A 56,337-nucleotide genomic window follows, 5' to 3' on the forward strand; every position below is an offset into this window, starting at 1 on the left:
AAGCTGCTTGTAAAGCCCCTCGCGATAGAAGGTTTGCGAGAACGCCCAACCCGCATAGACCCGCCCAAACGCCTTCAGCCCCGCGACCGGCGGGCTGTCGTAGTCGCCGCCATTCCAGCTTTGATCAGCACACAGCGCGGCCTTGACCCCTTCGAGAAACACAAAGTTATGCGGCGAGGTTTTGGCCGAGGCGCAAAACGGCAGGATCGCCTGTACCATATCGGGGTATTGCGCCGCCCATTGATAGGATTGGCACCCGGCCATCGACCAGCCTGCCACCAATGCGATCTGATCAATCCCCAGATGGTCATGGATCAGCCGATGCTGGGCGGCGATGTTGTCCCACATCTGCACCAGCGGAAAGCGCGGCCCGTCCTGCGGCGCGGGCGTGTTCGACGGGGACGAGGATCGGCCATTGCCAAACAGGTTCGGGCTGACGATGAAGTGCCGGGCCGGATCAATCGCGCGACCCGGGCCAAAGAAGCCTTCGTTGCGGGAATTGGTGCCGGTGTAGAAGGTGGGCAGGACAATCACATTGTCCCGTGCGGGCGACAGGGTGCCATAGGTCTGATAGGCCAGCCGGGCATCTTTCAGGACTTCGCCTGACAACAACTGAAAATCGCCCAGTTCGAGTATCTGAAAGTCCTGCGTCATCATCCGCCCCGCCGTTCTTGAAAGACGGCCCCGACACATGCCGGGACCGTTTGATTTGTCAGTAGAGCCGCAGGTATTCCTGCACCTCCCAGTCGGTGACCGACTGGTGATACCGCTCCCACTCGTCGTTCTTGTATTCGAGATAGGATTTCCGCATCACCGGCCCCATCACATGCTCGGCCATGTCATCGCTGCGCAGCGCCTCGATGGCGTTGAACAGGGTTCGCGGCAGGCGGCGGATGCCCAGATCAGCCAGCTCACCCTCAGTCTTGGAATAGAGGTCGAAATCGGTGGGCTTGCCCGGATCGATCTTGTTTTTGATCCCCATCACTGCGCAGGACAGGTGCATCGCCATCGCCAGATAGACGTTCATCGTCATGTCGCAGGCCCGATTTTCGATGCAGTGGCGGCTTTGCGGCAGGCGGAACTGGGCCGAGCGGTTGTTGAACCCGTAGGTGATGTTGGTCGGCGCCCACGTGACGGTGCCGCCCTCGAACCCACCCACACGCGGAACCAGCCCGTTATACGAGTTCACGGTCGGGCAGGTGATCGCGGTGATCGCCTCGGCGTGCTGCATCAGACCACCCACGGCCCAGCGGCTCTCGTCGCTCCAGTCGCCATCGGTGGTTTCAAAGATGTTCTCGCCGGGGCGGCTTTCATGCTGCATCGACATATTGATATGCGCGCCCGAGCGCCAGTCGCCCACGGTGGGTTTCGGCATGAAGGTCACGAACATGCCGTGCTTCTTGGCTACTTCCTTCAAAACGATGCGCAGAAACGCCAGACGGTCGGACATTTCCAGCATGTTGGTATAATGGAAATCCAGCTCGAACTGGGAATAGGCCCCCTCGGCCACCACGTCGTGCAGGTTCCAGCCCAGCCCCTCGATGATGTCGATCATGTCCTTGAGGAACGGCATCGAGTCGACCGAGTATTCCACGTCATAGCCAAAGGCCTGACGACGCGGGCGCAGGCCGTCTGCCGGGTCGTCATCAAAGGCTTTCACCGGTTGACCGGCCTCGTCATATTTCATGACGATGAATTCAGGTTCGACCCCGGCATAGCCGGTATAACCTTCCTGCGCGGCCTCGTGCATCGCGCGTTTCAGCGCCTGTCGGGGGCAGACATTATATGGCGCGTCCTCCCAATAGAGATCCGAGAAGATGATCGCCATCGAGGTGTCCCACGGGCAGATATAGACCGCATCCAGATCCGGCACCACGACCTGATCACTGTCGGCGGGGCTGAGTTCGGGGACGAATGAGATCGAATGCACCGCAAATTGTGGCCCTTTGCCCAGGCAGAGCTGTTCAAAATCGCTCATCGGGACGGGCTTGGTCTTGGGGATGCCGTGCAGGTCGATCCAGGCGCCCATGACATATTTCACGCCCGCCTCTTCCAGTCGCTTTTTCACCTCGGGAATCTTCGGCCGGTTGCGTTCGACCGCGTCGTGAAAGCTTTCGTAATAGATCTTGGCGCTGGTGTTGTCTTTGGGCATTTGGCGTCCTCCTGTCAGGGTGCCGCCCGTCGTTTGGATCATGTCCGGGCGGTCTGGATTCTGGGCGTTCATTCGCCATTTGGGGGGAAGGCAGACACCCTATTCGCGGGGAGAGCACATTGGGTGCCTGCCTTCAGGTCGCAGCGGTGCGTCAGCCCGCTACAAAATCGTCCGGATCAATGCCGGGGACCTTGGTGATCCCGGCCAGTTGCTTCCAGTTATGGGGATAGGCGGCGTAGAAGATCACGCAGCGATCATCCGCCTCATACGAGATGTGGTTGTCCTTTGGGATGAACAGCACATCGCCGCGGTTGCAGATATATTCCTCGCCATCGCAAACCAGCCGGAAGGTGCCTTCCAGGCAATAGATGATCTCATCACAGGTCAGGTCCCACGGCACCTTGATGTTCTTGAGCACATTGATGCCGCCGCACATCGTATCGCTGAAGGCGCTGGTCACCATCGGTTTGATATAGGTATCGCTGTCGCTATCGCCGATCTGGTTATAGCGGTCTTCGACAAGGTCCCATTTCATAAGTCTTGGTGCGTTGCCCATGGATCAGGACCCTTCCTTGGCCAGATGTTTCAGAATGCTTTCGTTCAGTTCGACCTTGTAGCCATCCGGGTCCTCGCAAAACGCGATCACGCGGGTGCCGTTCTTCATCGGTCCCGGCGGGCGGGTGATATTGACGCCAGCGGCTGCCAGATCCTCGCAGGCTTTGTAGACGTCAGGGGTTTCGATGCAGATATGGCCCCAGCCATTGCCCTTGTCGTAAGGCTCTTCCTGATCCCAGTTCGCGGTCAGTTCCAGCGTCGGAGACTCGGCCTCGGGGCCATAACCGATGAAGGTGTTGGTGAACTTACCTTCGGGATAATCCGTGCGTCGCAGCACCTGCATGCCCAGAATACCGCAATAGAATTCCAGCGATTTTTCCATATCCATCACGCGCATCATCGTATGCGCCAGACGGAAGCCGCTGCTTAGGTTGTCGGTCACTGTTTTCTCCCTAATTCAGTGATGTTCGGCGGTGGCGACATCACGGGCCACCAGTTCCTGAAATGCGCGTACGCTGTCTTCCCAGGCCGGGGACAACACACCCCCGGCTTCCGAGACGATCGAAGACCGCCCCAGTTGCAGCCGTTCCGTCATTTCGTGATCTTCCTTGTGGACGTCCCACCACAGCTTTTTCAGCCCCTCAACTTCCTCGGGCGTCAGGGATTGCCCTTCGGTGGTGTAAAGCGCCCGCTTCTGCATCATCGTGCCGGGGCCGGTGGGGATGTTCAGATAAACCCCCAACTGATCGGGGAAGTACCGGCCCAGAATGAAGTTTGGATACAGCGTCAGATAGCGAGAGCTGACAGCCAGACTGCCGGATGTGCCAACCTCTTCGTCCAGATCGACTGCGCTGCCCAGGCAATTGCCATCGATGATCGTGTAATGATCTTCAAGCGGCTGATCGGTGGTCGAGGCATGGACGAACTGCACGTGATAGGGCTCGATGAAGTTCTCCATGATGAACTTCCAGTTGCAGGCAATTTCGCCGAAATCCAGCGTACCGATACAGTCGAGCTTGTCCCAGTCCATACCGTCCAGACGGGTTCGGATTGCGGCGGAATATTCCTCGAAATCGGGGGCGTTGCCGTCGAGATTGACGAAGATCCAGTCGTTCCAGACATGGCTGCGCACCGGAACCAGACTGTTCTGCGATTTGTCGAACCCGTCGGCCTGATGGTCGTTCGCGCCGCCAAAATGGGGGGCAGCACGCAGTTGCCCATCCAGATCATAGGCCCAGGCGTGATAGGGGCAGCGGATCAGCTTGCCCAGGTTCTTGGGCGCGTCCACCAGCGTCAGACAGCGGTGGCGGCAGATATTGTGGAACGCCTTGATCTCGCCCGCCGTATTGCGCACCAGCAGCAGGGGATGTTCGGCCACGGTGACGGGAACCGCGTCCCCAACCGCCTGCAATTCATGGGCAAAGCCGACGCAAACCCAGTTGCGGGTAAAGACCGAGGCGCACTCGGCCCGCCAGAACTCCGCATCCTTATAAGCCGCCGCAGGCAAGCCGTGCTTCAGGGTTGAATCCTCGTAGAAGGGCTCAAGCAACGAATGGATTGGCTTCATCGTTCAAGTTCCTGACACAGGGTTTCGAATTCAGCAGCGCAGCCGTGGTGGTGATACGGCCTCGCCTTGATTGAGCAGTAGTGAACTGCGAAAACCGCATCCTGTCCACTACTTTTTGCGAAACCATCACATAAATTCTGCTGATCCCTCAAACTTTTCGTGAGATTGGCTCTTTCGTGTCAGATTTTCGCAAAATTTACTGAGGCGAATGTCGGGCGCGGCAGAATGGGATGGTCGCCTTTTGCGACTCGGGATCAGTGAATCACTTTGCGCTGCGCGTGCTTCATCAGGCGGCTTGCCCGGTTCGAGATGGTGCTCAGAATGTCCTGTACCGGCGCAATATCCCGGATCAGACCGATACTCTCACCCGAATATGGGACTGCGTCGTCGTGATCCCCTTGGGCCTGCAAGATTCGGCGTATTTGCGCATCTGGCAGGTCACTTTCCGCACTGGCCCAAAGCCGCGTGCCCATCAAAACGCCATCCGCGCCCAGCATGAGGCAGGCTGCCAGCCCCCGGGCATCGGCAATGCCGCCTGCGGCCAGCACGACGATGTCATGGTCTGCATGGTGCATATAGTCGGCCACTTCCGGCAACAGGCACAGTGTCGACCGCCCGCCCGCCTCGCCACGTGCCACAACGACATGCGCCCCGGCTTCAACCGCCATCGCGGCGCTTTGCAGGTCGTGGACCTGACAGATCAACCTTGTCTTTGCCTGTGCGATCCGGGGCGCGAACGGACGCGGATCGCCATCGGTCAGAAAGATTGCACGCGGGCGATGCTTTAGCGCCAGATCAAGCAGGTCGGGATTTCGCTTGAGATGCGCGGCGCTGAAACCGCAGCCAACCGATTCATTTCCCGCCGCACGGAACTGGGCTGCGATCCAATCGCCATTCTGTTCGCCGACACCGATCATCCCCAACCCACCGGCCCGCGCCACGGCCGAGGCCAGCCGACCATCTGCCATCCCCGGCAACGGGGCCAGCACAACGGGGCTTGTCAGCCCGAACAGACGGGTCAATCGCGTGTCGATCATGCTCCACCTCCTCAAAGACAGCCGAGTGAAACATGGGTTTCGGGGCTGAAACGTATGTTTTGGCGACATTGAATGTCTGGAAGCGGCAATATTCGGGGGATTGTTGAAGATTGTCTTGTTGACAAGTTTCGTAGACTCATATCTTGTCACAGTGACAATTTACTAGGCCCCGCTTGCCCAGACCCAAAATCGATACCGAGCGCCGTGAACAGATCCTTGAGGCTCTGGAAATCGTCGTGCTGAAAGAGGGGCTGGCGAAAACGACCTTGTCCAAGGTTGCCGCGCAGGCGGGATTGCCGCGCCCGCTGATCCGGTATTACGCGGGTAATCGCGACAGTCTGATCCAACTGCTGTTTGACCGTGTCTTTGCCCGCAGCGAGGACCATCTGGACAAGCTGCAACCGCAATCCGGGGTCGTCTCGACAGAACGTCTGGTCGATCTGTTCGTGCAGGACATCTTCGCGGACAAGGTCATGAACAAGCTGATGAAAGAGCTTTGGTTCGCCTCAGGCTCTAGCCCCTCGATTTCCGAGGGGCTGCAAGCGCTTTACCAAAGGGTCTGCGCCACGCTTTGCGACAGTATGGCCCGCGACGGTTTGGGCCACAGCGATATCGACCGGTTTGACCGGGCCTTCAGCATTGTTGCGCTGTGTTTCGGGGCAACCAGCTTTTGCGAAATCGCGCTGCATCCCAACGATCCAGATCGTGTCCGCGAAACCGCGCGCGCGATCCTTTTGAACGAAAATCTGAAACGGTGAGGAGTCAGATGAGTACACAAACTGAAACGCGTGGTGGTCTGTGCACCACAAGTCTTTCTCTGTAGGCCAGCGTGTTTCGCGCCTTGTTTCGGGCCGGTCAAACCTCGCCAAAATGGACCCCAACGACCCCAAAAAACCGCGCACCACCCTTGCTTGACGCCTCAGAATCCGGCCCATAGGTTGCGTCGCAATCAACCTGATGAAGCAGAAAGGGTCACTTATGACCAAGGCATATTCCGTCGTCACCTACACCGAAATCTCTGATCCCGAGTGCTTTGCCGCATATGCCGCGATTGCAGGCCCCGCGATCCAGGCCGCTGGCGGGCGCTTCGTCACCCGCTCGGAACCGGCTGAGATTCTGGAAGGTGAAAACAACAACCGTGTCGTTGTGATCGAGTTCGAAAGCGTCGAAGCGGCGCATAGCGCCTATTACAGCGTCGCCTATCAGGACGCGATCCGCACATTGGGCAATGGTGCCCGTCGCGATTACCGCATCGTTCCGGGGTGCTAATCAGCCCGGCGGTGCGCTGACGCCACAAAGTCAAAACCTGAACCGACGGCCGTGACGTCAGTAACTTGACAGTGTGGTAACACAATGATGTTCCCTCTTGGTTTATTGATTTTCAAATCAATTCATTTCGGATGAGGGTGGATCACCATGTCACCGCAAAAGGCCTGCGCCCGTCCGACGCGGCGGCTTCTGAAAGGGGCCAAACCGGGCAAATCGATGCTTTCGGTTCACTCCAAAGTGCACAAGTTGTCCTCGCTCAAACTTTTGATCGACAACCCGCAGGCGAATTTTCTGTGCACCAGCATGGCCGGGGTGTTGCAGCCGCCGCGCATCTCGCATGATCAGCATAATTTCACCTCGGTTTTCGATCTGGGCATGGCTGAGTGCGGCGGGAACACCGCGATTGTCGCCGGTCTGTTGGACGGCTACGGGTGCGAGGTCGAGCGCAGCTTTTTTCTGGGCCGCGTCCCGGATGCGGCGCGCAAGCCCTTTGACACCATGATGCAGGCAAGGGCGCTTGCGTTTCAGATGTGCAAGCCCGGCACCTCGATGCATGATCTGGATGTGGCGGTGAACGACGTTTTTCGCAAAACGGGCTTTGGCGACAACCTGCTGCACCGTACCGGCCACGGGATCGGCGTGACCGCGCATGAGGGGCCGTTTCTGGCCGAAGGCTATCACCACGAAATCCGCCCCGGCATGGTCTTCACCATTGAGCCTGGGGTCTACATCGAGGGGCTGGGCGGGTTCCGTCATTCCGATACCGTACTTGTCACCGAGAACGGCAATGAAAGCCTGACACCGCTGCCCGACAGCCTGGACGACATGACCATTCCGGTCGGCTTTGGATCCAGGCTTGGTCTGTCAAAGCTGCAAATTCCGATGTTGCGTCTGGCCGCAAGGCTCAGCGGGTTGAAGCTGGAGGCGTGATTGATGTCATTGGCTTTTGCGTCCTTTTGGCTCTGAACGCCGCTTACTCTCGGGGCACAGGGGACCAGAATGCAGCCTTTCAAGACAGCACTTTACGCGCAATGCCTTTGGCTTGTGGCCGCCACCGTCTTTAACCTTCTTAGCCTGCGCGACATCAAGCAGGGTCTGCCGGGCTGGGCCGGGGATCAGGCGCTTGGCGCTCAGATGGTCGTCATTGCGATGGGGGCCGTCATTGGGCTGGGCCTATTGGGGTGGCTCAGAACCTACCGCGTACTTGTCATACCGGTTCTTGTTTTGCTGTTCGCAGGCGGCGTCCTGAGGCATGTTATCGCCGATCCGGCCTCTTATGCCTCGGCAACAACATGGGCGGTGGCTATTGCGATCAACCTGTTCGGCAGCGCGGCTTTTGCCTTCGGCTTGATTGCGGTGATCCGTTCTCGGGAATAATCGGGGGTCTGGCCACGTGTCGTCGGACACAACGCCCGAATCTGCGGCTTATCACTGGGCGCCGTTTTGGTTGAAGCGGGCCTAACCAATCCGCTGACCAGCCAAAAACCAAGCGCTCAGCGCCATGAAACACGCCTTTCAGGGAAACACGGCTCGGCCAATTTTGTGACTAACCCGCCCTTTCCCTCCTATCCGAGATGGATGGATTGGCCCAATGAATCAAAATACTTAAGCGGGCAGCTTTCCGGTTGCTTTGCAAAAACGCAAAATAGATATGCGAAATTTTTTATGGGAATTGCATTTTTTCATGGATAGGAAACGGAAAAGCTTAGTGGAGAAAGCCAATGGAACAACTGACTCACTTCATCAACGGCGAGCACACCGCCGGAACAACATCGCGCTTTGCCGATGTCTACAACCCAGCAACCGGTGAAGTTCAGGCGAAATGCCCGCTGGCGACCACTGAAGAAGTCAACAAAGCGGTCGAGCTTGCTGCTGCGGCACAACCCGCATGGGGCGCAACCAACCCGCAGAAACGCGCACGCGTTCTGATGAAGTTTGTTGCCCTGCTGAACCGCGACATGGACAAGCTGGCCGAAGCGCTGAGCCGCGAACACGGCAAGACCCTGCCCGACGCCAAAGGCGACATCCAGCGCGGTCTGGAAGTTGCAGAATACTGCATCGGTGCCCCCCAAATGCTGAAAGGTGACTTCACCGACAGTGCCGGTACCGGCATTGACATGTACTCGATGCGTCAGCCTCTGGGCGTGACCGCGGGTATCACCCCGTTCAACTTCCCGGCCATGATCCCGATGTGGATGTTTGCCCCGGCCATCGCCTGCGGCAACGCCTTTATCCTGAAACCGTCCGAGCGCGCGCCGTCGGTTCCGCTGATGCTGGCCGAACTGATGGAAGAAGCCGGTCTGCCCAAGGGCGTCCTGCAGGTCGTGAACGGCGACAAGGAAGCGGTTGACGCGATCCTGCACAACCCGACGGTTCAGTCGATCGGCTTTGTCGGCTCGACCCCGATTGCCGAATACATCTATGCGACCGGCTGTGCCAACGGCAAGCGCGTGCAGTGCTTCGGTGGTGCAAAGAACCACATGATCATCATGCCCGATGCGGATCTGGATCAGGCCGCCGACGCTCTGATCGGTGCCGGTTACGGTGCGGCAGGCGAACGCTGCATGGCGATCTCGGTTGCCGTTCCGGTTGGCGACGAAACCGCAGACCGTCTGATCGAAAAGCTGGTCCCGCGTATCGAAAGCCTGAAGGTCGGCCCCTACACCTCGGGCAACGACGTTGACTACGGCCCGGTTGTCACCTCGGCCGCCAAGGAAAACATCCTGCGTCTGGTTCAGAGCGGCGTTGATCAGGGCGCGAAGCTGGTCGTTGATGGCCGTGATTTCAACCTGCAAGGCTATGAAGACGGTTTCTATGTCGGTCCGCACCTGTTCGACCACGTGACAACCGACATGGACATCTACAAGCAAGAGATCTTCGGCCCGGTTCTGAGCACCCTGCGCGCCAAGACCTACGAAGAAGCCATTGGTTATGCGATGGACCATGAATACGGCAACGGCACCGCGATCTACACGCGCGACGGCGACACCGCCCGTGATTTTGCCAACCGTATCAACATCGGCATGGTCGGCATCAACGTTCCGATCCCGGTTCCGCTGGCCTATCACACCTTCGGTGGATGGAAGAAATCGGCCTTTGGCGACCTGAACCAGCACGGCCCGGATGCGTTCAAATTCTACACACGCACCAAGACCGTGACCGCGCGCTGGCCCTCGGGCATCAAGGAAGGTGGCGAGTTCACCATCCCGGTCATGGAATAACTCTTCGGGTCCGAGAGCGCCCCGGCGCTCTCACCCCTCTTTCTGGGCCGTTGTCGAAACCCGGCAATACCTGCCCAGAGACATCACGGCGGCGTTTGCCAAGGCAGACCCACATATCTGGCAGATCCCAAACGGCCAGGCCGTTGGGCTTTGATCTGCCGAGACCTGATCGCCGATGCGTGCCAAACGGCAACAAAACGCGGCGGATCACCGGAACACGCACACTTGCAAGGCTGTGCGTTTGGCTCGGAGACGCACTCCTTCTCCCCTGTCTCCGAGCCGACTTCCCACGACATTGAAAGAGCTGCACATGAAAATAGGCACACCAAGAGAGATATATGAGGGTGAGAATCGGGTTGCGATGACGCCTGAGTCTGCTGTTCAGTTGCAGAAGCTGGGGTATGAGTGCCTGATTGAGACGGGTGCGGGTGCTGCGGCCGGGTTTTCGGATGCGGTTTATGAGGCGGCGGGTGTTGAGGTTGTGAAGACCGCGGCGGCGCTGTGGAAAGAGGCTGACATTGTTGCCAAGGTGCGCCAGCCGAATGCGACGGAACTCAAGCGTCTGACCAAGGGCAAGACCCTGATTTCCTTCTTCAATCCTGCCGGGAACGAAGAAGGCATGGAGCTGGCCAAATCCAAGGGCGCGAATGTGATCGCGATGGAGATGGTGCCTCGGATCAGCCGCGCGCAGAAGATGGACGCGCTGTCCTCGATGGCCAATATCGCCGGTTATCGTGCGGTCATTGAGGCGGGCAACAACTTTGGCCGGTTCTTCACCGGTCAGGTGACGGCGGCGGGTAAGGTGCCGCCTGCCAAGGTGCTGATCGTGGGGGCCGGTGTGGCCGGTCTGGCGGCGATCGGGACCTCGACCTCGCTGGGTGCGATCACCTATGCGTTCGACGTGCGCCCCGAAGTGGCCGAGCAGGTCGAATCGATGGGCGCCGAGTTCGTCTATCTGGATTTTGAGGAACAGCAGCAGGATGGCGCGGCCACCGGCGGCTATGCCAGCGTTCAGTCGGAAGAATTCCGCAACGCGCAGCTGGCCAAGTTCCGTGAGTTGGCGCCAGAAATGGATATCGTCATCACCACGGCGCTGATCCCGAACCGCGAAGCGCCTGAGCTTTGGACCAAGGACATGGTCGAAAGCATGAAGCCGGGCTCGGTCATCGTTGACCTTGCGGCGGAAAAGGGCGGCAACTGCAAGCTGACCGTGGCGGATGAGAAGATCGTGACCGACAATGGCGTGACCATCATCGGCTATACCGACTTCCCCAGTCGGATGGCGGCGCAGTCCTCGTCGCTTTATGCGACGAACATCCGTCACATGATGACTGACCTGACGCCTGAAAAGGACGGCCAGATCAATCACAACATGGAAGATGACGTGATCCGCGGCGCGACCGTGACCCATGAGGGCGAGATCACCTTCCCGCCGCCACCGCCGAAAGTGCAGGCGATTGCGGCGCAGAAGAAACCCGAGGTCAAGGAACTGACCCCGGAAGAGAAAAAGGCGCAGGAAATTGCGGCCTTCAAAGCGCAGACCAAACAGCAGTTCACCCTGCTGGGGGTCGGCGGCGCGCTGATGCTGCTGGTGGGGCTGATCGCTCCGGCCAGCTTCATGCAGCACTTCATTGTCTTTGTGCTGGCCATCTTCGTGGGCTTCCAGGTGATCTGGGGCGTCGCGCACAGCCTGCACACACCGCTGATGGCGATCACCAACGCGATCTCGTCGATCATCATCGTTGGGGCGTTGATGCAGATCGGGTCGGGGTCGTTCCTGGTCATTCTGCTGGCGGCGCTGTCCGTCTTCATGGCCGGGATCAACATCTTCGGCGGCTTCCTCGTAACCCGGCGCATGCTCGCCATGTTCCAGAAATCTTAAGGAGGCCGGGCACATGGAATTTGGCTTCACTACTGCCGCCTATGTCGTTGCGGCTGTTCTGTTCATCCTTTCGCTCGGCGGTCTGTCGAACCAGGAAAGCGCCAAGCGCGCGGTCTGGTATGGCATCGTCGGTATGGCGCTGGCGGTCTTTGCCACGCTGGTTGGCCCCGGTTCGGGTCTGTGGCTGCTGTCGCTGCTGCTGATCGCGGGCGGTGGTCTGATCGGTCAATATGTGGCGCAGCGCGTCCAGATGACCGAGATGCCGCAGCTTGTTGCCGCGATGCACTCGCTGGTGGGTCTGGCGGCTGTGTTCGTGGGCTTCAACGCGCATTTTGAGATCGGCAACGTGGCGCAGGTCATGGCGATTGCCGACAGCGCGTCTCAGGCGGATCTGAGCGATCTGGGCGCGTTTGCCAAGCTGATCGCCAAGAAAACCTCGGCCGAGCTGGCGATCCTGCATGTCGAGCTGTTCCTGGGCATCTTCATCGGTGCGATCACCTTTACCGGGTCGGTCGTGGCCTATGGCAAGCTGGCGGGCAAGGTGACCTCGGCGGCGACCAAGCTGCCCGGCGGTCATGCGCTGAATGCGGCGGCTGCTGGTCTGTCGCTGATCTGTCTGGTCTGGTACACTATGTCGGGCGGTCTGCTGCCGCTGATCCTGATGACACTGGCGGCGCTGTTCATCGGTTATCACCTGATCATGGGCATCGGCGGGGCCGACATGCCGGTGGTTGTGTCGATGCTGAACAGCTACTCGGGCTGGGCGGCTGCGGCGATCGGCTTCTCGCTGGGCAACGACCTGCTGATCGTTGTTGGTGCGCTGGTGGGCTCGTCCGGTGCGATCCTGTCCTACATCATGTGCAAGGCGATGAACCGTCACTTTGTCAGCGTGATCCTGGGCGGCTTTGGTGGCCCGCAGGGTGAGCAGATGGCCGTTGAAGGCGAACAAGTGGCCATTGACGCCGATGGTGTTGCAGCCGCGCTGAACGAGGCCGACAGCGTGATCATCATCCCGGGCTACGGCATGGCCGTGGCGCAGGCGCAGCAGTCGGTCAGCGAGCTGGTCCGCAAACTGCGCGCCAAGGGCAAAGAGGTGCGTTTTGCGATCCACCCCGTTGCCGGTCGTCTGCCGGGCCACATGAACGTGCTGCTGGCCGAGGCCAAGGTGCCCTATGACATCGTGCTTGAGATGGACGAGATCAATGACGACTTCCCGGAAACGGATGTGGCCATCGTCATCGGTTCGAACGACATCGTGAACCCTGCGGCGCAGGAAGACCCCAACAGCCCCATCGCCGGGATGCCGGTTCTGGAATGCTGGAAGGCCAAGCAGGTGTTTGTCTCGAAACGCGGTCAAGGCACCGGCTATTCGGGCATCGAAAACCCGCTGTTCTTCAAGGAAAACACCCGCATGTTCTATGGCGACGCCAAACAGTCGCTGGACAAGCTGCTGCCCATGATCGACTGATCAAACGGGTCGTAATCAAAACGCAAAGGGCGCCAATGGGCGCCCTTTTCTTTTTTGCGTTTGAACGGGGGCTTTGCCCCCAAAACCCCAAGGATATTTGTGGCCAGATGAAGCGGGCGGAATGTGGTAATCTGGGTCGGAACCAAACTGTGCAGGAGGTCGGATATGGAAAAGGTAAATGGCATCGGTGGCGTGTTCTTCCGCGCGCGCGACCCAAAAGCGCTGAGCGCCTGGTACGAGACACATCTGGGCGTCAACCACTATGACCCTGCCCCCTGGAAGCAGCGTGAAGGCTATACGGTATTTGCTCCGTTTGCTGAGGACACCGAGTATTTCGGCAGGGCCGAGCAGCAATGGATGATCAATTTTCGGGTCGATGATCTTGCAGCCCTGACTGAACAACTTCAGGCGGCGGGGATCGCTGTGGAAACCAACCCGGACTGGGACAGCGAGGTGGGCAAGTTCGCCCGAATTCACGACCCTGAAGGCAATCCGATTGAACTGTGGCAACCAAATCAATGAGATAGCGGATTTGTATGCCGTTGCATTCATGTAAGTATATGAAATAAAAAGAGAATTGATGTATTCGCTGGATCGCATATAGTCCGTGACACGGTACGGAGCGATCTATGACACCCATTCAGGACCACCCATTGCGCTATGCGCTGGCCAATGAGCTGCATGCGCGGCCCTTTCCGGTTGCTCAGGTGCCCTGCACGGTTGCCTTCCTTGCGATCAAAATGCCGGTTGATGCAGCCGGTCGGGACAAGAGCGACGATATCGCTCATTTGACGGATCTTCTGGATCGTCACGGGGCACCGCATCCGCAGCCCGCAGCAACGCATTACGCGGGCCAGATCGGTCGCCATTGGTTGAAATGGGAACAGCACACCGAGTTTGTCACCTACACGGCCATTACGCCAAACGTGAGCGACCGGGCGTTCAATCCCGCCGATTTTGAGGTCTTTCCGCCTGATTGGCTGATGTCCAGCCCGGGCCAAAGGGTGACCTCAATTCTGATGCGCGTTGTATCGCGCCCGGACGACGCGCAGATCAGGGCCCATCTGCTGGATTGGTTCGAACCCGAGAGTCTGGCCGTTGCCGGTGTTCTGGATGGCGCGGCCATCTGCGCCAGTGATTTTCGCATCGATCCGGCCGGGCATATGCGCTTTGCCCTGTTTGTCTCGGACGGAACCGGCAACAGGCGCACCGGGCGGGTCATCCAGCGCCTGTGCGAAATCGAGACCTACAAGGCCATGTCGATGCTTGGCTTTGCGCGGGTTAAAACCCTGATGCCGCGCATTGGTGAGTTGGACAAACGGTTGTCCGAGCTGATGGTCGAGATGACCGACGGCGGCAAACATCCCGACGATCTGCTGCCCGATCTTCTGACAACTTCAACCGAGTTGGAGACCTTGTCGGCCCGCTGTGCCTTTCGCTTTGGGGCCACCGGTGCCTATGAAGCCATCGTAAACCAGCGCATCGAGGTGTTGCGGGAAGAACGGTTTCAGGGTGGGCAGAGCTTTGCGGACTTCATGATGCGCCGATACGATCCGGCCATTCGAACCGTAAAATCCACCGAAAAGCGGCTGCAGACCTTGTCGGACAGGGCAATTCGGGCGGGTGATCTTCTGCGAACGCGGGTGGATGTAGAGCGCAGCGCGCAGAATCAGGCATTGCTGGAAAGCATGGATCGCCGCGCTGATCTGGCCCTGCGTTTGCAGCACACGGTCGAGGGGCTGTCGGTTGTTGCGATCAGCTATTATGCGGTCTCTCTGGTCAGTTACCTGTTGTACCCGCTGACGTCCGCGGGGTTGAGCAAGGGCACATTGACCGCGCTGATAACCTTGCCTGTCATTCTGGCAGTGTGGTTCGCGGTGCGCCGTATTCGCAAGCGGTTGGAGTGAACGACGCTTGCGCGAGCCCTTAGGCTTTGTAGTAGTGGCCGGGCAGAAAAGCCAATCGGAGCGTTCAAATGATCAGTGTTGTTTCGGCATGGCGGGCTGTGACCGCGATGTTCATTCTGAACGGTGCTCTGTTTGGCATTTGGGCGTCCCGTATTCCTGCCGTCCGTGACCATCTGCAACTCAGCCACGAAGACTTGGGCTATGGTCTGCTGTTCATGGCGGCGGGGGCAGTGTGTTCCTTTCCCATCACCGGGCGGCTGACCGACCGGTTCGGGGCGGTCGCGATCACTCGGATCATAGCCGTTCTTTATACCGGGTCCCTGATCCTGTTGGCGATGGCGGACAGTTTCACCATGTTGGCCGCCTTTCTGTTTCTGTTTGGAGCCTTCCACGGGTCGATGGACGTGGCCATGAATGCCTGGGCGGCTGAGGTCGAGCAGGCCTTTGACAAACCGCTCATGTCCTCATTCCACGCGATGTGGAGCCTTGGGGCAGGGCTGGGGGCCATCAGCGGATATGCCGCGGTTCAGTTGCAGATGAACGTGTTGCAGCACTTTCTTGCCGCAGGTGCTGTCGTCGTGGCTTTGGCCTTGGCGCTGTCCTGGGTGCAGTGGACGTCTCGCCGGGCAGAGCAATCGCATGGCGCGGTTTTTGCCTTCCCGTCCGGCGTGTTGATCCTTGTTGGCTTCACGGCGCTTTGCGGCGCATTGGGCGAAGGCGCAGTCGCCGATTGGAGCGCCTTGTTCCTGCGCGATGTCACCGGAGCGGCTGAGAGCGTTGCGGCGTTGGGCTATGCGGTCTTCTCGGTCGCGATGGTGGTGTGCAGGCTGGCCGGAGGCTTCCTAATTGCGCGGGTCGGGCCGGTTGCGGCGGCGCGCGGCGGTGGCGTCTTTGCGGCGGTGGGTGTGTTCTGCGTGGTCTCGGCAGGGGCAGCGCCTTTGGCGCTGGTGGGCTTTACTTTGATGGGTGTGGGCTATGCGGTGATCATGCCATTGGCGTTCAGCCGGGCGGCCAATGATCCGCAGATACCGCCGGGGCAGGCCATCGCCAGTGTTGCTACGCTTGGTTATGGGGGGCTGTTGATCGGGCCGCCGCTGATCGGGTTTCTGGCCGAGTTGCTGACGCTGCGGATGGCGTTTGCCGTATTGCTGCCGCTTGCCGTTCTGATCGTGGTGTGTGCCGGCGCGCTAAGGCGCGCCGACTGAGTTCGCTTAACGCCCGCGAATACGCGGATCCAGCGCGTCGCGCAGGCCGTCGCCCAGGTAGTTGACGCTGAGCACGGTGAGCGAGATCGCAAGGCCGGGCCAGAACACACGTTCGGGGTATTGCTGCAGGTAATCGACACCATCAAACAGCAGGCGGCCCCAAGTCGGGAAGTCGGGCGGGAAGCCCAGCCCAAGGAAGGACAACGCGCTTTCGGTGATGATCGCGGTTGCAATGCCCAAAGTGGCCGACACCATGATCGGGGACAGCACATTGGGCAGGATATGCCGCGTGATGATCTGCGTGTTGCTGGTGCCTATAGAACGCGCGGCCAGAACGAATTCACGTTCCTTGATCGCCAACACGTCGCCCCGCACGATCCGTGCGGTGGGCATCCATGAGGTGATGCCGATGGCGCAGACGATCAGGATGAAGATCCCACGCTCCAGCCCGAAGGCCGCCGACAAGGGCTCGCGGAACAGCAGCATCATGACCAGCAGCAGGGGCAGCAGGGGCAGGGCCAGGAACAGATCGGTCAGGCGCATCAGCGGTCCGTCGAGCCGTTTGAAGAACCCGGCGACCACGCCGATGAACGAGCCCAGGAACAGCGCCAGCAACATCGCGGTGATACCCACCGAGACCGAGGTCTGCCCGCCGGACATCATCCGCGCCAGAATATCTCGGCCCAGTTGGTCAGTGCCAAACGGGTGCGCCCAGCTTGGCCCCTGATTGCGCGCCCGAATGTCGATCTGCGTCGGATCGATGGTCCAGACATAGGGGCCAAGATAGACGGCAGCGACGATAAAGATGAACAGCATCGCCCCGATCATCGCGCCCTTGTGGGTCTTGAACTGATCCCACACGTCGCGCCACTGACTGCGCGGCGGGGTGGTCAGGTCGTCCATCACGCCTGCAGTTGGCAGGGCGGTGGACGCTGGCGCAATGCCTTCATCCGGGACCAGCGTATCGGTACGATCATGATCAGTCATAGCGAATCCTCGGGTCCAGAATGCCGTAGAGCACGTCTGCGATCAGGTTGAACAGAACGATCAGCACGGCAAAGATGAAGGTCAGGGTCTGCACCATCGGCAGGTCGTTGGCCTGAATGGCCCCGATCAGCAATTGGCCGATGCCGTTCACCTTGAACACCTGCTCGGTGATGATGGCGCCGCCGAAGATGGCCGGAATACCCAGCGCGATCACGGTGACCACGGGGATCATCGAGTTGCGCAGGACATGCACCATTACGACCGTATATTCACTGAGGCCCTTGGCACGGGCGGTGCGGACGTAATCCTGATTGAGGTTGTCCAGCATTGACGCACGCATGAAGCGGCTAAGCTGTGCCGTGATCTGTAGTGCCAGAACCATGACGGGCATGATCATCTGTTTCAGCTGCAGCATGAAGCTGTCCCAACTGTTGACCACAAGAGTTGTGTCATAGATCGACGGGAACCAGCCCAGTTGCACCGAGAAGATCACGATCACCAGAACGCCCGAGAAAAACGGCGGGACCGAGAAGCCGACCATCGACACGAAGGTGCCCATCTGGTCGAACCACGAATACTGGCGATAAGCGGAATAAATGCCGATGGGCAGGGCGATCAGGATGGCGACCACATAGGCGGTGCCGACAACCCACAGGGTCTGCGGGATGCGCTGAACGACGATGTCCATGACGGGCGAGCGGGTCTGCCACGAAATCACTCGCAGATCACCTTCCGAGAAGGTGGTGCCGAACATATGGTCGACCAGCACCTGCGGTTCGATCCAGAAGAACTGCACGATCCATTTCCAGAACCGGATATGCATCGGCTGGCCCAGGCCAAGCGCCTCGCGCATCTTCTCTTTGACTTCGGGGGGGACGGTAAGCGGAACCTGCGCCATCGGGTCGCCGGGTGCGAGTTCGAGGAGCAGGAAGATGACGAGGCTGATGAACAGCAGTGTGGGTACGGCCAGCACCAGTCGTCTGATGGTAAAATTGAGCATTAAGAGGCGCCTTTATATGCGTCTTCTTGTTGGAGTGGTGTGCAAAGGGCCGCGCCCCGAAGATCGGGGCGCGGCTTTGCAAGGCTAACGCTTAGGAACCGGTCTTGCGGTACCAGTCAGCGATATTCCAAAGTTCGCTGTCCCAAACGTTCAGGACAACGCCACCCAGCGTGTTTGCATGTGCCGACAGACGACCACGGTGCACCAGCGGGATCATGCCGCCGTTCTGAACCATGATGTCGTTCAGCTGCTTCGCGATCTCGGCACGGGCCTCCAGACCGGCGGTTTCGGCCAGCTGACCATGCAGCTTGTCGAACTCTTCGTTGCAGAAGCGGCTGATGTTCTCACCCTGCCACTGCGTGTCCGGACGCGGAGCCTTGTCGCACAGGCCGTTGCCCAGATAGGACTGCGGATCGGTGCCGTTGAAGGTGTTGGCGTACATTTCAACGTCGGCGTAGAACTTCTGGAACGTGTCGGGCGAACCCGGGTCACCACCGAAGAAGACCGATGCGTTGATGTTGCGCAGTTCGGTTTCGACACCGATCTGGCTCCACCATTCCTTGATCAGCGCCTGGAAGTCCTGACGGACGGCGTTGGTCGAGGTCTGATAGACGATTTTCAGCGGAACGCCGTCTTTTTCGCGGACGCCATCGCCGTCGCTGTCCACAATACCGGCATCATCCAGCAGCTTCTTCGCGCCTTCGATGTCCTGCGTGTCGCAGCTCATCGAGGTCGAGTTGAACGCGGCGGGGGCCGGAACCCAGTTACAAGTCACTTTACCCGCCTGACCGTAGCCGATCTCAACCAGCAGCGGCCGGTCGATTGCCATGGACAGCGCCTTGTAGACGGCCGGGTCCTGCAGGAACGGGTGCGGATGCGCAGCCGTCGAACGCTCACCTTCGGGCAGGTCGGGTGACGGGTTGGTCTGGTTCAGCATGATACGCTCGACCAGCGGGCCAAAGCCTGCGACCGGGGTGCCCTTGCCGCCTTCTTGCATCTGCGCGATCACTTCGGGCGCAAGCTGCAGGTTCCAGGCGTAATCGAACTCGCCGGTTTCCATGACCGCACGACCGGCAGCCGTTGCATCGCCGCCGCCCTTGAAGGTCACGGTCGCGAAGGCCGGTTTCGCCGGGTCACGATAGTTGTCATTGGCTGCGAATGTGATCACGTCGTTCGGCTTGAACTCGGTGACGACAAACGGGCCGGTTCCGATCGGGTTAAAGTTCTGGTCGGTGCATTCCGGGGCCTTCGCACCCAGGCAGTCTGCGAACTGAGCGGCCTGAATGATCGGGCTTTCACCGCCCACGAACGGGCCGTAAGGGAAGGGGGTCGGTTTGTCGAAAGTGACTTTGACGGTCAGATCATCCACCGCTTCGACCGAGGTGACGCCCTCGAACTTGGTGACCTGAGCACAACCGCCTTCCGGGTGCATGCAGTAGTCAGCAGTGAATTTCACGTCTGCCGAAGTGAACGGAGTGCCGTCCGACCAGGTGATTCCCGGTGCGATCTTCCATGTGATCGAGGTCAGATCCTCGCTGACACCACCATTTTCGACGGTCGGAATTTCCGATGCCAGGAAGGGCACCATGTTGCCGTCCTGGTCGTAGCGCGCCAGCGGTTCGATCACCAGCGAAGCTGATTCCACATCCTTGGTACCGCCCGACAGGAACGGGTTCAGGATCGAGGGTGCTTGCCAATAGATGATGCTTACATTGCCGTCCGAGCCGCGCTCGGCAAAGGCCATTGGGGCCATCGCCGTGCTTGCGATCGCACCAAGCAAAAGGGCTTTGATTTTCATCATACACTCCATGTTGGACACTTGCGTGTCTCGATTTTCTCCGCAAGGCCTGCGGATTAGGCGTTGCCGCAATGGGGGTAAGACGCTGATTTCATATCGCAAAATCAGTTCGCATTTTTGTGATGCCGTATTCTCCCCAACACGGTTACGCGAGGTATCGAAACAGAACTTTGGAAAAAAGCAAGGGTTGCCGTCGGGAAAAATTGCGACGGGTTTGACTTTTCCCGCCTCAGCGCCTTAGCGTCGGGCATTCGAACAAATCAGCCTGCCAAGGGGAGTGCGCACGTGCTGGACCAACCTATTGCCCAGATAAAAAAACTTCGGGTCGAGTTCCAAACCAAGGATGGCCCCGTGGTGGGCGTCGAGGATGTCTCGTTCGAGGTGAAGCCCGGCGAAACCGTTTGTATCGTTGGCGAATCCGGGTCCGGCAAGTCCGTTTCCTCGCTGTCTTTGATGCGGCTGGTCGAGTTTGGCGGCGGCGAAATCGCGGGCGGAGAATTGCTGTTTGATCGCCGCGACGGGGACGAAATGGACCTGTCCAAAGCCGATCAGGATCTGATGAAACAGATTCGCGGCAACGAGATCGGAATGATCTTTCAGGAGCCGATGACAGCCCTGAATCCGGTTTTCACCGTGGGCCGACAACTGACCGAAGGTCTGCGCATCCACAAGAATATGTCCAAGACTCAGGCCGAAGAACGCGCCCTTGAACTGCTGCGTCAGGTGAGGATTCCCGAGCCGGAACGCCGTTTGAAGCAATATCCGCATGAACTGTCCGGCGGAATGCGGCAGCGCGTTGTGATTGCGATGGCAATGGCGTGCGAGCCCCGGCTTTTGATCGCGGACGAGCCGACCACGGCGCTGGATGTGACCATTCAGGCCGAGATTCTGGCCCTGATGGACCGGTTGAAGCGGGAAACCGGCACGGCGGTGATGTTTATCACCCATGACATGGCTGTGGTGGCACAGATGGCCGACCGCGTGGTGGTTATGTTCCGTGGCAACAAGGTCGAGGAAGGCACCGTCAAGGAAATCTTCGAAAACCCGCAGCATGATTACACCAAGGCGCTGTTGGCTGCGGTGCCCAAGCTCGGGGAAATGCAGGGGAAATCCGCGCCCGAGCCGATGAAATTGCTGGGGGTAGAAGGCCAGACCATCGCCCCGATTCCCGGCACCGAGGAGGTTTTGCTGACGGTCAAAAACCTGACTACACGCTTCCCCGTCAAAGGCGGGTTGCTGCGCCGCACGATTTCGAACGTTCACGCGGTCGAGGATGTGTCCTTTACGTTGAATCGCGGTCAAACGCTAAGCCTTGTGGGCGAATCAGGCTGTGGTAAGTCCTCGGCCGGGCGGTCGATCCTGCGTCTGGTCGAGCCAATGGCGGGCGAGATCGATCTGGATGGCGTCGATATCATGAAGCTGGATCCCGGCGGCCTGCGCAAGGCGCGGCTGAACATGCAGATGATCTTTCAGGACCCGTTCGCCTCGCTGAACCCGCAGATGCAACTGGTCGATCAGGTGGCCGAACCGATGCGCAACTATGGCGTCGCGACCGGGTCGGAACTACAGGACCGCGTGGCGCAATTGTTCGACAAGGTACAACTGCCGCGCAGCTTCATGCGCCGCTTCCCGCACGAGATGTCGGGCGGTCAGCGTCAGCGGATCGCGATTGCCCGCGCACTGGCCCTGAACCCCAAGCTGATCATCGCGGATGAGGCGGTCTCGGCGCTGGACGTGTCGGTGCAGGCGCAGGTTCTGAACCTGATGATGGAACTGCAATCCGAACTCAGCCTGTCATACCTGTTCATCAGCCACGACATGGCCGTGGTCGAGCGGGTCAGCCACCATGTCGGCGTTATGTATCTGGGCCGGATCGTCGAGCTTGGGCCGCGCGCGCGGGTGTTCGAGAACCCTCAGCACCCCTATACACAGGCGCTGATGAAGGCGGTTCCGATTGCCGATCCGAACCAGCGGAAATCGGAAAAAGACCTGAATTTCAAACCGATCCCGTCGCCAATTCATCCAATCGACTACACGCCTGAACCCTCGGTCTATCATGAGGTCGAACCGGGCCATTTCATCCTGACGACGGATAGCGGGTACTAAATTCCATGGCACAGCGCCTGACGCCGCTTGAGATCATGACCAAGCTGATCTCGTTCCCGACCGTAAGCCGTGACACCAACCTGCCGCTGGTTGATTGGGTCGAAAGCTATCTGCGGGAACATGGGATTGAACCGCATCGCTGGCCCGACCCGGACCAGCCGCACAAGGCGGCGGTATTTGCCCATGTCGGCCCGTGGGAAGAAGGCGCGGTAGTCCTGTCCGGCCACACGGATGTGGTGCCGGTGGACGGGCAACCGTGGGACACTGATCCCTTCACCGTTGTCGAAAAAGACGGCAAATATTTCGGGCGTGGCACCTGCGATATGAAGGGGTTTGATGCGCTGGCCATCTGGGCCTTGGTCGAAGGCCAATACGCAAACCTCCAACGCCCGCTGCAACTGGCGCTGAGTTTCGACGAAGAGATCGGCTGCACCGGCGCGCCGCCCATGATCAAGGCGATGCAGGGTGTTCTGCCCAAAGGCTCTGCCGTGATTGTGGGTGAGCCTTCGACAATGCAGGCGGTCACAGGGCACAAGGGCAGCTTTGGCTATGACACGCATATGGTGGGGTTCGAGGTCCACAGCTCGATCATGCACACCGGTGTCAATGCGATCATGCAGGCGGCGCCGCTGATCGATTGGGCAAATGATCAGAATGCACGTAATCAGGCGGCAAGGCCCAGCGATACCGCTGCGGTGTTCAACCCACCATGGTCGACCCTGCATGTGGGCATGATCGAAGGCGGTACGGCGCATAACATTACCGCCAAGGATTGCCGGTTCATGATGGACTTCCGCATTGTCCCGGACGAACGAAAAGCCGATTGGCGCGACGCGTATTTCCAGCAGGTGCGCGAGGTCGAGGCACGGATGCAGGCGGTCCACCCCGAGGCGCGGATCGACCTGTCCGAGAACTTCTCGATCCCCGGTCTGGTGCCGGAAGAGGATGGGGAGGCCGAGGCCCTGGTCCGCGCCCTGACCGGCGACAATGCCGGCCACGTGGTCAGCTATGGCACCGAGGCGGGTCAGTTTCAGGAAGCAGGCTATTCCGCTGTCATCTGCGGCCCCGGCGACATCGCGCAGGCGCATCAGCCGAACGAGTTTATCTCGGTCGCGCAGTTCGAAGCAGGCCACGCATTTATGAAACGGCTGCTGGAAAAGCTGACGGGCTAACCCGCCAAAGGAGGCACGACATGCCGGTGAAAAACAGACTTGCCGAGATGCATGGTGAAATCACCAAATGGCGTCGCCACTTGCATGCGCATCCCGAACTTATGTACGACGTCCACGAAACCGCAGCCTTTGTTGTTGAACGGTTGAAGGAATTTGGCGTCGATGAAATCACGCCCGGTATAGGCAAAACCGGCGTCGTGGCGGTGATCAAGGGCCGCACGGATACCAGGGGTCGCGTGATCGGGCTGCGCGCCGATATGGACGCCCTGCCGATCGAAGAAGCGACGGGGCTGGACTATGCCTCGACCGTTTCCGGCAAGATGCACGCCTGCGGGCATGACGGCCACACCTCGATGCTGTTGGGGGCTGCGCACTATCTGGCCGAGACGCGGAATTTCGATGGCACCGTGGTACTGATCTTTCAGCCTGCCGAAGAAGGCGGGGCCGGGGGCTTGGCCATGTGTCAGGACGGGCTGATGGACCGCTGGAACATTCAAGAGGTCTACGGGATGCACAACATGCCCGGCCTTCCGGTGGGCGAATTTGCCATCCGGCCCGGTGCTTTGCTGGCATCATCGGATGAGTTCGAAATCACCGTTACGGGCAAGGGCGGCCATGCAGCGGCCCCTCATGACGCGGTGGATACGACGCTTGTTGCGTCACATATTGTTGTGTCTTTGCAATCGGTTGTCTCGCGCACGGTGGACCCGATCAAATCGGTTGTTCTGACTGTCGGCACTTTTGAAACAGACAGTTCCGCGTCGAACGTGATTGCGCATACCGTCCGGCTGAAAGGCACCGTCAGAACGCTGGATCCGGAATATCGTACCATTGCCGAAGACCGCGTGCGCCGGATTGCCGAGGATACGGCCTCGGCCTTTGACGCATCGGCGCAGGTGAAGTGGAACCCCGGCTATCCAGTGACTGTGAATTCCGAGGCGGAAACCACCTATGCCGCAGAAGCCGCCGCAGCCGTTGCGGGTAAGGTGAATGACAGCACCGATCCCATCATGCCATCGGAAGATTTCGCCTACATGCTTGAAGAACGGCCCGGAGCCTACATCTTTGTTGGAAACGGGGACACGGCCATGTGCCACCACCCGGAATACAATTTCGATGACGACGCGATTCCCGCCGGCTGCAGCTGGTTTGCCGAGATTGTGGAACGACGATTGCCCATCGCCTGATAAGGGAGAATGACATGCCGATCAGAAACCGCCTTGCAGAACTGCACGATGAGATTACCGGCTGGCGGCGCGACATTCACGAACACCCCGAGATCCTGTACGACACCCACCGCACCAGCGCCCTGGTGGCCAAAAAGCTGAAAGAGTTCGGCTGTGATGAGGTTGTCACAGGCATCGGCCGTACCGGCGTGGTCGGGATCATCCGGGGCAAGACAGATACACAGGGCCGTGCGATTGGGTTGCGGGCGGATATGGATGCGCTGCCCATGCAAGAACAGACCGGGCTGGATTATGCCTCGAAAACCGCCGACGCGATGCATGCCTGCGGCCATGATGGTCATACGGCGATGGTTCTGGGCGCTGCAAAGTACCTAGCCGAGACGCGCAATTTCGACGGCACGGCAGTTGTGATCTTTCAGCCTGCGGAAGAGGGCGGCAACGGGGCCGAGGCCATGTGTCAGGACGGTTTGATGGACCGGTTTGGCATTCAGGAAGTCTATGCGATGCATAACGTGCCGGGCCTGCCCACGGGCCAATTCGCCATCCGCTCGGGGCCATTGCTGGCGGCGGCGGACGAGTTCGACATCCATCTGGAAGGTCATGGCGGGCATGCGGCCAAACCGCAGGAAACGGTGGACACCACAGTGATGCTGTCTCAGTTAATCGTGGCCCTGCAAACGGTTGTGTCGCGCAATGCCGACCCGATCCAGCAGGGTGTGTTGTCTGTGACCTCGGTCGAGACGTCATCGAAGGCGTTCAACGTGATCCCGCAATCGGCCCGCGTTCGGGGCACGGTACGCACGCATTCCAACGAAATGCGCGAGATGATCGAAAAGCGGCTGAGCGAAGTTGCCACCGGCATCGCCGCCACGATGGGCGGCACCGCAAGCGTGACCTACAACAAAGGCGTTCCGGTCACGATCAACGCCGAAGAGCAAACCGGCTATGCAGAAGAAGCCGCGATTGCTGTTGGTGGAAGTTGCGGCGAGGCCCCAATGGTGATGGGGGGCGAGGATTTCTCATTCATGCTGGAAGAACGCCCCGGCGCTTTCATCATTCTGGGCAATGGCGACAGCGCCGGGCTGCACCACCCCGAATATAATTTCAACGACGAGATCATCCCAATCGGATGCTCGTGGTTTGCCGAAATGGTCGAGCGCCGGATGCCGGCGGCTTGAAGTAGGAGAGAGAAAGAATGCCGGTTAAGAACCGCTTTGCCGAATTGCAGAACGAAATCACCGAATGGCGACGCGATCTGCATGAGAACCCCGAGATTTTGTTCGAAACGCATCGCACCAGCGCAGTAGTGGCCGAGAAACTCAAGGAGTTCGGTTGCGACGAGGTCGTCACCGGTATCGGCCGCACTGGCGTTGTCGGCGTGATCAAGGGCAAGTCCGACAGCAACGGCAAGGTCATCGGTCTACGCGCCGACATGGACGCGCTGCCGATCCATGAGGCGACGGGATTGGACTATGCCTCAAAAACGCCCGGCGCGATGCATGCCTGTGGGCATGATGGCCACACGGCGATGTTGCTGGGGGCTGCGAAGTACTTGTCGGAAACGCGCAATTTCGACGGCACCGTTGTCGTAATCTTCCAGCCTGCCGAAGAAGGCGGCGGCGGTGGGCGCGAAATGTGCGAAGACGGCATGATGGATCGCTGGAACATTCAGGAGGTCTACGGGATGCACAACTGGCCCGGTAAGCCGGTTGGCAGTTTCTCGATTCGTCCGGGCTCGTTCTTTGCGGCGACCGATCAGTTCGATATCACCTTTGAAGGGCGCGGTGGTCATGCGGCGAAACCGCAGGAGACGGTGGATACGACTGTCATGACGGCGCAGGCGGTGCTGGCATTGCAGACCATTGCATCGCGCAATGCGGACCCGATTGATCAGGTGGTGGTGTCGGTGACCTCGTTCGAGACGTCATCCAAGGCGTTCAACGTGATCCCGCAGACGGTGCAGATCAAAGGCACTGTGCGCACGATGAGCAAGGAGATGCGCGATCTGGCCGAAAAGCGGATCAACGAGATTTGCAACGGCGTGGCGGCGACGTTCGGCGGCACTGCGGACGTGACGTATATCCGCGGCTACCCGGTCATGGTGAATAGTGACGAGCAGACCGCGTTTGCCGCAGACGTGGCCCGGTCTGTTTCCGGCGACTGCGAGGATGCGCCTTTGGTGATGGGCGGCGAGGATTTCGCGTTCATGCTCGAAGAACGTCCGGGGGCGTATATTCTGGTTGGCAATGGCGACACGGCCATGGTGCACCACCCGGAATATAATTTTAACGACGAGGCCATTCCCGCCGGGTGCAGCTGGTGGGCTGAGATTGTCGAGCAGCGGATGCCGGCGGCCTGATGGAGAGGGTGGGGGCTCTGCCCCCACACCCCCGAGATATTTTTAGCCAGATGAAGAGGGATCCTGCGCCTATTGGGCGAGGGTCAGATGCGTGCAGAGCGTTTCAACGACTGCATCCAGCGCGTCCTTTTGGGTAGAGACGCAGGTTTGGGCTGCTGCGCGCGCGGTGTTTAACGCGGCATCATCTGCCAGCCAGGTTTCGACGGCATCGGACAGGTCTTTGGCGGTCTGGACCTCGATTGCGCCTTTGGCCTCGATCAGTGGGGCGAAAGTTTCGGCGAAGTTGAAGTAGCCCGGTCCGGTGATGACTGCGGCCCCGGCCTGGGCGGGTTCGAAGGGGTTGTGGCCGCCGATCTCTTTGAGTGATCCGCCAAGAAAGACTATAGGGCTTACAGCGTACCAAGTTCCGGTCTCACCGAGCGTGTCGGCGACGTAGACTTGGGTTTGGTCGGTGATCGGCTGGCCAGAGGCGCGGAAGGCGGCGGGTAGGTTGGATTGACGCAGAAGGGTGGCAACGTCGCCTCGGCGCTCGGGGTGACGGGGGATCAGCAACAGCAGAAGGTTCGGCCAGCGTTCCAGCAAAGCCTTGTGCGCCGCAAGTACCGTTTCCTCTTCGCCGTCATGAGTGGAACTGGCGATCCAGACGGGGCGATCTGCAATTTGCGCGCGTATCTCGTCCAAGGTTGTGCTGTCCACGGGCAGCGGGTCGGACATGGCCTTGAGGTTGGTGCCGGGTTTCACCCGGTCGGCTTGCGCGCCCATCGCAATCAGGTTGTTGGCGGTCTTTTCGTTCTGGGTCAGAAACAGGCGGAATTTATCCAGAAGGAAGCGCGCTGTTTTGGGGCGCTTTTTCCAGCCTTTGACAGACTTCTCGGACAGGCGCGCGTTGAGCAGGGCCAGCGGCACGCCCCGTCGAGCGCTTTCGACGATCAGGCGCGGCCATATTTCGCTTTCGACAAAGATACCGGCGTCGGGTGTCCAATGGTTCAGGAAGCGGTTAACCGGGCCGGCGGTGTCCAGCGGTGGGTATTGGTGGCGCGCACGCGCAGGCAGGCGCTTTTCGATCAAAGCGGCAGATGTCGGGGTGCCCGAGGTAATCAGGAACTCGGCATCGGGCAGGCGCGCGCCCAGTTTTTTGATCAGGCTCAGAACCGACAGGCTTTCACCGACGCTGGCCGCGTGAAACCAGATCAGGCGGCCTTGCGGGCGGGTCAGGCTGGCGTGGCCGAGCCGTTCCTGTTGTCGCTGTGGGGGGACGTCAGCGGCCTGTAGTTTGCGGCGCACCGTGCGCCAGACCAGAGGTGAGGCAATCGTCGTCAGGCCGCAATACAGCCGGTACAGCAGCGTCGGGTGGCCGGGCATGTCAGCCGCCCGTGTGGCTCATGTGGCGGCTCATCTGGCCATCGACGGCCTGACGGGAATAGTCGAAATCATGCCCCTTGGGTTTAAGGGTGATGGCTGCGCGGATCGCGTCTTCAAGCTGTGCTTCGTTGTCGGGGTGGTCGCGCAGCGGGGCGCGCAGATCGGCCATATCCTCTTGTCCAAGGCACATATACAGCTCACCCGTGCAGGTCAGGCGCACGCGGTTGCAGCTTTCGCAGAAATTGTGGGACAGGGGCGTGATGAAGCCGATCTTCTGGCCTGTTTCCTCCAGCCGGACATAGCGCGCCGGGCCGCCGGTGCGCTCGGCCAGATCGGTGACGGCATAGTGGTTTTCGTATTCCTTGCGCACGTCTTTCAGCGACCAGTACTGATCCAGACGATCCTCGTTGCCGATATCGCCCATTGGCATGACCTCGATCCAGGTCAAGTCCATGTCACGCTCTGCGCACCATTCGGTGATGCGAGGCAGTTCCGGCTCGTTGAAGCCTTTCAGGGCCACCGCGTTGATCTTGACCCGCAACCCGGCCTTTTGCGCTGCGTCGATGCCGTTCAGCACCTGTTTCAGTCGACCCCAGCGGGTGACTTTGGCGAATTTGTCATCGTCCAGCGTATCAAGCGAGACATTCACCCGCCGCACACCCGCCGCGTAGAGATCGTCGGCAAAGCGGTGAAGCTGTGAGCCATTGGTGGTCAGCGTCAGCTCTTTCAGCGCGCCGCTGTCCAGATGACGGGTCATGGCATTGAAAAACGTCATGATATTGCGCCGCACAAGGGGTTCGCCGCCGGTGATACGCAGCTTTTCGACGCCCATCTTCACAAAGGTGGAACACATCCGGTCCAGCTCTTCCAGCGTCAGAAGGTCTTTCTTGGGCAGGAAGGTCATGTTTTCGGACATGCAGTACACGCAGCGAAAATCGCATCGGTCGGTTACCGAGACGCGCAGATAGGTGATGGCGCGGGCGAAGGGATCAATCAGCGGAGCAGTCATGCGCTATAGGTAGATGTGGAACCGGTCCACGACAAGAGCGAACTGCGCTTTGGGCTGGAACAGATGGGTGTTGGGCTGTAGGTAAGACGGATGAGGTATTTTCTTGTTTTCCTGTGCGTTCTGGTCACAGGTTGCGATGCGGTTCGGTCAACAACGGATCGCGTTTTTGGCCGGAACGAAGCAGCGCCAGAGGTGGAAGCCGAAGTTGCGGAAGCAGCGCCCGAGCCCGAGCCGGTCGCCGCCCGCGCCGATTGGGTGGGCCCCAGAACAACCATTGCAGGATTGGGCGATCCGACGACGCCAGGCCGCTGGATGCAAACGCCGCTTGTGGACACTGAGGTAACCGCACGTGTGGTGGTGCCACGCACGGGTGCACAGGCTTACATCACCTTGGTGCCGTCGCGCGGGCCGGAAGGCGGCGGCAGCCAGCTTTCATTGGATGCAATGCGCGCATTGCTGGTGCCGCTGGATGAGTTGGTTGAGGTCGAAGTCTACGCCAACTGATCTTTCAGGTATTTCCCGGCTTCACGCCGGGCAAAGGGTTTCATAGCATCCCCATGTTGATCCAGAAAGGCCAGAACGCGCGGGGCGTCGTGTTTGGACAGCTCGCGCAGCCACCAAGCAATGGCTTTCTGGATGAACCAGTCGCGGTCCGGGACATAGGTGGCGGCCCAGCCTAGGATACGGTCCCGGCGGGCCAGATCATCCGGTTTCGGGTGGTTCTGCTTGGTCCAGGGTAGGGTGGCAACCAGCGCCGCGCGGCGTGTCCACATATGGTCCGAGGTCGTCCAGCCCTCGACCTGATCCAGACGCGTCGGGTCGGCGGATAGCCGTTTTTGCATTGCCATACAGGCGTGGTCGGCAACGGCCCAGGCATCGAAATCCGGCAGCCAGCTTTCCAGCAACGCCCACACTGCGTCGTCCGGTCGGATGCGCGCCTGCGTCAGCAGCTTGGCAGCGGCCAGACGGGCTTCGTGCACATTGGTCTGCCACAGCGCATCCGCCAAATGGACGCGCGCGGGCACGTCCAGTTCTTGTCGCCACGCTTTGGTCAGGTCGTTCAGAACCGGGTTGGCGACGCCCAGATAGGGGCGGTCCGCCTTGTGGTACGCTGCCATCTGCGCGGCCTTTTCTGCGTCGGCATGGGCCTTTATCGCGGCAAGGGCGTCGTCCAGTGTCATCGGTCCAGCTTATGCAGAAGATGTGCGCGCACCGTAGGCCATTCCGGTGCGGTGATTGAATAGACGGCCGTGTCGCGCAGGGTTCCGTTGGCCATCACCATATTGGCCCGAAGGATGCCATCCAACTGCGCCCCCAGCCGCTCGATAGCCTGCCGGGACTGAGTGTTCAGCCGATGGGTGCGGAATTCGACCGCATGGCAGGACAGACCCTCGAAAGCGTGGCGCAGCAACAGAAATTTGGCTTCGGTGTTCAGCGGCGTGCGCTGAACCGCGCGCCCGATCCAGGTCGAGCCGATTTCGACCCGCCGGTTGACCTCATCGGTGTTCATGTAGGTGGTCATCCCAATAGGGGTGCCGTCTGGTGTCATGACCGTAAAGGGCTGCATATCGTGCAACCCAATGCGGCGGGCGATTTCGGCGTCCATCCCCTCGACCGTGGGGATGGAGGTATACCAAAGCTGCCCCAGATCCGCCGCCGCCGTTTTCAGAGCCTCTGAATGCGCGGGGTCAAGCGGTTCCAGCCGGACGTGAGTGCCAACAAGCGAAACTGGGGCGGGCCAGGTCATTCCACCGTCACCGATTTCGCCAGATTGCGCGGTTGGTCCACATCCGTGCCTTTGGCGACCGCCGTATGATAGGCCAGTAGTTGGGCCGGGACCGAATACAGGATCGGGGCGAGGCTGGGGTGGATATGCGGCATGCGGATCGTGCTCCAGACGCCGTCCTCGGCCTCGGCAATGCCGTCGTCATCGGACACAAGGATGACCTTGCCTTTACGGGCCATCACCTCTTGCATGTTCGAGACCGTCTTGTCGAAAACCGTATCCTTCGGGGCCATCACCACAACCGGCATATGCTTGTCGATCAGCGCGATGGGGCCGTGTTTCAATTCGCCCGAGGCATAGCCTTCGGCGTGGATATAGCTGATTTCCTTCAGCTTCAGCGCACCTTCCATTGCCAGCGGGTACATCAGACCGCGTCCCAGGAACAGCACGTCGCGCGCCTCGGACAGGCGCTGGGCGGATTTGCGAATGGCGCGGTTCTGATCCAGCGCCGCATTCAGGACCGAGGGCAATCCACGCAGGGCGGCGGCGTGATCGGCCAGATCCTCCTCCGACATCGTGCCCCGGTCGGCCGCGGCCTTCAGTGCCAGCATCAGCAGCACGCTCAGTTGGCATGTAAACGCCTTGGTCGAGGCAACGCCGATCTCGACCCCTGCATGGATGGGCAGCGCCACATCGCTTTCCCGCGCAATCGAGCTTTCGGGGACATTGATGACCGACACAATCTTGTCTGCCTTGCCCTCGCAATAGCGCAGCGCGGCCAGTGTATCGGCGGTCTCGCCCGACTGGCTGACGAACAGCGCCATGGTCCGGTCGGTGATGGGTGGTTCGCGATAGCGGAACTCGCTGGCGATATCGACCTCGACCGGCAGTTTCGCCAATTGCTCGAACCAGTATTTCGCGGTCAGGCAGGCATAAAAGGCCGTGCCGCACGCGACCATTGTCAGGCGGTCCAGCTTGGTGAAATCCAGATCGGTATTTGGCAACACGACCCGGTCGCCGCCGGTGGGCAGGTAGGATCGGATCGCCTCGGCCACGACAACGGGCTGTTCGGCGATTTCCTTGGCCATGAAATGCTTGTGCTCGCCCTTATCGGCGCGTGCATGATCCAGCTTGATCTTGCGCATCTCACGATTGGCCAGTTCACCGGCCTCGTTGCGGATTTCCAGCGAGGTGCGGGTCAGGACCGCCCGGTCGCCTTCTTCAAGATAGGTGATCTTGTTGGTCAGCGGCGCCAGCGCAATCGCGTCCGAGCCAACATACATCTCACCATCTCCGTGACCAATCGCCAGCGGCGAGCCCTTGCGCGCAGCCACGATCAGGTCATCCTGACCGTCGAACAGAAAGGCCAGCGCAAACGCGCCCTGCAACTGGTCGATGGTTTTGAACGCGGCCTCAACGGGCGACAGGCCCGAATTCAGCAGATGTTCAGCCATCAGTGCGACGGTTTCGGTGTCGGTTTCGGTCTCGAACCCGATCCCGTGCTCGGCCAGTTCGGCGCGCAGTTCACGGTAGTTTTCGACGATCCCGTTGTGGACCACGGCAACCGGCCCGGCCTTGTGCGGGTGGGCATTGTTGACCGAAGGCGCGCCATGGGTGGCCCAGCGGGTGTGCCCGATGCCGGATTTGCCGGGCAAAGGGTCATGCACCAGCAGATCGCTTAGGTTGACCAGCTTGCCGACGGCCCGCCTGCGGCCCAAAGCTCCGTCATTCACGGTTGCAATACCGGCGCTGTCATAGCCGCGATATTCCAGCCGTTTCAGGGCCTCAACCAGAATAGGGGCGGCTTCATGCTGTCCCAGAACACCAACAATTCCACACATAAAATCAGGCCTCTTTATCGCGGCGAGCCTTTTTCGCCTTTAACATATCAAACAATTTGCGCGCATAGCCGGGTTTGTTGTCCTGTCGGGCGCGGGCCACGGCCAGCGCATCCGCCTCGACATCCTTGGTCACGACCGTACCTGTTGCCGTCATTGCGCCATCACCAAGGGTCACAGGGGCCACCAGCATCGTGTTCGAACCGATGAACACGTTTTCACCAATCGTGGTCTTGTGCTTCATCACGCCGTCATAGTTGCAGGTGATCGTACCCGCCCCGATATTTGTTGCCGCCCCCACCGAGGCATCACCGATATAGCTGAGGTGATTGACCTTCGCGCCCTCGGCGATCTCGGCGTTTTTGATCTCGACAAAATTGCCGATCCGCGCGTTTTCGGCCAGTTCCGCGCCGGGGCGCAGGCGGGCATAGGGGCCGACAATGGCACCCCGGCTGACATGGCAGCCTTCCAGATGCGAAAACGCCCGGATCGTCGCGCCGCTTTCCACGGTAACGCCAGGGCCAAAAACCACGTTGGGTTCGATCACCGTATCCCGCCCGATCACCGTATCGGCAGCAAGGTAGACCGTTTCCGGAGCCATCAGGGTCACGCCCAAATCCAGCAGTTCGGCGCGCGCCTGTGCCTGAAACACGGCATCTGCAGCGGCAAGGTCGGCGCGGGAGTTCACGCCCAGCGTCTGTGCCTCATCACAGGCAACCGCCGTCACGCTCAGGTCGCGGCTGCGGGCGATTTCGACCACATCCGTCAGATAGTACTCACCCGAGGCATTTTCATTGCCTACCGCATCGATCAACGACATAAGCGTCAGCGCATCGCATGCCAAAAGGCCCGAGTTGCAGAAGTTTATTGCGCGTTCTTCATCCGATGCGTCCTTGAATTCGACAATCCGCTCCAACGTGTCGCCGTTCACGACCAAACGGCCATAACGCGCCGGATCGGCCGCTTCGAACCCGAGGATCACCAAATCGTTCTTGGCCCGCGCTTCGATCATCCGCTCCAGCGTGTCGGGCTGCAAAAACGGTGTGTCCCCATACTGGACCACGACGTCACCCTCGAACCCCTGCAGCGCCTCACGCGCTTGCGCAACCGCATGGGCGGTGCCCAGTTGTTCCTCCTGCACCGCGATCTGGGCGGTCTCGTCCTCGGCCTGCGCCACCTTGGCGACGGCCTCGGCCCCGTGGCCTGTGACGATCACGGTGCGCTCGGGCGACAAGACCGATCCGGCGCGCATGGCGTGGATCAGCATCGGAACCTGAGCGATTGGGTGCAGGACTTTGGGGATGTCCGAATTCATCCTGGTGCCTTTCCCGGCGGCAAGGATGACAAGGGCAGTGGTCATGAAATCGTTTTCTCTTTGTGTTTTGTTGCCGTCCGTTTTATCCGCTGAGGGCAAAGGCGCAAGCCGTTCGGCCATCAAACTAGATTGCCGTTTGCAACACGACATGGCGGAAACCTGCCGAGCAAGGAGGCGCGATGCGCACGGTCATCTTCGATCTGGACGGGACTTTGGCGGATACGTCGGGCGATTTGCTGGCCGCCGCGAACCACTGTTTTCGCAAGATGGGGCATGGGGATGTGCTGGTTCACGGGCAGGATGCGGGTATCGCCGTGCGTGGCGGTCGGATGATGTTGACCCACGGTCTGAAACGGGTCGGGGCCTTTGATGAGGGCACAGTAGACGCCTACTATCCCGTGCTGCTTGAGGCCTATGCCAAAGACATCGACACCCATACCCAGTTCTATCCCGGAGCACTGGATGCGGTCGAGGCGTTGAAAACCGCAGGTTATGGCGTTGGGATCTGCACCAACAAACCGGAACGGCTGGCAGATCAATTGCTGAGCCAGATGGGCGTGCGGGATCAGTTTGCCTCATTAGTTGGTGCGGATACCTTGTCGGTGCGCAAACCAGACCCTGAACCCTTACGCGAAGCCGCGCGGCGCGCTGGCGGGCATCCCGATCTGTGCGTTCTGATCGGAGATTCGGATACCGACCGCAATACCGCACGGGCCGCCGGAGTCCCCTCGGTGCTGGTAACATTCGGCCCCTCAGGAGACGACATGGCAGCGTTGCAGCCTGAAGCGCTGCTGCATCATTTCGATGACCTGCCAGAAATGGTGGCTGATCTGATCGGTGCGGCTGCATGATCTCTTGACCCGAACCGGATGCGACCCCAGAACTGAGCCATGACAGAGACATTCACCGGTAGTTTCACCCAGCAAGAGCCAATCCCCGATGAGGCAATCGACGCGGCGATGGCCGTCCTGCGCCATGGGCGCTTGCATCGTTACAATGTCGCGCCCGGTGAATTGGGCGAGACCGCGTTGCTGGAACAGGAATTTGCCGCTCAGATGGGGGCTAAATACTGCCTCGCCGTGTCGTCCGGTGGCTATGCGCTGGCCACCGCGTTGCGTGCCGTAGGAGTGCAGCCCGGCGATCCGGTGCTGACAAACGCGTTCACGCTGGCTCCGGTGCCGGGATCGATTGCCTCGGTTGGGGCCAAACCCGTTTTCGTTGGGGTTACGGAAGACCTGACCATCGATCTGGACGATCTTGAGGCCAAGCTGGATCAGGCACGCGTTTTGATGCTGAGCCATATGCGCGGTCATCTGTGCGACATGGACCGGCTGATGCGGATGTGCGACGCGGCCGGTGTAACCGTGATCGAGGATTGCGCCCATACGATGGGGGCAGCCTGGCGCGGTCAATTGTCGGGTCGTCAGGGCGCGGTTGGGTGTTATTCGTGCCAGACCTACAAGCACGTCAATTCAGGTGAGGGCGGTTTGCTGATCACCGATGATGAAGAACTGGCGGCCAAGGCCACCATGCTGTCGGGGTCCTATATGCTGTATGAACGCCATCTGGCCGCACCGGGGCCTGAGGTGTTCGAGCGGATCAAGTACACCACCCCCAATGTCTCGGGTCGCATGGACAATCTGCGCGCGGCCATCCTGCGCCCGCAGTTGCGGGATCTGGACCGGCAGGTTGAGCGTTGGAACGAACGATACCGCGCCGTCGAGGCCGGTCTGCGTGGCACGCCGGGGCTGACCGTGGTCGAGCGCCCGAAGGCCGAGACCTATGTGGGCTCGTCGATTCAGTTTCTTCTGTTGGACTGGTTGCCCGAACGTATCGCAGAGGTGATCAGCCGCTGCGCCGCGCGCGGGGTCGAGTTGAAGTGGTTTGGCGGGGCCGAGCCAACCGGTTTTACCTCGCGCTATGACAGTTGGCGCTATGTGGACAGCGAGCGGATGCCAAAATCGGACCGCGTGCTGGCGGGTGTGATGGACATGCGGGTTCCACTGACCTTTTCGTTGGAGGATTGTCAGTTGATCGCGCGCATCATCCGGGCCGAGGTCGGGGCCGTCTACCAATCGTGATCCAGCGGAGTGCGCCTGCGGCGCACGCTTGATGTTTGCAAAACGCCGCCCCGCATGGGCGGCGTTTGTGCGTTTTGGGGCCGATATCCTTACGGTGATTGACCGGTTGCAGATTCGCTGCTATCCAGTTATTGAACACTTGTTCATTAATTCTCGGGAGGAGCCCGCCAATGTTCATGGCGACTATGAAATTCGATCTTGGCGAAGACGTGAACGCGCTGCGTGAAATGGTGCATCGCTGGGCGCAGGAACGGGTCAAGCCGATGGCCGCTGATATTGACGCGTCCAACGAATTTCCCAACGAGCTATGGGCTGAAATGGGTGAGCTTGGCCTGCTGGGCGTCACTGTGCCCGAGGAATATGGCGGTGCCGGAATGTCCTATCTGGCCCATACGATTGCTGTGGAAGAAGTGGCGCGGGCATCAGCCTCGGTTTCGCTGTCCTATGGCGCGCATTCAAACCTGTGCGTCAATCAGATCAAGCTGAACGGCAATGAAGAACAAAAGCGGAAATACCTGCCGCGCCTGATCTCGGGCCAGCATGTGGGGGCGTTGGCGATGTCCGAACCCTCGGCCGGGTCGGATGTGGTTTCGATGAAGCTACGGGCGGAAAAGCGCAACGACCATTACCGTCTGAACGGCAACAAATACTGGATCACCAACGGGCCGGATGCGGACACTCTGGTCGTTTATGCCAAGACCGACCCGGATGCCGGATCCAAGGGCATCACCGCGTTTCTGATCGAAAAAGAGATGAAGGGTTTCTCGACCTCGCCCCATTTCGACAAGCTGGGGATGCGCGGGTCGAACACGGCGGAACTGATCTTTGAAGATGTCGAGGTGCCGTTCGAAAACGTTCTGGGCGAAGAAGGCAACGGCGTTGCGGTTCTGATGTCGGGTCTCGACTATGAACGTGTCGTGTTGGCCGGGATCGGAACCGGCATCATGGCGGCCTGTCTGGATGAAATCATGCCCTATTTGTCCGAGCGCAAGCAGTTCGGCAAACCGATTGGCAGCTTCCAACTGATGCAGGGCAAGATCGCCGATATGTATACGGCGATGAACTCGGCCCGTGCCTATGTCTACGAGGTGGCCAAGGCCTGTGATCGTGGGGATGTGACCCGTCAGGATGCGGCTGCGTGCTGCTTGTATGCGTCCGAAGCGGCGATGACCCAGGCGCATCAGGCGGTTCAGGCGATGGGCGGGGCGGGGTTCCTGTCGGACGCGCCGGTCAGCCGGATTTTCCGCGACGCCAAGCTGATGGAGATCGGCGCCGGCACCAGCGAGATTCGCCGGATGCTGATTGGCCGCGAGTTGATGAGCGAGATGCAGTGAACAGAATGCCTCGCCGGTTCCGGACCGGCGAGGCGTTTGCGGGATCAGAACTGATGGACGTAGGACACACCGACCAGCCATGGATCGATTTCGGCGGTACCAATGTCGGCACCGTCCAGTGTCACGTCCGAGTCGATGTCGAACCAGCGCACGTTCAGCCGGACGGCACCTTTTTCGGTGACCATATAGTCCAACCCGGCCTGCAGCGAGACACCGAACGAGTTATCGACCTTGAGCTCGCCCAGATCGGACTGCTCGTCAAAGAAGATGGTATAGTTCAGACCAGCACCGACATAGGGTTTCCAGGCGCTGTTGGTCGGGAAGTGATAGTTCAGCGACAGGGTGGGGGGCAGGTGCTTGACGCTGCCCGCGTCGACACTGCCGCCAAGGGTGATGTCGTGGCTGAACGGCGTTGCGGCCAGCAGCTCGATCCCCAGATTGTCGCGAATGAAATACTCGGCGGTGAAGATCGGTCGGGTGTCGGCATCGATCTCGGCGTCAGAGTTTGCGATCGTTCCGTTGTCGGATTTCGGGTCCAGGTATCCGACACCGACACCAAGGGTCCAGTCGCCTTGCGATTGCGCAAACGCGGGCACGGCCAGTCCGGCCAATGCGGTAGAAAGGGTCAAAGCGACGAGCGTTTTGGTCATAATCTTGCCTTTGGTTTTGTTGACGCCTCGGATGTGGCAGGCTGGGCCGGGTCACACTCTGATCTGCATCAAGTTTCAGTGTGGGGGTGGAACGGAGCGGAAGCCGAAAACGACAATAAAACAAGGGGTTATCACTATGATTGACCCTGCGCGCATACCGGGTTTGCGCCCTGGGGATAGCTGGGACCTGCCGGACCGGTTGAACATGGCGAAACAATGCCTCGACCATCCTGCTGAGAAGGTGGCCCTGATCGACCTGACCGGGGCATCTGAACAGCGCGTCACCTACGGGCAATTGCGACAGATGACGGACGGGCTGGCCCGGACACTGCTGCCCAAAGTGCAGGCCGGGGATCGGGTGGGCGTCTTGCTGAGCCAGTCGCCCTGGTGTGCCGCTGCGCATCTGGCGATCTGGAAGATCGGGGCGATCTCGGTGCCTTTGTTCAACCTGTTCAAACAGGATGCGCTGCGGTCTCGGGTTGGGGATGCAGGCGCGCGGCTCGTCCTGACGGATGCCGAGGGCGCGGAACTCTTGGGCGACCTTGCTGAGCCTTTGATCGCGTCCGAGATCGGTCAGCCGGGCGGGCCGGTGCCGTTTGCGGAAACCGCGCCAAATGATCCGGCGGTACTGATCTACACATCCGGCACAACCGGCAGCCCCAAGGGCGCGCTGCATGGGCATCGGGTTCTGACTGGCCATATGCCGGGCGTGTCGATCAGCCATAACCATCTGCGCGACGGTGACTGCCTGTGGACCCCTGCCGACTGGGCCTGGATCGGCGGTTTGTTCGATGTGCTGATGCCCGGGCTTGCCTTGGGAATTCCGGTGGTCGCAGCGCGGCTTGAGAAATTCACGCCCGAAGCCTGCGCCGATATCATCGCGCGTGGGGGCGTGAAGAACGTGTTTTTCCCGCCCACGGCGCTGCGGATGCTCAAGGCGGCGGATCAATCGATCCCCGTCCTGCGCTCGGTCGCCTCGGGGGGTGAGCCTCTGGGGGCCGAGATGCTGGCCTGGGGGCAGCAGGCGTTTGGCCTGACGATCAACGAATTCTACGGCCAGACCGAATGCAACATGGTCGTGTCCTCCTGCGCCGAGGACTTCCCGGTGCAGCCCGGCTGCATCGGCAAGCCTGTGCCGGGGCATGACGTGGCGGTGATCGACGATGATGGCAAGCCGACCACCGAAGAAGGCGACGTCGCCATCCGGCGTGGCTCAGCCTCGATGCTGCTGGAATACTGGAACCGACCCGACGCGACGGCTGAGAAGTTCCGGGGCGATTGGCTGATCACCGGCGATCGCGGCGTGTGGGAGGGCGACTATCTGCGCTTTGTCGGTCGTGATGACGATGTGATTACGTCTGCCGGCTACCGCATCGGCCCGGCTGAGATCGAGGACTGCCTGCTGACCCACCCGGCGGTGGCGACGGTGGGTGTGGTCGGCAAGCCCGACAAGCTGCGGACCGAGATCGTGAAGGCCTATGTGGTGCTGAAACCGGGGGCTGAGGCGTCGGGCGTGGAATTGCAGGAGTGGGTCAAAGACCGTCTGGCGCATTATTCGTACCCGCGCGAAGTGGCGTTTCTGGACGAGTTGCCGATGACGGTGACCGGGAAGGTTATTCGGAAGGAATTGAAGGCGCTAGCTGCGGGGGAGATAGATTGAGCATGATCATTTCGACAAATAGCCTGTGCTGTCCAAAATGCGGAACAGAACAATCGAGAGCGTCTCTTTGGCCTACTTTCGATTTTGGGCTGGGTGTCCAAACAGTTCAACCGTATTCAGGCTGTGCCAATTGCGGTGCGAAACTGCGGGCAACGCTGGCGAATGGGAAGCCGAAGCGCCACTACATATCTCTCCTTTTCTTGTGCCCGATTGCAGTGATCGTTCTTGCGTTGGTTGGTATCGAGTTTGCGTATTTAGTTTTAGTGACGATGCCAATCTTTATCGCAATTTCCTGCTACCTAACTAGAGCTTGGAGCGTCGTTGAAGTATGAAACTCACATCCAAAGCCATGCCCGCCTCTGAGGGCTTCAAGGCAAACCGCGCAGCGCATCTCGATGCACTGGCGCAAATCTCTGCCGCTGCCGAAGCGGCCCGTATGGGCGGGGGCGAGAAATCCCGCGCGCGGCATGAATCTCGGGGCAAGATGTTGCCTCGGCGCAGGGTGGCGAACCTGCTCGATCCGGGGTCTCCGTTTCTGGAAATCGGCGCGACGGCGGCGCATGGGATGTATGGCGATGCGGCCCCGGCGGCAGGGGTGATCGCGGGCATTGGCCGGGTGCAGGGGCGCGAGGTCATGGTGGTCTGCAACGACGCCACCGTGAAGGGCGGCACTTATTACCCGCTGTCGGTCAAGAAACACCTGCGCGCGCAGGAGATTGCCGAGGAAAACCATCTGCCCTGTATCTATCTGGTCGACAGCGGTGGTGCGAACCTGCCCAATCAGGATGAGGTCTTCCCCGACCGCGACCATTTTGGCCGAATCTTCTATAATCAGGCGCGGATGAGCGCGAAGGGTATCCCTCAGATCGCCGTGGTGATGGGGTCTTGTACGGCGGGCGGGGCTTATGTGCCTGCGATGTCGGATGTGACGATCATCGTGCGGGATCAGGGCACGATCTTTCTGGCCGGGCCGCCTCTGGTCAAGGCCGCGACCGGAGAGGTTGTCAGCGCCGAGGATCTGGGCGGCGGCGATGTGCACACGCGCCTGTCCGGCGTCGCGGATTATCTGGCCGAGGATGATGCCCACGCGCTGGCCTTGGCGCGGCGGGCCGTTGGGTCGTTGGGCGGTGCCGGGCTGAAGCCCGGCCTACAGCTTGAGGCATCCGAGGAACCGGCTTATGACCCCGAGGAAATTCTGGGCGTCGTGCCTGCTGATCTGCGCACGCCTTATGACATCCGCGAGGTGATTGCGCGGCTGGTCGATGGCTCTCGGTTCGATGAGTTCAAGCCGCGTTTTGGTGAGACGCTGGTGACGGGGTTTGCGCATGTGAAAGGCTGCCCGGTCGGGATCATCGCCAATAACGGCGTGCTGTTTTCCGAGGCCGCGCAGAAGGGCGCGCATTTTGTCGAACTGTGTTCGCAGCGCAAAACGCCTTTGGTGTTCTTGCAGAACATCACCGGGTTCATGGTCGGTCGGAAATACGAAAACGAAGGCATCGCGCGGCATGGGGCCAAGATGGTGACCGCCGTGGCGACGACCAATGTGCCCAAGATCACCATGCTGGTCGGCGGTTCGTTCGGGGCCGGGAATTACGGCATGTCGGGGCGGGCGTATCAGCCGCGGTTCCTGTGGACCTGGCCGAACTCGCGGATTTCCGTGATGGGCGGTGAGCAGGCGGCAGGCGTTTTGGCCACCGTCAAACGCGACGGGATCGAGCGGCAGGGCGGTACATGGTCGGCCGAGGAGGAAGCCGAATTCAAACGCCCGACGCTGGAAATGTTCGAGGAACAATCGCACCCGCTCTATGCCTCGGCCCGGCTATGGGACGACGGCATCATCGACCCGCGCAAATCGCGCGACGTGCTGGCCTTGTCGCTGAGTGCGGCGCTGAATGCCCCGATTGAGGAAACACGTTTCGGCGTGTTCCGGATGTGAGAAGATAACCATGACGAAACTTTCAAAAGATAAACTTGCTTATCTTTGGGTGGAACACAGCAACAAAATGTGGCGCACGGTATATGCCACACCCATTGTTGCGGTGCCCGTGGTCGCTGGGTGGTTCGCTTTGTACAGCGATGGTAATTCAACTTTTGCGTTTCTAACGGCCTTTTTGGGAATGCTGTTGATGATCGCGCAATGGGCCATCATAACTCGGATGGCACAGTTTGACGGTGCCTTCTTCAAAACCCTGGAGGCCGACCTTCCGAATTTCGGGGCACCAGTTCTCAGGCAAAGCGGAAAGCTACTTGCCCAATCCGTGCCGGTGATCCTGCTGCTGATTTTCCTTTTGCTAGCAATTGTTTCGTTCACATTTCCATTTGTCGAAACAGGTGGAGGCGTCTGATGTTCAATAAAATCCTGATTGCCAACCGGGGCGAGATTGCCTGTCGGGTGATGGAAACCGCCCAAAAGATGGGTGTTTCCTGCGTTGCGGTGTATTCCGATGCGGATGCGTCGGCCAAGCATGTGCAGATGGCGGATGAGGCTGTGCATATCGGTGGCGCGGCCCCGGCGGAGAGTTATCTGAAGGGCGACGTGATTATTCAGGCAGCGCGCGATACCGGTGCGCAGGCGATTCATCCGGGCTATGGGTTTCTGTCCGAGAATCCCGAATTCGTGGATGCGGTTCAGGCGGCGGGTCTGATCTTTATCGGCCCGTCGGCGGATGCGATCCGCAAGATGGGCCTCAAGGACGCGGCCAAGGTGCTGATGGAGCAGGCGGGCGTGCCTGTGGTGCCGGGCTATCACGGCGACAATCAGGACCCCGAGCATCTGACGGGGGCTGCCGACACCATCGGCTATCCGGTTCTGATCAAGGCCGTTGCGGGCGGAGGTGGCAAGGGGATGCGCCTTGTTGAACGGCCTCAGGATTTCGCAACCGCGCTCGACAGCGCGCGGGGTGAGGCAAAGACCGCCTTTGGCAATGACGCCGTGCTGGTCGAAAAATTCGTCGCCAAACCGCGCCATATCGAGGTGCAGGTGTTTGGCGACGGCACCCATGCGGTGCATCTGTTCGAACGCGATTGTTCGTTGCAGCGGCGGCATCAGAAGGTGATCGAAGAAGCTCCGGCCCCCGGCATGACCGCTGAAATGCGCGAGGCGATGGGGCAGGCCGGTGTACGCGCGGCTGAGGCCATCGGCTATAAGGGCGCGGGGACGGTTGAGTTCATCGTTGATGCCTCGGACGGGCTGCGACCGGACCGGTTCTGGTTCATGGAGATGAACACGCGCCTGCAGGTGGAACACCCGGTGACCGAGGCGATCACTGGTGTTGATCTGGTGGAATGGCAGCTGCGCGTCGCGGCGGGTGAGAGCCTGCCGAAACGGCAAGCGGACCTGTCGATCACCGGTCATGCGTTCGAGGCGCGACTTTATGCCGAGGATGTGCCAAAGGGCTTTCTGCCCGCGACCGGCACGCTGACCCATCTGCATTTCCCGCAGGATTGCAGGGCCGACAGTGGCGTGCGTACAGGGGATACGATCAGCCCTTGGTATGATCCGATGATCGCGAAGGTGATCGTGCATGGCCCGACCCGCGCTGTCGCGCTGGAAACGCTGCATCGTGCCCTACGCGGGACCGAGGTTGGGGGCACGGTCACAAACCTGTCCTTTCTGGGCGCATTGACCCGCCATGCGGGCTTTGCCTCGGGCGATGTGGATACAGGGCTAATCGGGCGCGATATTGATACGCTGGTGCAGGAGGATGAGCCAAAGCCGGAAACGCTGGTTGCAGCAGCTATGCATGCGTTTGGGTTGCTGGAGGCATCAGATTCTACGGGGTTCACTTTGTGGGCTCCGCTGCATCGTGCGACGCAGTTGAGGCGCGATGGCGACATCGTGGACCTTGATGTTCAGGTCGAAGGCCCGGACACGCAAATCTGGCAGGTCGGGGATCGCACAGTCACGGCGACCCGGCGCAATGGGCGCTGGCTGATTGACGGGGCGAGGATGCCCAATGTCTCGGTCGCAGGGTCTCGGATCACCGTATTCGAGGACTACGGCCAGGTGTTTGATATCGTTGACCCTCTGGACCGCGACACCAGCGCGGCGGGCGATACCAATGTTATCGAGGCGCCTATGCCGGGTCTTGTCAAAGCGGTGTTTGCGACGGCAGGCCAATCGGTCAAGGAAGGCGATCGCCTTGCCATTCTCGAAGCCATGAAAATGGAGCATTCTTTGCTGGCCGCGCGTGACGGAGTGGTGGCCGAGGTGCTGGCCGAAGACGGTGCGCAGGTCGAGGCCGGGGCGGCTCTGGTCCGGTTGGAGGACGCTTAAGCTGTTCGTTGGGCACGCGGCGTGGCACAGTCGGGCCATCCGTATTTGAAACGAGAAGAAGCCAGAGAGGGCGAAGGAATGGTTGAGCGCGTCGAAATCTTTGAAGTGGGGCCACGGGACGGGCTGCAGAACGAAAAGCGCGACATCCCGGTCGCCGAGAAAATCGCCTTGGTCGATTGCCTGTCCGATGCCGGGTTCAACAGGATCGAGGTAGCCAGTTTTGTGTCGCCCAAATGGGTGCCGCAAATGGCAGGCAGCGCCGAGGTTCTGGCCGGTATCCGCCGGGCCGACGGCCTGCGTTATGCCGCACTGACGCCGAACATGCGGGGATACGAGGATGCTCTGGCCGCCGGTGCGGATGAGATTGCGGTTTTTGCCTCGGCGTCTGAGGGATTTTCGAAGGCCAATATCAACGCCACGATTGCCGAGTCGATTGAGCGGTTCGCGCCGATTCTGGACGCCGCACGCCATATTGACCTGCCAGTGCGTGGCTATGTCTCATGCGTGACCGATTGCCCGTATGACGGACCGACCCCGCCGGAAAAAGTGGCCGAGGTTGCGGATCTTCTGTTCTCGCATGGTTGTTACGAGGTGTCATTGGGGGACACAATCGGGCAGGGAACCCCGGACAAGATCGCGCGGATGCTGATGGCCGTGCGCGAGCGCGTGCCGGTGACCCGTCTAGCCGGGCATTTTCACGACACGAACGGGCGGGCGATTGACAATATCGACGCCTCGCTTTCGTTGGGGGTGCGGGTGTTTGACGCGGCCGTTGGCGGCCTTGGCGGGTGCCCCTACGCGCCCGGCGCCGCAGGCAATGTCGCGACCGAGGCCGTGGCAGCGCATCTGGAGCGATTGGGCTACGAAACCGGGTTGGATGCCGGAATTTTGGAAAAAGCGGCGCAGATGGCGCGCGCAATGAGGGGCTGAAATGTTCGACACCATAACCGTCACAACGGATGCGCGCGGCGTCGCGACATTGAAATTGGATCGTGCCGAAAAACACAACGCCATGTCGGCGCAGATGATTGCGGAACTGACTCAGGCGGCTTCTGATTTGGAGCAGGACGCGTCCGTTCGGGTGGTGGTTCTGACCGGTGAGGGCAAATCGTTCTGCGCTGGCGGGGATTTGGGGTGGATGCAGGATCAGATGGCTGCGGATCCTGAAACGCGATTTGCCGAGGCGCGCAAGCTGGCTGAGATGTTGCAGGCGCTCAACACGTTGCCGAAACCTCTGATCGGTGCGTTGCAGGGTAACGCGTTTGGGGGCGGGGTCGGTTTGGCTGCTGTCTGTGACGTGGCGCTTGGCGTTGAGACGCTGAAAATGGGGCTGACGGAAACCAAGCTGGGCCTGATCCCGGCCACTATCGGCCCTTACGTGATCGCCCGCATGGGCGAGGCAAGGGCTCGGCGAGTCTTCATGTCTGCGCGCCTGTTTGACGCGACCGAGGCGGTGACGCTTGGCCTGTTGGCCAAGGTTGTACCTGCGGACGAGCTGGCGGACGCTGTTGAGGCTGAAGTACGCCCCTATCTGGCCTGCGCACCGGGGGCTGTCGCCTCGGCCAAGGCGCTTGTCAGGGATCTGGGGCCGAAAATCGACGAGCAGGTCATTGACCACACCATCAACGCGCTTGTCGCTCGCTGGGAAACCGATGAAGCGCTTGAAGGCATCGGCGCGTTTTTCGACAAACGCAAGCCTGCGTGGATCAACGAAGTTTGACTCTGAAACTCGAAACGCACCAACAGGGGGGTGGCGAGGGTTTTCTTAGACCTGTCAAGCCCCTGAATGACCCCCTGCGCGCTTGTGGTCGGTTGACCCTCTGATCCCGCAGGGATACAGAATATCCAGTCAACACGCCAATTGACGGCGCGCCTTGTCGGGGCCGCGCAAGAAAGGAGCCACTCGTGGAAGAGTTGTTGCGGGAATATCTCCCGATCCTGGTGTTTCTGGCCGTGGCCGTGGGCCTTGGAATCGTGCTGATTCTGGCGGCCGTCGTCCTTGCTGTCCGCAATCCCGATCCGGAAAAAGTCAGCGCATATGAATGTGGTTTCAACGCGTTCGACGACGCCCGGATGAAATTTGACGTTCGCTTCTATCTGGTCTCGATTCTCTTCATCATCTTCGATCTGGAAATCGCCTTTCTGTTCCCCTGGGCCGTTGGCTTCAAGGACATCAGCGATGTGGGGTTCTGGTCCATGATGGTGTTCCTGGCAGTGCTGACCATCGGCTTTGCCTATGAATGGAAGAAAGGGGCCCTGGAATGGGAGTGATGACGGGTGCAAACACCGCCGGCGTCGACAAAGAAGTCGCCACCCAAGCCCTGAATGCCGAGCTGCAGGACAAAGGCTTCCTGCTGACCTCGACCGAAGACATTATCAACTGGGCCCGCACCGGTTCCTTGCACTGGATGACCTTTGGTCTGGCCTGCTGCGCGGTCGAGATGATGCACACCTCAATGCCGCGCTATGACGCTGAACGGTTCGGTATCGCGCCGCGCGCGTCGCCGCGTCAGTCGGACGTGATGATCGTTGCAGGCACCCTGACCAACAAGATGGCCCCGGCGCTGCGCAAGGTTTACGACCAGATGCCCGAGCCGCGCTATGTGATCTCGATGGGCTCCTGTGCGAATGGCGGCGGGTATTACCACTATTCCTATTCGGTTGTGCGCGGCTGTGACCGTATCGTCCCGGTGGACATTTACGTCCCCGGCTGCCCGCCAACTGCCGAGGCGCTGCTATACGGTCTGATGCAGTTGCAACGCAAAATCCGCCGCACCGGCACGATTGTACGCTGAGGGAGAGGGCAGATGAGCGAAGCACTCAAGGAACTTGGCGCGCAGCTTGAACTGAAGCGGTCCGACTGCGTGCTGTCGTGGGACGTCACCCATGGTGAGTTGAACGTCGATGTCGCTCCGTCGAGCCTTGTTGAGTTCATCGAGTTTCTGCGCAGTGACCGCAACTGTCAGTTCTCGACCCTTGTGGACATTACCGGCGTTGATTACCCCGAACGGGCCAAGCGATTTGATGTGGTCTATCACTTCCTGTCGATGTACCAGAACCAGCGCATTCGCCTGCGGGTCTCGATCCGTGAAGAAGATATGGTGCCCTCGATTGTCGACGTACACCCCTCGGCCAACTGGTTCGAGCGTGAGGTGTTCGACATGTTCGGCATCCTGTTCTCGGGCCACCCGGACCTGCGGCGCATCCTGACCGACTATGGGTTCCGCGGCTATCCACTGCGCAAGGATTTCCCGACCACCGGCTATACCGAGGTGCGCTATGATGAGGCGCAGAAGCGTGTGGTTTATGAACCCGTGTCGCTGGTGCAGGAATACCGTCAGTTTGATTTCATGTCCCCGTGGGAAGGTGCGAATTACATCTTGCCGGGGGATGAGAAACAGGAGGCCGAGTGATGGGTGGTATCTGGTGGTTGATCCTTTCCGCGCTGACCATCATCCCGATGGTCAAGATACTGCCGTTCTTCGGGATCAACAAAGTCTGGTGTCTGCTCTGTCTCGTCCCATTTGGCACGATTGCCCTGCTCTGGTGGGTCGGGATCAAGCTACAGGAATTGGAGCGCCGCTGAGATGATGCTGGGGGAACTGATCGCATTAGGGGCGCTGGGCGTTCTTCTGGCCGGGGCCGCCGCCAAGGCCGCCGAGGCGGAAAAGGTCCGGGTCCGGGCTGAGGCGAAAAAGAAGAAACGGGGGCGTTGATGGACGGCTCAAGATACGATGACGGCAGCACGGACGCGCTGAGCGGAGAACAGAAGATTCGCAACTTCAACATTAACTTCGGTCCGCAACACCCTGCGGCACACGGAGTTTTGCGTCTTGTGCTTGAGCTGGACGGCGAGATCGTCGAACGTTGTGATCCGCATATCGGGTTGCTGCACCGTGGTACCGAAAAGCTGATGGAAAGCCGGACCTATCTGCAGAACCTGCCGTATTTCGACCGTCTGGATTACGTGGCGCCGATGAACCAGGAACACGCCTGGTGTCTGGCCATCGAAAAGCTGACCGGGGTCGAGGTGCCGCGCCGCGGCTCGCTGATCCGGGTGCTGTATTCCGAGATCGGGCGTATCCTGAACCACCTGCTGAACGTGACCACGCAGGCGATGGACGTGGGTGCGCTGACCCCGCCTCTGTGGGGTTTCGAGGAACGCGAAAAGCTGATGGTGTTCTATGAGCGTGCCTGCGGTGCCCGCCTTCACGCCGCCTATTTCCGCCCCGGCGGTGTGCATCAGGACCTGCCGCCCGAGCTGTTGGATGATATCGAGGCGTGGAGCCACGAATTCCCTGCCGTTCTGGACGACATTGACGGGCTGCTGACGGAAAACCGCATCTTCAAACAACGCAACGCCGATATTGGTGTGGTGACCGAGGATGACATCCAGAAATACGGCTTCTCGGGCGTGATGGTGCGCGGGTCGGGTTTGGCATGGGACCTGCGCCGCGCGCAGCCCTATGAATGCTATGACGAGTTCGAGTTCCAGATCCCGGTTGGCAAGAACGGCGACTGCTACGACCGTTATCTCTGCCGCATGGAAGAGATGCGCCAGTCGCTGCTGATCATCCGTCAGGCCATCGCCAAAATCCGCGAATGTCCGGGGGATGTTCTGGCCCGTGGCAAGATCACCCCGCCGAAACGCTCGGACATGAAGACCTCGATGGAAAGCCTGATCCATCACTTCAAACTGTATACCGAAGGCTTCCACGTCCCCGCAGGCGAAGTCTACGCCGCCGTTGAGGCCCCCAAGGGTGAGTTCGGCGTCTATCTGGTTGCCGATGGCACCAACAAACCCTACCGCGCCAAACTGCGCGCGCCGGGGTTCTTGCATCTGCAAGCCATGGACCACGTTGCCGGAGGGCACCAACTGGCCGACGTCGCCGCGATTATCGGGACGATGGATGTGGTGTTTGGGGAGATTGATCGGTGAAGTCGCTTATCTTCGCTCTTTCAGCTTTTGCGCTTCCCGGGCCGGTGTTGGCCCAAGCGTTGGTTGGCGAAAGCAACTATGTTCACTTGTCCGATCTCGCCAATGCGGGTTTTGAGCCCTTCGCGACAAGTGGTCAGAACGGGGCCAGCTTCGGGATGAAGAAAGGCTCGGACATGTATTTTTGTTTCAGCGCGGATCGAGAGGAGTTTGCTGCGGTCCGGCGTGAGAAACTGAGCGCAGAAGTGCGCGATGAATCGCCTGATCGAAAGGTGCCCAACATATTTGTTGCGTGCGTCGCGATGCAGTAGGACCGGACCAATGCTTAGACGTCTTCACCCCGAACAACCCGAAAGCTTCGCCTTTACTGCTGCCAACCAGCAATGGGCCGAAGCGCAGATCACCAAATACCCCGAGGGGCGTCAGGCCAGCGCGGTGATCCCTCTGCTGTGGCGCGCGCAAGAGCAGGAAGGGTGGCTGAGCCGTCCGGCGATTGAATCCGTCTCTGAGATGCTGGGGATGGCCTATATCCGCGTGCTCGAGGTCGCCTCGTTCTACTTCATGTTCCAACTGCAACCGGTTGGGTCAGTGGCGCATATTCAGGTGTGTGGCACGACGTCGTGCATGATCTGCGGGGCTGAGGATCTGATCGCGGTCTGCAAGGAAAAGATTGCCGCCAAGCCGCATGAACTATCCGCCGATGGCAAGCTGAGCTGGGAAGAGGTCGAATGCCTCGGGTCCTGCGCGAACGCACCGATGGCGCAGATCGGTAAGGACTATTACGAAGACCTGACGACTGAAAGCTTTGGCAAGATCATCGACCGTCTGGCCGCTGGCAAAGTGCCGACGCCGGGCCCCCAGAACGGGCGCTATGCGGCGGAACCGCAGAGCGGGCTGACCAGCCTGACCGAACATGACGCCGGGAAACCTGCGCAGAATGCCTCGGTCGCTTTGGCGACCGGTCTGGGCGATACCGTCAAGCGCATCGACGGGACGGAGGTTCCGATCCTGACGCCGTGGCTGGACAAGGATGGCAAACAGGCCGGAGCCTCGGCTGCGGCGAAACCGCCCAAAGCGCCTGAACCGGCGAAACCTGCGGCGAAACAGGCGGAAGAAGCCAAGGCCAAGCCGGCGCCCAAAGAGGCAAAGGAAGATCAGCCCAGAACACTGCCCGAGGCGCGCGGGGGCTTGCCTGACGACCTCAAACTGCTGAAGGGCGTAGGGCCGAAACTGGAAGAGAAACTGAACGATCTGGGCTTTTTCCACTATGATCAGATCGCCTCGTGGACGCCCGAGCATGTGGCCTGGGTCGATGCCCGGCTGAAGTTCAAGGGCCGGATCGAGCGAGACGGCTGGATCGAACAGGCCGCTAAGCTTGCAGTGGGTGATGAAACCGAATTCGCCAAACGTGCCAAAGAAGAAGGCACGTATGATGAGCAGACAGACGAAGACTAAATGACGGGTGCCCATTCGGGGCATCGAGGTGAGATGGACAAAGACAAGGAACTGGCCATAGCCCGCAAGGGCCGTCACATCGGCATCGTCATCGCGGTGACGATGGCGTTCTGGCTTGCCATGAACCTGTTCATCGGCCCTGCCATGGAACTGACCGCGCGCCATGCGCTGCTGTTCGACCTCGCCGCGCTGGCCGGGTTTATCTATGCGGGCGTCAACATTTTTCAACTCTGGCGCATGCGTCAGGATAGCCAAGGGTAACACGCGATGCTGAAGGATCAGGACCGGATCTTTACCAACATCTACGGGATGCACGAGCGTACGCTGCGCGGCGCGCAGGCGCGTGGGCATTGGGACGGCACCGCTGGCCTGATCGAGAAAGGCCGCGACTGGATTATTCAGACGATGAAGGATTCAGGGTTGCGCGGTCGCGGTGGCGCGGGCTTTCCAACCGGCCTAAAATGGTCTTTCATGCCCAAGGAAAGCGATGGCCGCCCGTCCTATCTGGTGGTGAACGCAGATGAATCCGAACCCGGTACCTGCAAGGATCGCGAGATCATGCGCCATGACCCGCACACGCTGATCGAAGGCTGCCTGATCGCCTCATTCGCGATGAACGCGCATACCTGCTATATCTATTTGCGCGGCGAATACATTCGCGAGCGTGAGGCGTTGCAGGCCGCGATTGACGAAGCCTATGACGCCGGTCTGCTGGGCAAGAACGCGGCAGGCTCGGGTTGGGATTTCGATTTGTTCCTGCATCACGGGGCAGGGGCCTATATCTGCGGTGAAGAGACCGCCCTAATCGAAAGCCTTGAGGGCAAGAAGGGCATGCCTCGTATGAAACCTCCGTTCCCGGCGGGGGCGGGGCTTTATGGCTGCCCGACGACGGTGAACAACGTGGAATCGATTGCTGTTGTGCCGACCATTCTGCGCCGGGGTGCCGACTGGTTCGCGGGTTTTGGCCGCCAGAACAACGCGGGCACCAAGCTGTTTGCGATCTCGGGCCATGTGAACAACCCCTGCGTCGTCGAAGAGGCGATGTCGATTTCCTTCGAAGAACTGATCGAAACCCATTGCGGCGGCATTCGCGGCGGTTGGGACAATCTGCTGGCGGTGATCCCCGGCGGCTCGTCCGTGCCATGCGTGCGTGGTGAGAACATGCGCGATGCGATCATGGATTTCGACTATTTGCGGGGTGAGTTGGGTTCGGGCCTGGGTACTGCTGCGGTGATCGTGATGGACAAATCCACCGACATCGTAAAGGCGATCTGGCGGCTGTCGAAATTCTACAAGCACGAAAGCTGTGGTCAGTGTACGCCCTGCCGCGAAGGCACCGGCTGGATGATGCGGGTGATGGACCGTCTGGTGCGGGGCGAGGCCGAATTGGAAGAGATCGACATGCTGTTTGACGTGACCAAACAGGTCGAAGGGCACACGATCTGCGCCCTTGGCGACGCGGCGGCCTGGCCGATCCAGGGCCTGATCCGCAACTTCCGGGATGAGATCGAAGACCGCATCAAGGCCCAGAAATCGGGTCGCGCCAGTGCGATAGCTGCGGAGTAAGTCGAATGGAAGGTTTTGCCGAATACGCTCATGCCCTGGCCTCGCTGGTGATCTTCACGCTGGTTGTGTTGTTGCTTGCACCGTTCAGCGCCATGGCCAAGCAGAACAAGGGTCTGGCACCGGGCGCCACGCCCGAACAAGACTATGCGGACCGGGCCTATCGTCTGAACCGGGCCTATTTGAACGGCACGGAAACACTGCCCGCTTTTGTCATCGTTGTCGTGACCGCGATTTTGCTGGGGGTCAGCCCGTTTTGGGTCAACCTGTTGGCGTCGATTGCGCTGGTCGCCCGGCTTGTGATGCTGGGGGTTCACATTCGGGGCGTTGGTAAACCGCATTCGGGTGTGCGCTCGGTTCTGTATGTGCTGGCCTGGGCTTGCATGTTTGTTATTGGGGTTATGGCTTTGGTGGCTGCACTGTGATGGGAATGAGTTATAGAAATCAAAGGTTTGCGAAAGCAAGCCGGGCCACGACATGCCTGACCATCGCGACTTTGACGTTGCTGACGGCTTGCAGCACGATCACGACATCCCGAAGTGACCGGGTTTTGTTCGAAGGCAATTACTTCAGAACCAAGGCCAAAGCCGTCGATAAGAAAAGGGCACCGACCGAGTTCACCATCGTCGTCAACGGTGTATCAGCTTCCCTGAACGGCGCGCGTGAGGCCGGGCGGTATGAAGGGATCAAATACTGCGTGCAGAATTTCGGCTCATCCCGTATCGCGTGGAAGGTGGGGCCGGATACGGATCCGCAGCAGCTGCGGATTGACAACGACAAGCTGGCCTTTGCAGGAACCTGCCAAAGACCATGACGCGCGTTCTTGCATATCACGGCATGTTGTCGCGTCTGTTATCGCATAGCAGATCGGCCGACCTTTGTTTTGGGGAACACAAAACAAAAGGAACGATCATGTCTGTTGCAAAAACTCTGGCAGTTGCCGCGCTGATGACCGTGCCGGGCGCGGTTCAGGCCAAACCTCCGCTAAGCGACGTCGCTGAGATCGACAACGAGCTTTATTATATCGCCATCGCAAACGAGATCTCCGAATACTGCCCCTCGATCAGCGGGCGGCGTCTGAAAGCGATTGGCGTGATGTGGGGGTTGCGGTCCAAAGCCAATGAACTGGGGTATTCGGACACGGAGATCCGGGCTTACGTCGAATCGGATGCCGAAAAGGACCGGATGCGCGCCAAGGGCGAGGCGTATCTGGCGCAGAACGGTGTCTCGTACGACAAACCAAATTCATTCTGCACGCTGGGGCGGGCGGAAATCGAAAGAAACAGCGCCATTGGCGTGTATTTGAGGGCGAACTAGACCATGTCTGACCTTCGGAAAGTGAATATCGACGGACAGGAGATTGAAGTCGATGGTTCGATGACCCTGATCCAGGCCTGTGAAGAGGCCGGGATCGAGATTCCACGGTTTTGCTATCACGAACGCCTCTCGATCGCCGGGAACTGCCGCATGTGTCTGGTTGAGGTCGTGGGCGGCCCGCCGAAGCCTGCCGCATCCTGCGCCATGCAGGTGCGTGACCTGCGTCCGGGGCCGGAAGGGCAGGCACCGCAAGTCAAGACGAACTCTCCCATGGTCAAGAAGGCCCGCGAGGGGGTGATGGAGTTTCTGCTGATCAACCACCCGCTGGATTGCCCGATTTGCGATCAGGGCGGCGAATGTGACCTGCAGGATCAGGCCATGGCCTATGGCGTGTCCGGTTCGCGCTTTAAAGAGGCCAAGCGGGCCGTGGACGATCTGGATTTGGGTCCTTTGGTCGGCACCGCGATGACCCGCTGCATCAGTTGCACCCGCTGCGTGCGCTTCACGACCGAGGTCGCCGGGATCACCCAGATGGGCCAGACCGGGCGGGGCGAGGATGCCGAGATCACCTCGTATCTGAACCAGACGCTCGACTCGAACATGCAGGGCAATATCATCGACCTGTGCCCGGTGGGCGCGCTGACGTCGAAACCCTATGCCTTTACCGCCCGCCCTTGGGAACTGACGAAGACCGAAAGCATCGATGTGATGGATGCTCTGGGTTCGAACATCCGGGTGGACACCAAAGGGCGCGAAGTGATGCGCTTCCTGCCACGCAACCATGATGGCGTGAATGAGGAGTGGATCAGCGACAAGACCCGTTTCGTCTGGGACGGTCTGCGGCGCCAGCGCCTGGACAAGCCCTATGTGCGTGAAAACGGCAAGCTGCGCCCGGCTTCATGGCCTGAGGCTTTGACCAAGGCCGCCGAGGCGATGAAGGGCAAGAAGGTTGCAGCGCTGGTCGGTGATCTTGTTCCGGTCGAGGCGGCTTTTGCGTTGAAGCAACTGGTCGAAGGTCTGGACGGCAATATTGAATGCCGTGTGGACAATGCGCGCCTGCCTGCAGGCAACCGGTCGGGCTATGTCGGGACGGCGTCGATCGAAGATGTTGATGATGCAAAATATATCCTGCTGATCGGGGCCAACCCGCGTGACGAGGCACCCGTGTTGAATGCTCGCATCCGAAAGGCGTGGCTGAACGGGGCCAAGATCGCCAATATCGGGCCGCAGGCTGATCTGACCTATGACGTTTTCCAGATGGGCGAAGGGCGGGATGCGCTGGCCGATCTGCAAAAGCACGAATTCGACGACATTCTGGAAAAGCCCTCGGTGATCATTGTCGGCATGGGTGCGTTGCGCGAAGCGGACGGCGCTGCGGTGCTTGGGCACGCCATGCAGGCAGCCGCGCGGACCAATGGTAAGCTTATGATCCTGCACAGCGCTGCCGCCCGTGTTGGTGCAATGGATGTTGGTGCTGTGACGGAAGGCGGGCTTGAGGCTGCATTCGAAGGGGCCGAGGTAATCTATAACCTGGGCGCGGATGAGGTCGAGATCGATGAAGGGGCCTTTGTGATCTACCAAGGCAGCCACGGCGACCGGGGCGCGCATCGTGCCGACGTGATCCTGCCGGGCGCGGCCTATACCGAGGAAAACGGTCTGTTCGTGAACACCGAAGGCCGCCCGCAACTGGCGATGCGCGCCGGGTTCGCGCCGGGGGACGCCAAAGAGAACTGGGCCATCCTGCGCGCATTGTCGGCCGAATTGGGGGCGACACTGCCTTATGACTCGCTGGCGCAACTGCGCACCGCACTGATCGAGGCGGTTCCGCATCTGGCCCGCATCGACGAGGTGATCGAGAACGAATTTCAACCGCTCGAGGCAGGCCCCCTGGGCCAAGCCAGCTTCCGCCACGCGATCCAGGATTTCTACCTGACCAACCCAATCGCCCGCGCCTCGCAACTGATGGCCGAGCTGTCGGCGCAAGCGCAGGCGCGCAAGGCCGAAAAGATCGCTGCGGAATGAACCAGAGCTGTTTCATATCGCCAACCAGCGCGGCTGCCTTTCGGCAGGTCACCGCGCGGGGCGTGAATGTGGAACCAAAGAAAAAGGGTAGCGCGAGGGCGGCGGATGCTGTTTACACCTACGCGCCGACCCAGCTGCTGCCTCGCGACTATCGTGACGCAGGCGGAAAACGGAATACCCACGGTGTGAGGACCAATGGCTGAATTCTTTAACACCCCAGGCGGAATAGCCATCATCATACTGGCGCAAGTGCTTGCCGTTGTTGCCTTTGTGATGATTTCGCTGTTGTTCCTTGTTTATGGCGACCGCAAGATCTGGGCTGCTGTCCAGATGCGTCGCGGCCCGAACGTTGTCGGTGCATACGGCTTGCTGCAATCTGTGGCGGACGCGCTGAAATATGTGGTGAAAGAGGTCGTCATCCCGGCGGGGGCCGACCGAACGGTGTTCATCCTCGCGCCGCTGACATCCTTCGTGCTGGCGATGATCGCCTGGGCGGTGATCCCGTTCAACGACGGTTGGGTCCTGTCGGATATCAACGTCGCCATTCTGTACGTCTTCGCCGTCTCCTCACTTGAGGTTTATGGCGTGATCATGGGCGGTTGGGCGTCGAACTCAAAGTACCCGTTCCTCGGCTCGCTGCGCTCAGCCGCGCAGATGATTTCCTACGAGGTCTCGATCGGTCTGATCATCATCGGCATCATCATCTCGACCGGTTCGATGAACTTTGGCGATATCGTACGCGCGCAGGACGGCTCGTTCGGCTTCTTCAGCTGGTACTGGCTGCCGCATTTCCCGATGGTGTTCCTGTTCTTCATCTCGGCACTGGCCGAAACCAACCGTCCGCCCTTTGACCTGCCCGAGGCGGAATCGGAACTGGTTGCTGGCTATCAGGTCGAATACTCGGCGACGCCCTTCCTGTTG

Annotated in this window: 56 protein-coding genes (2 of these 56 cut by a window edge); 40 read left to right on the plus strand and 16 right to left on the minus strand. The window is 60.0% G+C overall.

Annotation, left to right across the window (positions count from 1 at the left end; all coding sequences use genetic code 11):
• The 6 genes from ACR0KX_RS04180 to ACR0KX_RS04205 form a co-directional block, all read right to left on the minus strand.
• Positions 1-654, minus strand: the 5' portion of a protein-coding gene (locus ACR0KX_RS04180; RefSeq protein ID WP_170622648.1) for an alpha/beta fold hydrolase. 363 nt of this gene lie to the left of the window's left edge; only the first 654 of its 1,017 coding nucleotides appear in the window; its start codon is at positions 652-654; its stop codon lies off the left edge, out of view.
• 58 nt (positions 655-712) lie between these two features.
• Entirely contained in the window at positions 713-2,152 is a 1,440-nt protein-coding gene (locus ACR0KX_RS04185; RefSeq protein WP_170622649.1) for a glutamine synthetase family protein, read from the minus strand.
• A gap of 151 nt (positions 2,153-2,303) precedes the next feature.
• Positions 2,304-2,708, minus strand: a complete 405-nt coding sequence (locus tag ACR0KX_RS04190) for a cupin domain-containing protein (protein ID WP_170622650.1) — start codon at positions 2,706-2,708, stop codon at positions 2,304-2,306.
• A 3-nt stretch (positions 2,709-2,711) separates the two neighbouring features.
• Positions 2,712-3,149 carry a lactoylglutathione lyase gene (gloA, locus tag ACR0KX_RS04195; RefSeq protein WP_170622651.1) on the minus strand — a complete coding sequence of 146 codons (438 nt, stop codon included), beginning with the start codon at positions 3,147-3,149 and terminating at the stop codon, positions 2,712-2,714.
• Between the two features lie 15 nt (positions 3,150-3,164).
• A complete protein-coding gene (locus ACR0KX_RS04200; RefSeq protein ID WP_170622652.1) occupies positions 3,165-4,274 on the minus strand; it encodes an aromatic ring-hydroxylating oxygenase subunit alpha in 1,110 nt (369 codons plus the stop codon).
• 254 nt (positions 4,275-4,528) lie between these two features.
• Entirely contained in the window at positions 4,529-5,311 is a 783-nt protein-coding gene (locus tag ACR0KX_RS04205) for a nitronate monooxygenase (RefSeq protein WP_170622653.1), read from the minus strand.
• Positions 5,312-5,484: 173 nt separating this feature from the next.
• On the opposite strand from ACR0KX_RS04205, the gene ACR0KX_RS04210 reads away from it, so the two are divergent.
• The 10 genes from ACR0KX_RS04210 (at position 5,485) to ACR0KX_RS04255 (ending at position 16,263) form a co-directional block, all read left to right on the plus strand.
• Entirely contained in the window at positions 5,485-6,069 is a 585-nt protein-coding gene (locus ACR0KX_RS04210) for a TetR/AcrR family transcriptional regulator (protein ID WP_170622654.1), read from the plus strand.
• 220 nt (positions 6,070-6,289) lie between these two features.
• On the plus strand, positions 6,290-6,580 hold the full coding sequence (locus ACR0KX_RS04215) for a DUF1330 domain-containing protein (protein ID WP_170630485.1): 291 nt from the start codon (positions 6,290-6,292) through the stop codon (positions 6,578-6,580).
• A 147-nt stretch (positions 6,581-6,727) separates the two neighbouring features.
• A complete protein-coding gene (locus tag ACR0KX_RS04220; protein WP_170622656.1) occupies positions 6,728-7,510 on the plus strand; it encodes a M24 family metallopeptidase in 783 nt (260 codons plus the stop codon).
• Positions 7,511-7,579: 69 nt separating this feature from the next.
• The gene (locus ACR0KX_RS04225; RefSeq protein ID WP_170622657.1) at positions 7,580-7,957 is read left to right on the plus strand and encodes a hypothetical protein; all 378 of its coding nucleotides are present in this window, start codon (positions 7,580-7,582) and stop codon (positions 7,955-7,957) included.
• 344 nt (positions 7,958-8,301) lie between these two features.
• Complete coding sequence (locus ACR0KX_RS04230; protein WP_480707930.1) at positions 8,302-9,801, plus strand: CoA-acylating methylmalonate-semialdehyde dehydrogenase; 1,500 nt, start codon at positions 8,302-8,304, stop codon at positions 9,799-9,801.
• A gap of 310 nt (positions 9,802-10,111) precedes the next feature.
• Complete coding sequence (locus ACR0KX_RS04235; RefSeq protein WP_170622390.1) at positions 10,112-11,683, plus strand: Re/Si-specific NAD(P)(+) transhydrogenase subunit alpha; 1,572 nt, start codon at positions 10,112-10,114, stop codon at positions 11,681-11,683.
• Between the two features lie 13 nt (positions 11,684-11,696).
• Positions 11,697-13,151: an NAD(P)(+) transhydrogenase (Re/Si-specific) subunit beta gene (locus ACR0KX_RS04240; protein WP_170622391.1), complete on the plus strand. Its 1,455-nt coding sequence runs from the start codon at positions 11,697-11,699 to the stop codon at positions 13,149-13,151.
• A 165-nt stretch (positions 13,152-13,316) separates the two neighbouring features.
• A complete protein-coding gene (locus tag ACR0KX_RS04245) occupies positions 13,317-13,673 on the plus strand; it encodes a VOC family protein (protein WP_170621339.1) in 357 nt (118 codons plus the stop codon).
• A gap of 107 nt (positions 13,674-13,780) precedes the next feature.
• Positions 13,781-15,058: a DUF3422 domain-containing protein gene (locus ACR0KX_RS04250; protein WP_170621341.1), complete on the plus strand. Its 1,278-nt coding sequence runs from the start codon at positions 13,781-13,783 to the stop codon at positions 15,056-15,058.
• Positions 15,059-15,126: 68 nt separating this feature from the next.
• Positions 15,127-16,263, plus strand: a complete 1,137-nt coding sequence (locus ACR0KX_RS04255; RefSeq protein WP_170523484.1) for an MFS transporter — start codon at positions 15,127-15,129, stop codon at positions 16,261-16,263.
• 6 nt (positions 16,264-16,269) lie between these two features.
• Here ACR0KX_RS04255 and ACR0KX_RS04260 read toward each other — a convergent pair whose 3' ends face one another.
• The 3 genes from ACR0KX_RS04260 to ACR0KX_RS04270 form a co-directional block, all read right to left on the minus strand.
• Positions 16,270-17,250: an ABC transporter permease gene (locus ACR0KX_RS04260; RefSeq protein WP_170451997.1), complete on the minus strand. Its 981-nt coding sequence runs from the start codon at positions 17,248-17,250 to the stop codon at positions 16,270-16,272.
• A complete protein-coding gene (locus ACR0KX_RS04265; protein ID WP_170523487.1) occupies positions 17,243-18,250 on the minus strand; it encodes an ABC transporter permease in 1,008 nt (335 codons plus the stop codon). Before ACR0KX_RS04265 ends, ACR0KX_RS04260 begins: the two co-directional genes overlap by 8 nt.
• A gap of 91 nt (positions 18,251-18,341) precedes the next feature.
• The gene (locus tag ACR0KX_RS04270; protein ID WP_170451993.1) at positions 18,342-20,048 is read right to left on the minus strand and encodes a peptide ABC transporter substrate-binding protein; all 1,707 of its coding nucleotides are present in this window, start codon (positions 20,046-20,048) and stop codon (positions 18,342-18,344) included.
• Between the two features lie 285 nt (positions 20,049-20,333).
• Between ACR0KX_RS04270 and ACR0KX_RS04275 the strand changes: the two genes are divergently transcribed.
• From ACR0KX_RS04275 to ACR0KX_RS04295, 5 genes are read left to right on the plus strand one after another with little or no spacing between them, the layout of a single operon-like run.
• Entirely contained in the window at positions 20,334-22,154 is a 1,821-nt protein-coding gene (locus tag ACR0KX_RS04275) for an ABC transporter ATP-binding protein (RefSeq protein ID WP_480707933.1), read from the plus strand.
• A gap of 5 nt (positions 22,155-22,159) precedes the next feature.
• Complete coding sequence (gene argE, locus ACR0KX_RS04280) at positions 22,160-23,326, plus strand: acetylornithine deacetylase (protein WP_170621343.1); 1,167 nt, start codon at positions 22,160-22,162, stop codon at positions 23,324-23,326.
• A gap of 20 nt (positions 23,327-23,346) precedes the next feature.
• Positions 23,347-24,513, plus strand: a complete 1,167-nt coding sequence (locus tag ACR0KX_RS04285; protein WP_170451987.1) for a M20 aminoacylase family protein — start codon at positions 23,347-23,349, stop codon at positions 24,511-24,513.
• Positions 24,514-24,527: 14 nt separating this feature from the next.
• Entirely contained in the window at positions 24,528-25,691 is a 1,164-nt protein-coding gene (locus ACR0KX_RS04290; protein WP_170621346.1) for a M20 aminoacylase family protein, read from the plus strand.
• Positions 25,692-25,708: 17 nt separating this feature from the next.
• The gene (locus ACR0KX_RS04295; protein WP_170451983.1) at positions 25,709-26,872 is read left to right on the plus strand and encodes a M20 aminoacylase family protein; all 1,164 of its coding nucleotides are present in this window, start codon (positions 25,709-25,711) and stop codon (positions 26,870-26,872) included.
• A gap of 69 nt (positions 26,873-26,941) precedes the next feature.
• On the opposite strand, the gene ACR0KX_RS04300 is transcribed toward ACR0KX_RS04295, so the two are convergent.
• Together ACR0KX_RS04300 and moaA are read right to left on the minus strand one after the other, a co-directional pair.
• The gene (locus ACR0KX_RS04300; protein WP_170621348.1) at positions 26,942-28,234 is read right to left on the minus strand and encodes a 3-deoxy-D-manno-octulosonic acid transferase; all 1,293 of its coding nucleotides are present in this window, start codon (positions 28,232-28,234) and stop codon (positions 26,942-26,944) included.
• Position 28,235: 1 nt separating this feature from the next.
• Positions 28,236-29,243 carry a GTP 3',8-cyclase MoaA gene (gene moaA / locus ACR0KX_RS04305; protein ID WP_170621350.1) on the minus strand — a complete coding sequence of 336 codons (1,008 nt, stop codon included), beginning with the start codon at positions 29,241-29,243 and terminating at the stop codon, positions 28,236-28,238.
• A 90-nt stretch (positions 29,244-29,333) separates the two neighbouring features.
• Here moaA and ACR0KX_RS04310 point away from each other — a divergent pair, with 90 nt between their 5' ends.
• On the plus strand, positions 29,334-29,747 hold the full coding sequence (locus ACR0KX_RS04310; RefSeq protein WP_480707936.1) for a hypothetical protein: 414 nt from the start codon (positions 29,334-29,336) through the stop codon (positions 29,745-29,747).
• Here the strand turns inward: ACR0KX_RS04310 and ACR0KX_RS04315 are convergent.
• From ACR0KX_RS04315 to glmU, 4 genes are read right to left on the minus strand one after another with little or no spacing between them, the layout of a single operon-like run.
• Entirely contained in the window at positions 29,735-30,424 is a 690-nt protein-coding gene (locus tag ACR0KX_RS04315; protein ID WP_170523515.1) for a DNA alkylation repair protein, read from the minus strand. The two genes, ACR0KX_RS04310 and ACR0KX_RS04315, sit on opposite strands and share 13 nt — an antisense overlap.
• A complete protein-coding gene (locus ACR0KX_RS04320) occupies positions 30,421-30,990 on the minus strand; it encodes a GNAT family N-acetyltransferase (protein WP_170621354.1) in 570 nt (189 codons plus the stop codon). Before ACR0KX_RS04320 ends, ACR0KX_RS04315 begins: the two co-directional genes overlap by 4 nt.
• Positions 30,987-32,810: a glutamine--fructose-6-phosphate transaminase (isomerizing) gene (gene glmS / locus ACR0KX_RS04325; protein WP_170621356.1), complete on the minus strand. Its 1,824-nt coding sequence runs from the start codon at positions 32,808-32,810 to the stop codon at positions 30,987-30,989. Before glmS ends, ACR0KX_RS04320 begins: the two co-directional genes overlap by 4 nt.
• Positions 32,811-32,814: 4 nt before the next feature.
• Positions 32,815-34,167: a bifunctional UDP-N-acetylglucosamine diphosphorylase/glucosamine-1-phosphate N-acetyltransferase GlmU gene (gene glmU, locus ACR0KX_RS04330; protein WP_170621358.1), complete on the minus strand. Its 1,353-nt coding sequence runs from the start codon at positions 34,165-34,167 to the stop codon at positions 32,815-32,817.
• A gap of 134 nt (positions 34,168-34,301) precedes the next feature.
• On the opposite strand from glmU, the gene ACR0KX_RS04335 reads away from it, so the two are divergent.
• The 3 genes from ACR0KX_RS04335 to ACR0KX_RS04345 all read left to right on the plus strand — a co-directional run bounded on the left by ACR0KX_RS04335 (position 34,302) and on the right by ACR0KX_RS04345 (position 37,537).
• Complete coding sequence (locus ACR0KX_RS04335; protein WP_170621360.1) at positions 34,302-34,973, plus strand: HAD-IA family hydrolase; 672 nt, start codon at positions 34,302-34,304, stop codon at positions 34,971-34,973.
• Positions 34,974-35,012: 39 nt separating this feature from the next.
• Entirely contained in the window at positions 35,013-36,203 is a 1,191-nt protein-coding gene (locus ACR0KX_RS04340) for an aminotransferase class I/II-fold pyridoxal phosphate-dependent enzyme (RefSeq protein WP_170621361.1), read from the plus strand.
• A 170-nt stretch (positions 36,204-36,373) separates the two neighbouring features.
• Positions 36,374-37,537: an isovaleryl-CoA dehydrogenase gene (locus ACR0KX_RS04345; protein ID WP_170451963.1), complete on the plus strand. Its 1,164-nt coding sequence runs from the start codon at positions 36,374-36,376 to the stop codon at positions 37,535-37,537.
• Positions 37,538-37,581: 44 nt separating this feature from the next.
• Here ACR0KX_RS04345 and ACR0KX_RS04350 read toward each other — a convergent pair whose 3' ends face one another.
• Entirely contained in the window at positions 37,582-38,187 is a 606-nt protein-coding gene (locus ACR0KX_RS04350; protein WP_170451961.1) for an OmpW family outer membrane protein, read from the minus strand.
• 136 nt (positions 38,188-38,323) lie between these two features.
• Between ACR0KX_RS04350 and ACR0KX_RS04355 the strand changes: the two genes are divergently transcribed.
• From ACR0KX_RS04355 to nuoH, 21 genes are all read left to right on the plus strand, one after another.
• The gene (locus ACR0KX_RS04355; RefSeq protein WP_170621362.1) at positions 38,324-39,847 is read left to right on the plus strand and encodes an AMP-binding protein; all 1,524 of its coding nucleotides are present in this window, start codon (positions 38,324-38,326) and stop codon (positions 39,845-39,847) included.
• A 328-nt stretch (positions 39,848-40,175) separates the two neighbouring features.
• Complete coding sequence (locus ACR0KX_RS04360) at positions 40,176-41,783, plus strand: carboxyl transferase domain-containing protein (RefSeq protein WP_170621363.1); 1,608 nt, start codon at positions 40,176-40,178, stop codon at positions 41,781-41,783.
• Positions 41,784-41,793: 10 nt separating this feature from the next.
• Positions 41,794-42,192 carry a hypothetical protein gene (locus ACR0KX_RS04365; RefSeq protein ID WP_170451955.1) on the plus strand — a complete coding sequence of 133 codons (399 nt, stop codon included), beginning with the start codon at positions 41,794-41,796 and terminating at the stop codon, positions 42,190-42,192.
• Positions 42,192-44,123, plus strand: coding sequence for an acetyl-CoA carboxylase biotin carboxylase subunit (locus ACR0KX_RS04370; RefSeq protein ID WP_170621364.1), 1,932 nt, complete (start codon positions 42,192-42,194; stop codon positions 44,121-44,123). Before ACR0KX_RS04365 ends, ACR0KX_RS04370 begins: the two co-directional genes overlap by 1 nt.
• Positions 44,124-44,201: 78 nt before the next feature.
• Complete coding sequence (locus ACR0KX_RS04375) at positions 44,202-45,053, plus strand: hydroxymethylglutaryl-CoA lyase (RefSeq protein ID WP_170621365.1); 852 nt, start codon at positions 44,202-44,204, stop codon at positions 45,051-45,053.
• A gap of 1 nt (position 45,054) precedes the next feature.
• On the plus strand, positions 45,055-45,843 hold the full coding sequence (locus ACR0KX_RS04380) for a crotonase/enoyl-CoA hydratase family protein (RefSeq protein ID WP_170451949.1): 789 nt from the start codon (positions 45,055-45,057) through the stop codon (positions 45,841-45,843).
• Positions 45,844-46,028: 185 nt separating this feature from the next.
• Positions 46,029-46,394 carry an NADH-quinone oxidoreductase subunit A gene (locus ACR0KX_RS04385; RefSeq protein WP_170451948.1) on the plus strand — a complete coding sequence of 122 codons (366 nt, stop codon included), beginning with the start codon at positions 46,029-46,031 and terminating at the stop codon, positions 46,392-46,394.
• Positions 46,385-46,918 carry a NuoB/complex I 20 kDa subunit family protein gene (locus ACR0KX_RS04390; RefSeq protein ID WP_037307875.1) on the plus strand — a complete coding sequence of 178 codons (534 nt, stop codon included), beginning with the start codon at positions 46,385-46,387 and terminating at the stop codon, positions 46,916-46,918. The genes ACR0KX_RS04385 and ACR0KX_RS04390 overlap by 10 nt, the downstream gene beginning before the upstream one ends.
• A gap of 12 nt (positions 46,919-46,930) precedes the next feature.
• Positions 46,931-47,536: an NADH-quinone oxidoreductase subunit C gene (locus tag ACR0KX_RS04395; RefSeq protein WP_170451946.1), complete on the plus strand. Its 606-nt coding sequence runs from the start codon at positions 46,931-46,933 to the stop codon at positions 47,534-47,536.
• On the plus strand, positions 47,536-47,709 hold the full coding sequence (locus ACR0KX_RS04400) for a hypothetical protein (protein ID WP_170451944.1): 174 nt from the start codon (positions 47,536-47,538) through the stop codon (positions 47,707-47,709). The genes ACR0KX_RS04395 and ACR0KX_RS04400 overlap by 1 nt, the downstream gene beginning before the upstream one ends.
• A gap of 1 nt (position 47,710) precedes the next feature.
• Complete coding sequence (locus ACR0KX_RS04405) at positions 47,711-47,839, plus strand: hypothetical protein (RefSeq protein WP_480582129.1); 129 nt, start codon at positions 47,711-47,713, stop codon at positions 47,837-47,839.
• The gene (locus ACR0KX_RS04410; protein ID WP_170621366.1) at positions 47,839-49,062 is read left to right on the plus strand and encodes an NADH-quinone oxidoreductase subunit D; all 1,224 of its coding nucleotides are present in this window, start codon (positions 47,839-47,841) and stop codon (positions 49,060-49,062) included. Before ACR0KX_RS04405 ends, ACR0KX_RS04410 begins: the two co-directional genes overlap by 1 nt.
• Positions 49,059-49,370, plus strand: coding sequence for a hypothetical protein (locus tag ACR0KX_RS04415; RefSeq protein ID WP_170621368.1), 312 nt, complete (start codon positions 49,059-49,061; stop codon positions 49,368-49,370). Before ACR0KX_RS04410 ends, ACR0KX_RS04415 begins: the two co-directional genes overlap by 4 nt.
• 10 nt (positions 49,371-49,380) lie before the next feature.
• Positions 49,381-50,514 carry an NADH-quinone oxidoreductase subunit NuoE gene (gene nuoE, locus ACR0KX_RS04420; RefSeq protein WP_170451940.1) on the plus strand — a complete coding sequence of 378 codons (1,134 nt, stop codon included), beginning with the start codon at positions 49,381-49,383 and terminating at the stop codon, positions 50,512-50,514.
• A 33-nt stretch (positions 50,515-50,547) separates the two neighbouring features.
• Complete coding sequence (locus ACR0KX_RS04425; RefSeq protein WP_170451938.1) at positions 50,548-50,775, plus strand: DUF5337 domain-containing protein; 228 nt, start codon at positions 50,548-50,550, stop codon at positions 50,773-50,775.
• Between the two features lie 6 nt (positions 50,776-50,781).
• Complete coding sequence (gene nuoF / locus ACR0KX_RS04430; protein WP_170451936.1) at positions 50,782-52,080, plus strand: NADH-quinone oxidoreductase subunit NuoF; 1,299 nt, start codon at positions 50,782-50,784, stop codon at positions 52,078-52,080.
• A gap of 5 nt (positions 52,081-52,085) precedes the next feature.
• Positions 52,086-52,502: an MAPEG family protein gene (locus tag ACR0KX_RS04435; RefSeq protein ID WP_170451934.1), complete on the plus strand. Its 417-nt coding sequence runs from the start codon at positions 52,086-52,088 to the stop codon at positions 52,500-52,502.
• A gap of 5 nt (positions 52,503-52,507) precedes the next feature.
• Positions 52,508-52,891, plus strand: a complete 384-nt coding sequence (locus tag ACR0KX_RS04440; protein ID WP_480582124.1) for a hypothetical protein — start codon at positions 52,508-52,510, stop codon at positions 52,889-52,891.
• A 98-nt stretch (positions 52,892-52,989) separates the two neighbouring features.
• Positions 52,990-53,394, plus strand: coding sequence for a DUF5333 domain-containing protein (locus ACR0KX_RS04445; RefSeq protein WP_170451932.1), 405 nt, complete (start codon positions 52,990-52,992; stop codon positions 53,392-53,394).
• Positions 53,395-53,397: 3 nt separating this feature from the next.
• Positions 53,398-55,416 carry an NADH-quinone oxidoreductase subunit NuoG gene (nuoG, locus tag ACR0KX_RS04450; protein ID WP_480707940.1) on the plus strand — a complete coding sequence of 673 codons (2,019 nt, stop codon included), beginning with the start codon at positions 53,398-53,400 and terminating at the stop codon, positions 55,414-55,416.
• A 195-nt stretch (positions 55,417-55,611) separates the two neighbouring features.
• On the plus strand, positions 55,612-56,337 hold the 5' portion of the coding sequence (gene nuoH, locus ACR0KX_RS04455) for an NADH-quinone oxidoreductase subunit NuoH (RefSeq protein ID WP_170451928.1). Its footprint extends 312 nt past the window's final position; only the first 726 of its 1,038 coding nucleotides appear in the window; its start codon is at positions 55,612-55,614; its stop codon lies beyond the right edge, outside the window.

This window comes from Ruegeria sp. BG5, from assembly GCF_056538425.1.

Bases quoted from the DNA above. Each gene is read 5' to 3' on its own strand.
- ACR0KX_RS04185 (WP_170622649.1), bottom strand. From the start codon at position 2,152: ATGCCCAAAGACAACACCAGCGCCAAGATCTATTACGAAAGCTTTCAC.
- ACR0KX_RS04190 (WP_170622650.1), bottom strand. From the start codon at position 2,708: ATGGGCAACGCACCAAGACTTATGAAATGGGACCTTGTCGAAGACCGC.
- ACR0KX_RS04200 (WP_170622652.1), bottom strand. From the start codon at position 4,274: ATGAAGCCAATCCATTCGTTGCTTGAGCCCTTCTACGAGGATTCAACC.
- ACR0KX_RS04205 (WP_170622653.1), bottom strand. From the start codon at position 5,311: ATGATCGACACGCGATTGACCCGTCTGTTCGGGCTGACAAGCCCCGTT.
- ACR0KX_RS04215 (WP_170630485.1), top strand. From the start codon at position 6,290: ATGACCAAGGCATATTCCGTCGTCACCTACACCGAAATCTCTGATCCC.
- ACR0KX_RS04220 (WP_170622656.1), top strand. From the start codon at position 6,728: ATGTCACCGCAAAAGGCCTGCGCCCGTCCGACGCGGCGGCTTCTGAAA.
- ACR0KX_RS04225 (WP_170622657.1), top strand. From the start codon at position 7,580: ATGCAGCCTTTCAAGACAGCACTTTACGCGCAATGCCTTTGGCTTGTG.
- ACR0KX_RS04230 (WP_480707930.1), top strand. From the start codon at position 8,302: ATGGAACAACTGACTCACTTCATCAACGGCGAGCACACCGCCGGAACA.
- ACR0KX_RS04235 (WP_170622390.1), top strand. From the start codon at position 10,112: ATGAAAATAGGCACACCAAGAGAGATATATGAGGGTGAGAATCGGGTT.
- ACR0KX_RS04240 (WP_170622391.1), top strand. From the start codon at position 11,697: ATGGAATTTGGCTTCACTACTGCCGCCTATGTCGTTGCGGCTGTTCTG.
- ACR0KX_RS04245 (WP_170621339.1), top strand. From the start codon at position 13,317: ATGGAAAAGGTAAATGGCATCGGTGGCGTGTTCTTCCGCGCGCGCGAC.
- ACR0KX_RS04250 (WP_170621341.1), top strand. From the start codon at position 13,781: ATGACACCCATTCAGGACCACCCATTGCGCTATGCGCTGGCCAATGAG.
- ACR0KX_RS04255 (WP_170523484.1), top strand. From the start codon at position 15,127: ATGATCAGTGTTGTTTCGGCATGGCGGGCTGTGACCGCGATGTTCATT.
- ACR0KX_RS04260 (WP_170451997.1), bottom strand. From the start codon at position 17,250: ATGACTGATCATGATCGTACCGATACGCTGGTCCCGGATGAAGGCATT.
- ACR0KX_RS04265 (WP_170523487.1), bottom strand. From the start codon at position 18,250: ATGCTCAATTTTACCATCAGACGACTGGTGCTGGCCGTACCCACACTG.
- ACR0KX_RS04270 (WP_170451993.1), bottom strand. From the start codon at position 20,048: ATGAAAATCAAAGCCCTTTTGCTTGGTGCGATCGCAAGCACGGCGATG.
- argE (WP_170621343.1), top strand. From the start codon at position 22,160: ATGGCACAGCGCCTGACGCCGCTTGAGATCATGACCAAGCTGATCTCG.
- ACR0KX_RS04285 (WP_170451987.1), top strand. From the start codon at position 23,347: ATGCCGGTGAAAAACAGACTTGCCGAGATGCATGGTGAAATCACCAAA.
- ACR0KX_RS04290 (WP_170621346.1), top strand. From the start codon at position 24,528: ATGCCGATCAGAAACCGCCTTGCAGAACTGCACGATGAGATTACCGGC.
- ACR0KX_RS04295 (WP_170451983.1), top strand. From the start codon at position 25,709: ATGCCGGTTAAGAACCGCTTTGCCGAATTGCAGAACGAAATCACCGAA.
- ACR0KX_RS04300 (WP_170621348.1), bottom strand. From the start codon at position 28,234: ATGCCCGGCCACCCGACGCTGCTGTACCGGCTGTATTGCGGCCTGACG.
- moaA (WP_170621350.1), bottom strand. From the start codon at position 29,243: ATGACTGCTCCGCTGATTGATCCCTTCGCCCGCGCCATCACCTATCTG.
- ACR0KX_RS04310 (WP_480707936.1), top strand. From the start codon at position 29,334: ATGAGGTATTTTCTTGTTTTCCTGTGCGTTCTGGTCACAGGTTGCGAT.
- ACR0KX_RS04315 (WP_170523515.1), bottom strand. From the start codon at position 30,424: ATGACACTGGACGACGCCCTTGCCGCGATAAAGGCCCATGCCGACGCA.
- ACR0KX_RS04320 (WP_170621354.1), bottom strand. From the start codon at position 30,990: ATGACCTGGCCCGCCCCAGTTTCGCTTGTTGGCACTCACGTCCGGCTG.
- glmS (WP_170621356.1), bottom strand. From the start codon at position 32,810: ATGTGTGGAATTGTTGGTGTTCTGGGACAGCATGAAGCCGCCCCTATT.
- glmU (WP_170621358.1), bottom strand. From the start codon at position 34,167: ATGACCACTGCCCTTGTCATCCTTGCCGCCGGGAAAGGCACCAGGATG.
- ACR0KX_RS04335 (WP_170621360.1), top strand. From the start codon at position 34,302: ATGCGCACGGTCATCTTCGATCTGGACGGGACTTTGGCGGATACGTCG.
- ACR0KX_RS04340 (WP_170621361.1), top strand. From the start codon at position 35,013: ATGACAGAGACATTCACCGGTAGTTTCACCCAGCAAGAGCCAATCCCC.
- ACR0KX_RS04345 (WP_170451963.1), top strand. From the start codon at position 36,374: ATGTTCATGGCGACTATGAAATTCGATCTTGGCGAAGACGTGAACGCG.
- ACR0KX_RS04350 (WP_170451961.1), bottom strand. From the start codon at position 38,187: ATGACCAAAACGCTCGTCGCTTTGACCCTTTCTACCGCATTGGCCGGA.
- ACR0KX_RS04355 (WP_170621362.1), top strand. From the start codon at position 38,324: ATGATTGACCCTGCGCGCATACCGGGTTTGCGCCCTGGGGATAGCTGG.
- ACR0KX_RS04360 (WP_170621363.1), top strand. From the start codon at position 40,176: ATGAAACTCACATCCAAAGCCATGCCCGCCTCTGAGGGCTTCAAGGCA.
- ACR0KX_RS04365 (WP_170451955.1), top strand. From the start codon at position 41,794: ATGACGAAACTTTCAAAAGATAAACTTGCTTATCTTTGGGTGGAACAC.
- ACR0KX_RS04370 (WP_170621364.1), top strand. From the start codon at position 42,192: ATGTTCAATAAAATCCTGATTGCCAACCGGGGCGAGATTGCCTGTCGG.
- ACR0KX_RS04375 (WP_170621365.1), top strand. From the start codon at position 44,202: ATGGTTGAGCGCGTCGAAATCTTTGAAGTGGGGCCACGGGACGGGCTG.
- ACR0KX_RS04380 (WP_170451949.1), top strand. From the start codon at position 45,055: ATGTTCGACACCATAACCGTCACAACGGATGCGCGCGGCGTCGCGACA.
- ACR0KX_RS04390 (WP_037307875.1), top strand. From the start codon at position 46,385: ATGGGAGTGATGACGGGTGCAAACACCGCCGGCGTCGACAAAGAAGTC.
- ACR0KX_RS04395 (WP_170451946.1), top strand. From the start codon at position 46,931: ATGAGCGAAGCACTCAAGGAACTTGGCGCGCAGCTTGAACTGAAGCGG.
- ACR0KX_RS04400 (WP_170451944.1), top strand. From the start codon at position 47,536: ATGGGTGGTATCTGGTGGTTGATCCTTTCCGCGCTGACCATCATCCCG.
- ACR0KX_RS04405 (WP_480582129.1), top strand. From the start codon at position 47,711: ATGATGCTGGGGGAACTGATCGCATTAGGGGCGCTGGGCGTTCTTCTG.
- ACR0KX_RS04410 (WP_170621366.1), top strand. From the start codon at position 47,839: ATGGACGGCTCAAGATACGATGACGGCAGCACGGACGCGCTGAGCGGA.
- nuoE (WP_170451940.1), top strand. From the start codon at position 49,381: ATGCTTAGACGTCTTCACCCCGAACAACCCGAAAGCTTCGCCTTTACT.
- ACR0KX_RS04425 (WP_170451938.1), top strand. From the start codon at position 50,548: ATGGACAAAGACAAGGAACTGGCCATAGCCCGCAAGGGCCGTCACATC.
- nuoF (WP_170451936.1), top strand. From the start codon at position 50,782: ATGCTGAAGGATCAGGACCGGATCTTTACCAACATCTACGGGATGCAC.
- ACR0KX_RS04435 (WP_170451934.1), top strand. From the start codon at position 52,086: ATGGAAGGTTTTGCCGAATACGCTCATGCCCTGGCCTCGCTGGTGATC.
- ACR0KX_RS04440 (WP_480582124.1), top strand. From the start codon at position 52,508: ATGAGTTATAGAAATCAAAGGTTTGCGAAAGCAAGCCGGGCCACGACA.
- ACR0KX_RS04445 (WP_170451932.1), top strand. From the start codon at position 52,990: ATGTCTGTTGCAAAAACTCTGGCAGTTGCCGCGCTGATGACCGTGCCG.
- nuoG (WP_480707940.1), top strand. From the start codon at position 53,398: ATGTCTGACCTTCGGAAAGTGAATATCGACGGACAGGAGATTGAAGTC.